Annotated in this window: 46 protein-coding genes, 1 other RNA gene and 1 pseudogene (1 of these 48 running past the window's edge); 22 read left to right on the forward strand and 26 right to left on the reverse strand. The window is 42.8% G+C overall.

Annotation, left to right across the window (positions count from 1 at the left end):
- Positions 1 to 321: 321 nt before the first annotated feature.
- Positions 322 to 1,182: a sigma-70 family RNA polymerase sigma factor gene (locus M1P97_RS24100; protein WP_005641668.1), complete on the reverse strand. Its 861-nt coding sequence runs from the start codon at positions 1,180 to 1,182 to the stop codon at positions 322 to 324.
- Between the two features lie 143 nt (positions 1,183 to 1,325).
- Positions 1,326 to 2,903 (reverse strand): Do family serine endopeptidase, encoded by a 1,578-nt coding sequence (locus M1P97_RS24105; RefSeq protein WP_195372123.1) that lies wholly within the window; start codon positions 2,901 to 2,903, stop codon positions 1,326 to 1,328.
- Between the two features lie 495 nt (positions 2,904 to 3,398).
- Between M1P97_RS24105 and rnpB the strand changes: the two genes are divergently transcribed.
- The 3 genes from rnpB to M1P97_RS24120 all read left to right on the forward strand — a co-directional run bounded on the left by rnpB (position 3,399) and on the right by M1P97_RS24120 (position 6,507).
- An RNA gene (gene rnpB / locus M1P97_RS24110) (RNase P RNA component class A) lies at positions 3,399 to 3,755 on the forward strand.
- 44 nt (positions 3,756 to 3,799) lie between these two features.
- Complete coding sequence (locus M1P97_RS24115) at positions 3,800 to 5,176, forward strand: YihY/virulence factor BrkB family protein (protein ID WP_195372122.1); 1,377 nt, start codon at positions 3,800 to 3,802, stop codon at positions 5,174 to 5,176.
- Positions 5,173 to 6,507: an MATE family efflux transporter gene (locus M1P97_RS24120; protein WP_195372121.1), complete on the forward strand. Its 1,335-nt coding sequence runs from the start codon at positions 5,173 to 5,175 to the stop codon at positions 6,505 to 6,507. The genes M1P97_RS24115 and M1P97_RS24120 overlap by 4 nt, the downstream gene beginning before the upstream one ends.
- A 61-nt stretch (positions 6,508 to 6,568) precedes the next feature.
- On the opposite strand, the gene M1P97_RS24125 is transcribed toward M1P97_RS24120, so the two are convergent.
- Positions 6,569 to 7,171, reverse strand: coding sequence for a riboflavin synthase (locus tag M1P97_RS24125; RefSeq protein WP_195372120.1), 603 nt, complete (start codon positions 7,169 to 7,171; stop codon positions 6,569 to 6,571).
- A gap of 86 nt (positions 7,172 to 7,257) precedes the next feature.
- Here M1P97_RS24125 and M1P97_RS24130 point away from each other — a divergent pair, with 86 nt between their 5' ends.
- From M1P97_RS24130 to M1P97_RS24145, 4 genes are read left to right on the forward strand one after another with little or no spacing between them, the layout of a single operon-like run.
- Complete coding sequence (locus tag M1P97_RS24130) at positions 7,258 to 7,599, forward strand: TM2 domain-containing protein (protein ID WP_195372119.1); 342 nt, start codon at positions 7,258 to 7,260, stop codon at positions 7,597 to 7,599.
- Positions 7,600 to 7,613: 14 nt separating this feature from the next.
- Positions 7,614 to 7,985, forward strand: coding sequence for a DUF2752 domain-containing protein (locus M1P97_RS24135; protein ID WP_249390423.1), 372 nt, complete (start codon positions 7,614 to 7,616; stop codon positions 7,983 to 7,985).
- 55 nt (positions 7,986 to 8,040) lie between these two features.
- On the forward strand, positions 8,041 to 8,373 hold the full coding sequence (locus M1P97_RS24140; protein ID WP_195372117.1) for an NINE protein: 333 nt from the start codon (positions 8,041 to 8,043) through the stop codon (positions 8,371 to 8,373).
- Positions 8,374 to 8,428: 55 nt separating this feature from the next.
- On the forward strand, positions 8,429 to 9,067 hold the full coding sequence (locus M1P97_RS24145) for a hypothetical protein (RefSeq protein WP_195372116.1): 639 nt from the start codon (positions 8,429 to 8,431) through the stop codon (positions 9,065 to 9,067).
- Between the two features lie 70 nt (positions 9,068 to 9,137).
- Here the strand turns inward: M1P97_RS24145 and M1P97_RS24150 are convergent, their stop codons facing one another.
- Both M1P97_RS24150 and M1P97_RS24155 read right to left on the reverse strand, forming a co-directional pair.
- Entirely contained in the window at positions 9,138 to 10,784 is a 1,647-nt protein-coding gene (locus tag M1P97_RS24150; RefSeq protein ID WP_195372115.1) for a diphosphate--fructose-6-phosphate 1-phosphotransferase, read from the reverse strand.
- 97 nt (positions 10,785 to 10,881) lie between these two features.
- Positions 10,882 to 11,532 (reverse strand): DUF1349 domain-containing protein, encoded by a 651-nt coding sequence (locus M1P97_RS24155; RefSeq protein ID WP_075556902.1) that lies wholly within the window; start codon positions 11,530 to 11,532, stop codon positions 10,882 to 10,884.
- A gap of 90 nt (positions 11,533 to 11,622) precedes the next feature.
- Here M1P97_RS24155 and M1P97_RS24160 point away from each other — a divergent pair, with 90 nt between their 5' ends.
- The 7 genes and pseudogenes from M1P97_RS24160 (at position 11,623) to M1P97_RS24190 (ending at position 15,583) form a co-directional block, all read left to right on the forward strand.
- Positions 11,623 to 12,375: a helix-turn-helix transcriptional regulator gene (locus M1P97_RS24160; RefSeq protein WP_249390424.1), complete on the forward strand. Its 753-nt coding sequence runs from the start codon at positions 11,623 to 11,625 to the stop codon at positions 12,373 to 12,375.
- 273 nt (positions 12,376 to 12,648) lie between these two features.
- The gene (locus M1P97_RS24165; protein WP_249390425.1) at positions 12,649 to 13,254 is read left to right on the forward strand and encodes an HU family DNA-binding protein; all 606 of its coding nucleotides are present in this window, start codon (positions 12,649 to 12,651) and stop codon (positions 13,252 to 13,254) included.
- 84 nt (positions 13,255 to 13,338) lie between these two features.
- Positions 13,339 to 13,572 (forward strand): DUF3791 domain-containing protein, encoded by a 234-nt coding sequence (locus M1P97_RS24170; RefSeq protein ID WP_195372110.1) that lies wholly within the window; start codon positions 13,339 to 13,341, stop codon positions 13,570 to 13,572.
- Positions 13,569 to 13,919, forward strand: coding sequence for a DUF3990 domain-containing protein (locus M1P97_RS24175; RefSeq protein ID WP_249390426.1), 351 nt, complete (start codon positions 13,569 to 13,571; stop codon positions 13,917 to 13,919). The genes M1P97_RS24170 and M1P97_RS24175 overlap by 4 nt, the downstream gene beginning before the upstream one ends.
- A complete protein-coding gene (locus M1P97_RS24180) occupies positions 13,916 to 14,134 on the forward strand; it encodes a hypothetical protein (protein ID WP_249390427.1) in 219 nt (72 codons plus the stop codon). The genes M1P97_RS24175 and M1P97_RS24180 overlap by 4 nt, the downstream gene beginning before the upstream one ends.
- Before the next feature lie 96 nt (positions 14,135 to 14,230).
- Positions 14,231 to 15,126 (forward strand): annotated as a pseudogene (locus M1P97_RS24185) (HEPN domain-containing protein).
- Positions 15,127 to 15,202: 76 nt separating this feature from the next.
- Positions 15,203 to 15,583, forward strand: coding sequence for an MmcQ/YjbR family DNA-binding protein (locus M1P97_RS24190; protein ID WP_249390428.1), 381 nt, complete (start codon positions 15,203 to 15,205; stop codon positions 15,581 to 15,583).
- Positions 15,584 to 15,668: 85 nt separating this feature from the next.
- On the opposite strand, the gene M1P97_RS24195 is transcribed toward M1P97_RS24190, so the two are convergent.
- From M1P97_RS24195 to M1P97_RS24215, 5 genes are all read right to left on the reverse strand, one after another.
- Positions 15,669 to 17,993, reverse strand: a complete 2,325-nt coding sequence (locus M1P97_RS24195; RefSeq protein WP_249390429.1) for a GH92 family glycosyl hydrolase — start codon at positions 17,991 to 17,993, stop codon at positions 15,669 to 15,671.
- Positions 17,994 to 18,302: 309 nt separating this feature from the next.
- Complete coding sequence (locus M1P97_RS24200) at positions 18,303 to 20,588, reverse strand: GH92 family glycosyl hydrolase (protein WP_249390430.1); 2,286 nt, start codon at positions 20,586 to 20,588, stop codon at positions 18,303 to 18,305.
- A gap of 18 nt (positions 20,589 to 20,606) precedes the next feature.
- On the reverse strand, positions 20,607 to 22,946 hold the full coding sequence (locus M1P97_RS24205) for a GH92 family glycosyl hydrolase (protein WP_195372105.1): 2,340 nt from the start codon (positions 22,944 to 22,946) through the stop codon (positions 20,607 to 20,609).
- Between the two features lie 17 nt (positions 22,947 to 22,963).
- Complete coding sequence (locus M1P97_RS24210; protein ID WP_249390431.1) at positions 22,964 to 24,073, reverse strand: basic secretory family protein; 1,110 nt, start codon at positions 24,071 to 24,073, stop codon at positions 22,964 to 22,966.
- Positions 24,074 to 24,314: 241 nt separating this feature from the next.
- Complete coding sequence (locus M1P97_RS24215) at positions 24,315 to 28,346, reverse strand: hybrid sensor histidine kinase/response regulator transcription factor (RefSeq protein ID WP_249390432.1); 4,032 nt, start codon at positions 28,344 to 28,346, stop codon at positions 24,315 to 24,317.
- Between the two features lie 149 nt (positions 28,347 to 28,495).
- Here M1P97_RS24215 and M1P97_RS24220 point away from each other — a divergent pair, with 149 nt between their 5' ends.
- The 5 genes from M1P97_RS24220 to M1P97_RS24240 all read left to right on the forward strand — a co-directional run bounded on the left by M1P97_RS24220 (position 28,496) and on the right by M1P97_RS24240 (position 32,072).
- On the forward strand, positions 28,496 to 29,605 hold the full coding sequence (locus M1P97_RS24220) for a TlpA disulfide reductase family protein (RefSeq protein ID WP_249390433.1): 1,110 nt from the start codon (positions 28,496 to 28,498) through the stop codon (positions 29,603 to 29,605).
- A gap of 11 nt (positions 29,606 to 29,616) precedes the next feature.
- On the forward strand, positions 29,617 to 30,063 hold the full coding sequence (locus M1P97_RS24225) for an OsmC family protein (protein WP_249390434.1): 447 nt from the start codon (positions 29,617 to 29,619) through the stop codon (positions 30,061 to 30,063).
- Between the two features lie 123 nt (positions 30,064 to 30,186).
- A complete protein-coding gene (locus tag M1P97_RS24230; RefSeq protein WP_122360554.1) occupies positions 30,187 to 30,879 on the forward strand; it encodes an iron-sulfur cluster assembly scaffold protein in 693 nt (230 codons plus the stop codon).
- A complete protein-coding gene (locus M1P97_RS24235; protein WP_129734696.1) occupies positions 30,872 to 31,063 on the forward strand; it encodes a hypothetical protein in 192 nt (63 codons plus the stop codon). The genes M1P97_RS24230 and M1P97_RS24235 overlap by 8 nt, the downstream gene beginning before the upstream one ends.
- Positions 31,064 to 31,070: 7 nt before the next feature.
- Complete coding sequence (locus tag M1P97_RS24240) at positions 31,071 to 32,072, forward strand: GGGtGRT protein (protein ID WP_195372100.1); 1,002 nt, start codon at positions 31,071 to 31,073, stop codon at positions 32,070 to 32,072.
- Positions 32,073 to 32,154: 82 nt separating this feature from the next.
- Here the strand turns inward: M1P97_RS24240 and M1P97_RS24245 are convergent, their stop codons facing one another.
- On the reverse strand, positions 32,155 to 32,754 hold the full coding sequence (locus M1P97_RS24245) for a hypothetical protein (protein WP_195372099.1): 600 nt from the start codon (positions 32,752 to 32,754) through the stop codon (positions 32,155 to 32,157).
- 5 nt (positions 32,755 to 32,759) lie between these two features.
- Positions 32,760 to 33,275 (reverse strand): DsbA family protein, encoded by a 516-nt coding sequence (locus tag M1P97_RS24250; protein ID WP_229058427.1) that lies wholly within the window; start codon positions 33,273 to 33,275, stop codon positions 32,760 to 32,762.
- A gap of 109 nt (positions 33,276 to 33,384) precedes the next feature.
- Here M1P97_RS24250 and M1P97_RS24255 point away from each other — a divergent pair, with 109 nt between their 5' ends.
- Positions 33,385 to 34,608 carry a DUF763 domain-containing protein gene (locus M1P97_RS24255; RefSeq protein ID WP_249390435.1) on the forward strand — a complete coding sequence of 408 codons (1,224 nt, stop codon included), beginning with the start codon at positions 33,385 to 33,387 and terminating at the stop codon, positions 34,606 to 34,608.
- A gap of 63 nt (positions 34,609 to 34,671) precedes the next feature.
- Here the strand turns inward: M1P97_RS24255 and M1P97_RS24260 are convergent, their stop codons facing one another.
- The 8 genes from M1P97_RS24260 to M1P97_RS24295 all read right to left on the reverse strand — a co-directional run bounded on the left by M1P97_RS24260 (position 34,672) and on the right by M1P97_RS24295 (position 44,443).
- Positions 34,672 to 35,139, reverse strand: a complete 468-nt coding sequence (locus M1P97_RS24260) for a hypothetical protein (RefSeq protein ID WP_249390436.1) — start codon at positions 35,137 to 35,139, stop codon at positions 34,672 to 34,674.
- Positions 35,140 to 35,149: 10 nt separating this feature from the next.
- Entirely contained in the window at positions 35,150 to 36,880 is a 1,731-nt protein-coding gene (locus M1P97_RS24265; RefSeq protein ID WP_249390437.1) for a serine protease, read from the reverse strand.
- Between the two features lie 435 nt (positions 36,881 to 37,315).
- The gene (locus M1P97_RS24270) at positions 37,316 to 38,500 is read right to left on the reverse strand and encodes an ABC transporter permease (protein ID WP_249390438.1); all 1,185 of its coding nucleotides are present in this window, start codon (positions 38,498 to 38,500) and stop codon (positions 37,316 to 37,318) included.
- On the reverse strand, positions 38,484 to 39,668 hold the full coding sequence (locus M1P97_RS24275) for an ABC transporter permease (RefSeq protein ID WP_195372095.1): 1,185 nt from the start codon (positions 39,666 to 39,668) through the stop codon (positions 38,484 to 38,486). The genes M1P97_RS24270 and M1P97_RS24275 overlap by 17 nt, the downstream gene beginning before the upstream one ends.
- Before the next feature lie 12 nt (positions 39,669 to 39,680).
- Positions 39,681 to 40,673 carry an HlyD family secretion protein gene (locus M1P97_RS24280; RefSeq protein ID WP_195372094.1) on the reverse strand — a complete coding sequence of 331 codons (993 nt, stop codon included), beginning with the start codon at positions 40,671 to 40,673 and terminating at the stop codon, positions 39,681 to 39,683.
- Between the two features lie 33 nt (positions 40,674 to 40,706).
- Positions 40,707 to 42,140: a TolC family protein gene (locus tag M1P97_RS24285; protein ID WP_249390439.1), complete on the reverse strand. Its 1,434-nt coding sequence runs from the start codon at positions 42,138 to 42,140 to the stop codon at positions 40,707 to 40,709.
- 71 nt (positions 42,141 to 42,211) lie between these two features.
- A complete protein-coding gene (locus tag M1P97_RS24290) occupies positions 42,212 to 43,429 on the reverse strand; it encodes an MFS transporter (protein ID WP_249390440.1) in 1,218 nt (405 codons plus the stop codon).
- A 471-nt stretch (positions 43,430 to 43,900) separates the two neighbouring features.
- The gene (locus M1P97_RS24295; protein WP_195372091.1) at positions 43,901 to 44,443 is read right to left on the reverse strand and encodes an FHA domain-containing protein; all 543 of its coding nucleotides are present in this window, start codon (positions 44,441 to 44,443) and stop codon (positions 43,901 to 43,903) included.
- Between the two features lie 343 nt (positions 44,444 to 44,786).
- Between M1P97_RS24295 and M1P97_RS24300 the strand changes: the two genes are divergently transcribed.
- Positions 44,787 to 45,143 carry a hypothetical protein gene (locus M1P97_RS24300; protein WP_249390447.1) on the forward strand — a complete coding sequence of 119 codons (357 nt, stop codon included), beginning with the start codon at positions 44,787 to 44,789 and terminating at the stop codon, positions 45,141 to 45,143.
- Positions 45,144 to 45,381: 238 nt separating this feature from the next.
- A complete protein-coding gene (locus M1P97_RS24305) occupies positions 45,382 to 48,513 on the forward strand; it encodes an ATP-binding protein (protein WP_249390441.1) in 3,132 nt (1,043 codons plus the stop codon).
- Positions 48,514 to 49,085: 572 nt separating this feature from the next.
- Here M1P97_RS24305 and M1P97_RS24310 read toward each other — a convergent pair.
- The 6 genes from M1P97_RS24310 to M1P97_RS24335 all read right to left on the reverse strand — a co-directional run.
- On the reverse strand, positions 49,086 to 49,451 hold the full coding sequence (locus M1P97_RS24310) for a helix-turn-helix domain-containing protein (RefSeq protein ID WP_249390442.1): 366 nt from the start codon (positions 49,449 to 49,451) through the stop codon (positions 49,086 to 49,088).
- Between the two features lie 5 nt (positions 49,452 to 49,456).
- Positions 49,457 to 49,750 (reverse strand): type II toxin-antitoxin system HigB family toxin, encoded by a 294-nt coding sequence (locus tag M1P97_RS24315; protein ID WP_195372089.1) that lies wholly within the window; start codon positions 49,748 to 49,750, stop codon positions 49,457 to 49,459.
- 238 nt (positions 49,751 to 49,988) lie between these two features.
- Positions 49,989 to 51,668 (reverse strand): hypothetical protein, encoded by a 1,680-nt coding sequence (locus tag M1P97_RS24320; RefSeq protein WP_195372088.1) that lies wholly within the window; start codon positions 51,666 to 51,668, stop codon positions 49,989 to 49,991.
- A 16-nt stretch (positions 51,669 to 51,684) separates the two neighbouring features.
- Positions 51,685 to 53,373 (reverse strand): RagB/SusD family nutrient uptake outer membrane protein, encoded by a 1,689-nt coding sequence (locus M1P97_RS24325; protein WP_195372087.1) that lies wholly within the window; start codon positions 53,371 to 53,373, stop codon positions 51,685 to 51,687.
- 13 nt (positions 53,374 to 53,386) lie between these two features.
- Positions 53,387 to 56,731, reverse strand: a complete 3,345-nt coding sequence (locus M1P97_RS24330) for a SusC/RagA family TonB-linked outer membrane protein (protein ID WP_394803947.1) — start codon at positions 56,729 to 56,731, stop codon at positions 53,387 to 53,389.
- A 150-nt stretch (positions 56,732 to 56,881) separates the two neighbouring features.
- Positions 56,882 to 57,671, reverse strand: partial view of a FecR family protein gene (locus tag M1P97_RS24335; protein ID WP_195372085.1) — the 3' portion only. The gene runs 203 nt beyond the window's last position; only the last 790 of its 993 coding nucleotides appear in the window; its start codon lies off the right edge, out of view; the stop codon is at positions 56,882 to 56,884.

The following is a 57,671-nucleotide window of genomic DNA, read 5'->3' on the forward strand; positions in this document are numbered from 1 at the left end:
GTGCCGTTCTCTCTCGAATGCGGATGCAAAAGTAGTGTTATAAAACATACGCTCCAAACTTTTCTCACTTTATTTTTTACTTAATATCGCAGCAAAATCACTACACTTCTGTATCACTGAACGTTACGGGGAAAAAAAATTAATCAACAACAAAAGAACTCTAAACCTGAGAAAACGAATACACATATATTATATAGAAAACACGATAATCATAATTGCTTATTCATTTCAGAAATAGACAAACCATACCCAGTAAAAAAACAAAAGCTCCTTATCCTTCCGGATATGGAGCTTTGTTTACCTCTTTGGTTTTACCCGAGGTTAACCTAAATACGATTTGAGGAGCTTGCTACGTGTTCCTTGTCTTAATCTTCTAATTGCTTTTTCCTTGATCTGGCGGACGCGCTCTCTAGTGAGGCCAAATTTGTCGCCAATCTCTTCCAATGTCATTTCCTGACAGCCTATACCGAAAAACATTTTGATTATTTCACATTCTCTTTCGGTCAGTGTAGCAAGTGCTCGATCAATTTCTTTAGCCAGTGACTCGTTCATCAACGATCGGTCAGCGATAGGAGCGTCGTCGTTCACAAGCACATCCAAAAGACTATTGTCTTCGCCCTCTACGAACGGGGCATCTACTGAGATATGTCTTCCGGACACCTTTAGAGTATCTGAAATCTTATCTACAGGAATATCCAGCTCGTCTGCAAGTTCTTCGGGAGATGGTCGACGTTCGTTTTCCTGTTCGAATTTAGAGAAAGCTTTACTGATCTTATTCAGCGAGCCAACCTGATTCAACGGAAGACGAACAATTCTTGACTGTTCTGCCAAAGCCTGCAGGATAGACTGACGAATCCACCATACGGCATAAGAAATAAACTTAAACCCTCTCGTTTCATCAAACTTCTCGGCGGCTTTTATCAATCCCAGGTTACCTTCATTAATAAGGTCAGGCAAACTAAGCCCCTGATTTTGATATTGCTTTGCCACAGAAACGACGAAACGCAGATTTGCTCTGGTTAATTTCTCCAATGCTCTACGGTCTCCTCTTTTGATTGCCTGTGCCAATTCTACTTCTTCTTCAACTGTAATAAGATCTTCGCGGCCTATTTCCTGAAGATACTTATCAAGCGAAGCACTTTCGCGATTGGTAATGGACTTTGTAATCTTTAACTGTCTCATCCAATGTTTTTAATTGAGAAATATCAGGGTGCAAAGATAATATTATTTTTATTGAGAAAATTGGTCGTGTGCACCCTACACCCGACCAATTATAAACCTTTAACAATCTTCCCGCCAAATAAGACGAATATAACTTTATTTTATTATTCGGCTAGATCAATAGCATAAACTTTTGTACGTCCATTCGGATAAAAACCTTTCACAACGATGTAACGATCATCAGAATTTCCTTTCAATACTTTATCTACCAACTTTTCGAGTTGTTCAGGTGTAGATATCTTCTGGTCGTTAACAATCATGATAATGAAGCCTTTCTGGATTCCGGCATCTTTCATTTTACCTTTTAATAATCCGGTTACTTCAACACCATAACTTACACCAAGTTCACGTTTTTGTTTATCCGTCAACGCTTTAAAAGCGGCTCCAAGAACATCTGCACTATTATCACCTGCATTTTTTACAACAGATGTACTACCTTGTGCATTACGAAGTTCTACAGTAAATGTCTTATTACTTCCATTACGATCAACAGTGACTTCTACCTTATCTCCAGGACGGTATTTACTGATCTGTTCCTGCAATGCATTTGCATTTTTCACTTTTGCTCCATTTACAGCAATGATCACATCACCCTTTTCGATACCGGCTTCTTTTGCAGAACTTCTATCAGCAAAATCAGATACACAAGCACCTTCAGACACTTTGATCTTCGATTTCAACTCAGTCAGTTCCTCTTTCAGTTTACTATCCAGATTAGGATAACTCAACTGCTCGGCAATATCACCCACGCCCATCATCAAAACACCCAGAACAGCACGCTGTACAGTTCCATATTGTTTCAAATCGCTTGCCACTTTACCTGCAATACTAATAGGTACAGCAAATGAATATCCGGCAAAGTTTCCTGTTTCCGAATAAATAGCCGTGTTGATACCAATCAGTTCACCTTTCGTGTTTACCAAAGCACCACCACTATTACCAGGATTTACAGCAGCATCAGTCTGGATAAATGATTCAATTTTACTTCTGTCACCTCCCATAGAAATACCGCGGCCTTTTGCACTAACGATACCGGCAGTAACAGTAGAGGTTAAATTGAATGGATTACCTACAGCCAACACCCACTCTCCTACTTTCAGTTTTTCAGAATCACCAAACGGTATAGTAGGAAGATCCTTTGCATCTACTTTTATTAAAGCAATATCCGTGGTAGGATCGGTTCCAATCAATTTTGCCGGAAATTTACGGTTGTCATTCAATGTGACTTCCAATTCATCAGCACCATCGATCACATGGTTATTTGTAATAATGTATCCATCTGTGGAAATAATGACACCCGAACCAGAACCTACGCGGGGTTGTGGTTGCGGACGCTGGAAACCTCCACCTCCTCGTCCTCCAAATCCGAAGAAGTATTCGAAAGGATCAACATACTGCTGCTGGCCTCTACCGTCATCAGCATATTGCTTAGCATTCGTCGTAGCTTTAATATGCACTACCCCATGTACCGTACTTTCTGCCGCTTTGGTAAAATCCGTATTTTCAGCAGCCACTGCATTCAATCCGGCATACCGGACAGGTTGATTAAATGTATTTGTTGAATCAGTGACATAAACCGGTTGTTTTTTATTCATCAGATAAGCACTTGTCCCAACCGCAGCACCGGTACTGATGGCAGCAACAAGAACGACTCCTAGCACATTTTTCCACATTGTTTTCATACTCTTTCTATTTTATCAAACATTTAAATTTAACACTTTTCTTTCGACAAAGAAAGTTCAAAAAACGTGCGATTATTCCATTTGGCTTTGATTTTTTATCACTTTTAACGGCGATTTATCCGGGGTTAACTGCGCTTAACAGTACTGTGTATTGCAAAGTACCTTTTTAACAATCACTCCCCTGCCAAATGGTCATGCTTTCAGTAATATAACAGTAAGAACGGCAGAAAGTTCATTCCAGTTGACAGCTGACAAGTGACAGTTGACAGGTTATGGAAAGTGCTCCTTTCTTTATAAAAGAAGCCATTCGTCTACTTATTAAGAAGCCATTCATCTACTCGATAAGTAGTCAGTAGTATTAGTTATTAAGTAGTCCGGCGTTTACTTAATAAGTAAGCCAAAAGCAACTCGATAAGTACTCTGTCCTTGTCTTTACCTAAAAATGTCAACCGCCAACCGTCAACTGTCAACTAAAATACCTATCTTTGTCGCATTGCAGCCTGCCGGTCTGTCGCTCACCTTCGGGTGAGAGGAACGTCCGGGCAACACAGAGCACCATACTTCTTAACGGGAAGCTGTCCGTGAGGGTAGAGTAACGTAACAGAGAATAACCGCCGGATATGTCCGGTAAGGGTGAAAAGGTGAGGTAAGAGCTCACCGGATGCCGTAGTAATACGGGATGCCGTACGTCTTATGGGTTGTAAGGTCATGTATACCGGCGCATGTAGGATTGCTCGTCCGATGCCGGGGGGTAGACCGCTAAAGCTTGCTGGTGACAGCAAGACAAGATAAATGGCAGACGCTTCCGTGCAAACGGGAGTACAGAACCCGGCTTACAGGCAGGCTGCATTTTTTTATTCATCCGGCAAACACTCTTTGCCCCTACATTTCACAGCATGAAAAAGAAGACGGATAAAAAGACTGCTGAAAAAAAGCCTCTGGGAGAACGGATCAACGCCTTGCTGACACGAACCATTCATTTTGTTACTTACGACATCTGGCGAATTACAGAAAATGAAGTAAGCGGCCTGAAAGAAATATATATAAATACGATCAAGACAGTCATACTGGCCATACGCGGATTCAATAACGAGAACCTTCAAACGAAAGCTTCCGCTCTTACCTACAGTACATTGTTGGCTATTGTTCCCCTACTGGCAGTATTATTAGGTATTGCCAAAGGCTTCGGATTTCAGGAAGCAGTACAACAGGAACTATTCGATTATTTTCCCCGACAAGAACAAGAATTAAGCGAAGCCTTTAAGTTCGTAGAAAGATATCTGGCGCAAGCACAAGGCGGAGTCATTATCGGAGTCGGTCTTATCCTTTTATTCTACACAGTCATTAACCTGATTTCGTCCATAGAAGATACATTCAACGATATCTGGCAAATCCAAAAGTCGCGTCCATGGCACCGGAAAGTCTCCGATTACCTGGCTTTATTCCTGATATTACCGGTATTAATGACAGCTTCAAGCGGTCTGTCCATATTTATGTCTACGCTTCAAAACTCATTCTTAAGCAGCTATGTGTTCTTCACTCCTTTGGTAGAGTTCTTCCTGAATATCGCTCCGTTCATAATCACAATAATGGTATTCACAGCCTTGTATGTTTCACTCCCCAATACGAAGGTGAAATTTGTAAACGGACTTGTTGCCGGCATACTGGCAGGTTCCGCTTTCCAATTTTTCCAGTTCATTTATATCAGTGGGCAGATATGGGTTAACAAATACAATGCTATCTATGGTAGCTTCGCTGCCTTACCATTATTATTATTATGGTTACAGTTATCCTGGTTAATCTGCCTCTTTGGAGCAGAACTATCTTATGCTTCTCAGAATGTAAAGAAATTCAGTTTTGAACGAGATAGTAAAAACATCAGCCGACGATATAAAGACTTCCTAACCTTATTGATCGCCTCTCTGATCGTAAAACGCTTTGTGAAGGGAGAAAGGCCATATACTGCCGATGAACTGTCTGACGATTATCGCATCCCCATCCGGATAACAACGGAAATACTTTATCTGCTTACCGAACTTCATATTATCATAGAAGTCAATTATGAAAATGACGAACGGGTAGTCTACTATCAACCAGCCATTGATGTAAATAAGATCAGTGTAAGTTACCTGTTGACAAAGATGGATGAATACGGTTCCGAGAACTTTAAGATCGACACATCCTGCCTGTTCACAAAAGAATGGCATACCTTGCTCAAAACAAGAGAAGATATGATTAAAGCGAACAATAATATCCTGCTTAAAGACTTATGAACCACGACCTGACACATGGTCCGGTATGGAAAGTGATCGTACGCTTCGCACTCCCACTACTCATCGGTAACCTGCTGCAACAGTTATATAATGTAACCGACAGTATTATCGTCGGACAATTTCTGGGAAAAGAAGCGCTTGCAGCCGTTTCCGCCTCCTTCTTTATTTATTACTTCATCATTTCATTGGTGATCGGAGTCGGAAGCGGAACATCCGTTGTCGTTTCACAGTTTTTCGGAGCAAAACAATACGATAAAGTTCAACGCGCCTTCTCCTCTTTCTTTATTTTCATGCTTGTAGCCGGAATCGCTCTTTCAATAGCCGGGATCATCTTTGCCGAGCCTATTTTCCGCCTGACCAATACACCGGAGGAAGTCATACCAGACGCTGTTGCTTATTTCAGAATATATATCGGAGGAACTTTTCTCTTCGTCACATTCAACAGTATAATCTCCATATTGAGAGGGGTAGGCGAATCCGTCCGGCCGATGATCTTCATATTTATTACCACCGTACTGAATATCGTTTTGGATTTATTATTCATCGTCGGTTTTAAGTGGGGAATTGAAGGAGCGGCACGCGCAACCGTCATTGCACAAGGAATCGGAATGTGTATCGCTTTAGGATATGTAAATAATACGCATCCCCTACTCTCGATCAAAAAACAAGACTTGCTATTTGATATGAAACTCTTTAAGGAAGGATTGAAAATAGGACTTCCCACTAGTGTTCAACAATGTGCAATTGCCCTGGGCTTGATTGCCTTGCTTGGAATTGTCAATAGTTTTGGAACCGACACGCTGACAGCCTATGGAGCTGCAGGTAAAATCGATACAATCATAACACAGGCCGTTCTCACCTTATCGGGTGCACTGGCTGCTTTCTGCGGACAAAATATCGGAGCCGGCCATTTCGACCGTGTCCGCAAAGGGTTACGATTTACCATGCTGGTCAATCTCATATTCAGCCTGATTACATTTACAGCCATTTACTTTTTCGGAGAAGAAATGATGCGGGCTTTTACCAGCGACCAGGCTGTAATCGCTATCGGAAAAGAATATTTACTGATTATAGGAGGATTCTTTATCGTGCACGGTGCACTGAATATATATAACGGTGCACTCCGGGGAGCAGGAGATACAATCTTCACAATGGTAACCAGTTTACTATGCCTGTGGCTGATCCGTATCCCACTCGCCTACCAGCTAAGCGCATGGTACGGACGACAAGGGATCTGGTGGGCTATCGGAATCAGTATCGCCATTGGATTTGTCATCACTTATATCTATTATAAGATGGATCTATGGAAGAAAAGATGTGTCGTAAAATAACAAAGCGACCGGATCGAATGCCCGGTCGCTCTGCGTTATCTGGCAAATGAGAGGAAACCTTTCATTTGAACTGCATCATTTTGCTGATGTATTTACCTACAATATCAAATTCCAGATTGACTACCGTGCCTTTTTCGATCCGGCAGAAGTTCGTATTATCATGTGTATAAGGAATAATAGCCACTTCAAAGCTATTTTGCTGCGAGTTACAAACGGTCAGGCTGACGCCGTTCACACAAACGGAACCTTTTTCCACTGTCATATACCCTTGCTGCGCCATTGCCTTGTCGAACGTATATTCAAATGTATAATACCAGCTACCGTCCGCCTCGCGTACATCTTTACATACAGCAGTCTGATCCACATGTCCCTGCACGATATGACCGTCCAAACGACCGTTCATCATCATGCTTCGTTCAAGATTTACCAGATCACCTACTTTCAGTAAACCAAGATTCGAACGATCCAGCGTTTCCTGAATAGCAGTCACCGTATATGTATCGTCGGTCAGACTTACAACCGTAAGGCATACGCCGTTATGTGCCACACTCTGATCAATTTTCAGTTCATTTACAAACGAACATTTCATTGTGATATGCAGATTTCCCTGCTCTACCTTCAACGCAACTACCTGGGCAGCTTCTTCTACAATTCCTGAGAACATAGTAATGTGTTGTTTAAATTAATATTATCAGGTTCAAAGATACGGAATTTTACTATATTTGTCGTTAGTAATTCAATCTATAAAAAATGGACGCACAGAAAGTGGACTTGTTCCTCCTGACAAACAGTAGCAAACTACCTAGCAGTCATATATCTATTATAAGAGACCGCCTACTCGCTATGGATGAATCCAAACTGATTTATCTGCAAACTTGTGATTTTAAAGACCCGACAGTAATACTTATTATTTCCGTATTCCTGGGTTCTCTCGGCATAGACCGTTTCCTTATCGGTGACGTCGGCCTGGGTGTCGGTAAGTTAGTCACTTTAGGTGGTTGCGGTATCTGGTGTATTATCGACTGGTTCCTTATCATGGATGCAACAAAAAGGAAGAATCTGGAACAGTTGCAAAACATATTAATGTTTTAACTTCTGCCCTCATTGTGGGAACAAGAAATAAATATGCATATCTTGCCATAATCATAATGGCCGGATATACATTATCTGTATTTCCCTGCATATTCCACACAACCACCGGATATCCCTGTCCTGCCTGCGGAACACGCCGCGCACTTCTCGGCTTATTAAATGGAAACATCTACGACTCCATTCTGATCAATCCGTATGGCTTATTACTCGTTCTACTGACAGCCATCTATCTTACCGGCATGACGATAGACTTTATCCGAAAAAAAAATCAATTCCAGAGTTGGCTGAAAAGAGCGGAGCGACATCTCATGAACAAATACATCCTCGCTTCCATTATTCTCCTGACTATTCTCAACTGGATATGGAATATCAATAAAGAACTGTAAATAACACAGGAAATAACTATATTTGCATCATATTCATAAACCGACTGAAAATAATATGGAAGCAAACAAAGTCGATAAATTTCTTCTGGCGAATGAAAGTAAATTTCCTGAATATGAAATTCCTATCCATCGGCTACTTAACCTCACGCCTGAAAAAGAGATTATTCTGGAAACAACTCATTTCAAAAAGCCAGGAAAAATGTTACTTATCTCTATTTTCCTCGGAATGCTTGGAGTAGACCGTTTTCTGATCGGGAACATCGGCAAAGGGATCGGTAAACTTCTCACAGGAGGCGGATTAGGAATTTGGTGGCTCGTCGACTGGTTTCTGATTACCGGAACTACCAAACGATATAATATGAATATATTGATGAAAATTCTATCGTAAGTCAACTATATTTTGTACATTGTCTTCATATTAATATTAATAAAACAACTATTATATGAAAACAACACAAAATCAGATTGATCAACTTTCTCAATCAATGATGGCTCACCCGATATGTGGCAGAGCGATGCTAATGTATACTTTATTGACCGGATATTCACTTTTCGACTCCATCCAAGTAAAAAAGAATTGTACAAATACTAATATAACATATAAAGATGCAGAATTCATTGCCGACAAATTCGAACAGGTAACCGGGATAAATGTTGCTCCCGCAAAACTTTTGTACGATAAAAACCAGTTAGTCGATGATTTGCTTGACGATTATCAGGAATATCAGTCTTTGCTAGAAAGCTACGATGAAAATACGCGCTCCATGGTAATTTCATTTTATCGCCATTTATATCATTATCGCAAAGTGCCTCTTCCAATAATTCAGACTTTACTAATTGCTTTGTCTGCATTTCTGCAGTATGTATCCGGAAGTATCAACAAAAAGGATTTAAAAGAACAGATTATTGACATTGACCTTCTAAATATGAAGATTATCCCAGTAGACTCCAAGTATGTGCGCCATAATTTCATCTGCATGGAAAAAGACTTTAATGATATTTGTCTCAAGAAGGCTAACAGAGTACTGAAACAAGCAGGCGAAGAACCACTGAGCGATTACTCGATCAATGTCAGCATATAATGCGCAACTAAAAAAACAGAGGTAAAACTTACGCCTTACCTCTATTATATATACTATATTTCCTGACTAATTATTTAGCCTGTTCCAACTGCAACGTCTTAGTCGGTTCGTCGCAAACTTCTGTCGGACCGAAGTACTGGATCGGACCCGGATAAACGTAGCTGGTAGTCAATGCCCATTCGTCGCGGTTAGCAGCGAACTTCTTGAAAGGAGCACCGTCCAGTTTCACCAAAGCTTTCTGGATAACCGGTTTCATTTCGCCATGACGTTTTTCCATGTTCATCATCATTGTTACAGGAATACCACCGGCAATCCACTTGTCAGCAGGAGCAGTCGTATTACGAACAGATGACATATAACCAGTCTTACCGGCAGCGATTAGGCAAGAAGCAGTGTAACCTAAAGAATAGCAGTAGTCAGCATCGTAGTTAGACGGAGCAGCGCAACGGCCTTCGTAACCGAAGAAGTGGTGCAAAGCAGAGAACTTACCGTTATATTTACCGGCTTTCTTCCATTCGTCCAATTTCTTGCCTACCATTTCAGACAACAACTTTTCTGTTTCGATCAGAGAAACCTGAACGTTTCCGTGCGGGTCGCGATCCAAAGACAGCTGACGTGCAACGCCTTCCGGCAGAGAAGCATACAGGTCTGAGTTTTCTTTTGTCAGTTTGCTGATGATATAAGCACGCTGTTCGCTCTTCTTGATCATCTTGAATTCTGCATCGTGTTTAGCCAGGAAGTCGTTCAATTCAGCGATCAAACGTTTCATAGCCGGAACGAATTCGATCAGACCTTCAGGGATCAATACCGTACCGAAGTTGTTACCAGCTTCTGCACGTTTTGCTACGATTTCAGCAACATAAGTTACGATATCGTCCAAAGACATATTCTTAGCTTCTACTTCTTCTGAAACGATAGCCACATTCGGCTGAGTCTGCAAAGCACATTCCAGTGCGATGTGAGAAGCTGAACGGCCCATCAATTTGATGAAGTGCCAGTATTTCTGAGCTGAGTTACAGTCGCGTTGGATGTTACCGATCACTTCAGAATATACCTTACAAGCAGTATCGAAACCGAAAGAAGTTTCAATCTGTTCGTTCTTCAAGTCACCGTCGATCGTCTTCGGGCAACCGATAACCTGTACACCAGCGTTGATAGCTTTGTAATATTCAGCCAATACGCAAGCATTTGTATTTGAGTCGTCACCACCGATAATAACCAGAGCAGAGATACCCAGTTCTTTCAGGATTTCAAGACCTTTGTCGAACTGTTCTTTTGTTTCCAGTTTAGTACGACCTGAACCGATCATATCGAAACCGCCTGTATTACGATATTCATCGATAATATCAGCCGTCAGTTCCATATATTTGTGATCGATCAGACCACCAGGACCCAGGATAAAGCCATACAGACGAGAGTCTTTGTTTGTAGCTTTTACACCGTCGAAGATACCGGCAATCACGTTATGACCACCAGGAGCCTGACCACCTGACAGGATCACACCTACATTGATAGCAGGCATATTTTTCTTTTCGCTGCTCTTTTCGAAAGTAACGATCGGCATCCCGTACGTGTTAGGGAATAGTTTTTTGATATCATCCTGATCGGCTACTGATTCTGTATACTCGCCGTCAACGGCTTTTACAGCACCTTTCAATGCAGCGGGAACCTTAGGCTGGTAAGCTGCTCTTGCAATTTGTAATGCGCTCTTTGTCATTTCTTAATCTGATTTATATAGAAATTATCTGATTTACTCCTAAAAGCGGTGCAAATATAGAATTTTTTCTTTAATCGTGAAAGAAGTACACAGAGGTTTATTCCGCATTTTTCTTCAGCCACTCCAATCTGCGCAGATCAGGCAAATGCTTTACCTGGAAATGTTCGAACTTTACATTAAAACCGTTCCCGTCGGGACAAGCACCCATAAAGCCGACCTTTACCGGCGTATTATCCTGCAACCAGGCATTTCGCATCATGGTGTAGGTCTTATCGTCGAAGGAGTAGAATATTTCGACGGCATCCAACCGTCTGACCGCCTTGATCCAGATATAAGGGACAGGTTTATCCAATGTTATCACACTCCAGTCGCTGGTCTTATGGGTAACGACCGTGCTCAGATTGAATTTACCGTCTACAAATTCGATACCGGCCTTGATATAATTCTCATGGTCTATACGCAGCATCAGCCCCGCCTGATCGAAACGCTCCTTATAATCGCCCGTGATCTTCACTTTGGCTTCAAACTCGCCGCCATAAGTCGCATAATAGAAAGGCGCATCGTCGACGGTAAATCCATAATGGGAGATACGCCAGTAATCGCTTTGCGGGGTGACAAACATGGACAAAGTCTTGTCCTTGATCTCCCATTGTGCAGGTTCGTTGAACCACTGCATCTTTTCCAGTGTCTGTGCCGATGTTGTTTCCATTGCCAGTAAGGCGAATACGCCTAAGATTATTTTCTTCATTGTTCTCATACATTTTATTTACCTTTGCAAAGGTAAACGCTCGCCAATTAACGTGCAATACTGATTTATAATTATTCTCACCCGTCAGATATGGATATTGTAAACAAACTGAACGACGAATTACTGAAACAGACATTCACTGAAGAGCAACAGTTCTCAGACAAACTCAATGAATGCAAACTGATTGCGTCCACGTATGCATTGATTGAAAATTCGATCGCCGTACTAAGTGACATGAAGACTAATACAAGCTATATCTATTATGGCGGGATGGCAGAGAAATTAGGAGTGGGCATACGAGGTGGCAATAAAGTGCTCTATTCGATCTGGGAAGAAGAAATTTTCAATCGCATCCATCCCGACGATCTGTTGGAGAAACACCTGCAGGAACTTCGGTTCCTGGACTTCCTGAGAAACATCCCAGAGAAAGAGCGTGCCGACTATCATATCGCAAGTCATATCCGGATGCGTGATACCGACGATCAATATGTACGGGCCCTGCACAGAATGTTTTATATCGCCAGTCACTCCAACGGCAGTATCCGGTTATCTCTTTGTCTTTACAACTTATCAGCCGATCCCTCTTTAAATAGTGTCATCATCAACTCCGCTGATGGGCAAACCCTTGAACTACAAAACCAGACCTGTAACGAGATATTATCTGCCAGAGAAATAGAAATCCTACGGCTTATAGATCAGGGAATGATGAGCAAAGAAATAGCATCAACCCTGTCGAGAAGTATAAATACGATAAACAAACACCGGCAAAATATTCTGGAAAAACTGCATGTGAGCAACTCCATCGAGGCATGCCGGATAGCCAAAGGACTGAAGCTTATCTAAACCTTCAGGAAAAACAACTGTATCCTGATACAAATAACCCTTGAGTTACTTGCTTTCTGACCCAATGTTTAGTATCTTTGGAAGGCGGGGTAGTTGTTGCCGACGCCCTCGGCAAAATAAACGACGCCCTCGACAGCTTTGCCGACGTCCTCAACAATATTGCCGAGGGCGTCGGCAACAACTTACATCGGCAGAAAAACACGATAAGATCGGACATAATCAAAGATAAGTCCGAGTAATTATAGAAATAGATAACGATTAATTGACACTAGTATGGGGAGAATAAAATTCGGGGTATATAAGACTCCTAAAGGGAATGGGACAGAGCAACAGTCTTGCGCCCGGCTTATATCTAAAGGGACCATGAGAATGGAAGAGATTTGTGAATATCTTTCGGATTCATGTTCACTTACTTCGGCGGATGTGAAAGGTGCGATCGAAGCACTGACCACTTATATAGGTCGGAATTTATCTCATGGATATTGTGTGGAGCTGGAAGGATTGGGCCACTTTTCTCCTGCCCTCAAAACGTTACAGAAAACGGATGAGAAAGGCCGGACAGTCTTCTTTGCGAGGGCCGACGGGGTAAACTTCCGTTGTTCCAAACGATTAAAAGCATTGGTCAATAAGGAGCGGCCGATAAAAATCAAAAGGGAAAATGTGACTTCTAACGAACAGGAAGACCGGAAAAAGAAAATGCTCAGATACCTGCAAAACAATCCGTATATCAATCTGACGGATTATGCCTCGCTGAACGGTTGCAGCCGCTACCGGGCTACGGAGGATATGAAACAGTTTACGAAGGATGGAATAGTGATCCAGATGGGATACCGGACACACAGGGTGTATTCATTGCCGCAGGAAGAGGGAGAGAAATAAGCTTTCAGACTATGTGTAAGCATTGCGAAACTTCCAAAAAAGATATATCTTTGTACTTGATGTAACTTAAAAACAGCACGAAAGATGAATAATACAGATTCGGAGCTTAAAAACAAGATAGAATACATTATCGCCGTAATAAGCGAGTTTGCCGCAGCTCATTCGCTCAATACATCACAGGCCTATCGCTATCTGGAAAGGTTCAAAGGCATTGACTTTGTAAACCGTTTCTACAATGTGGAACATACACTTCCGTTTGAAGACGTAGTAGAGGACCTTACAGCCTATTGCCACAGGAAAGGAGGAGCGTTGATATGATACTATACCACGGTTCTAATATTGATATTGCGGAAATAGACCTTGCGATATCTAAAGTAGGAAAAGACTTCGGCTGCGGTTTTTATCTTTCAGCAGACAAAGCGCAAGCTATGGAATTGGCCGAAAGAAAGACCGAGCAGTTAGGAATAGGTATTCCCACACTGAATACATATAGATTTGATGACAGTTGTCTTCATAACTCCAATTTATCAGTACTGGAGTTTCAAGAATATAGCAGGGAATGGGCAGAGTTTGTATTGATGAACCGCCGTAACCGTACACGTGTGTCGTCACACTGTTTTGATATTGTAATCGGTCCCATAGTGACAAAAACGAATACATTATGACCAAAGAGACATTTATGATAGAAGAGATTTCCAAGGAAATCGTATGGCTGCTGATACAAGAACATCAGATGGATATAGATGAGGCACTCCGCACACTCTACACATCAGATACATACGCACGACTAATCAACATTAACACAGGACTCTACAGTCAAAGCACAGCTTATGTATATGAGTATCTCGAAAGAGAATTGGCTACAGGAAAAGTTGCCTGATTATTATCCGTCACTATAAATCCAAAGGCAACCGTTAAACTCTATTTCATTTTTTGTACTTTTGTTACTTTAACATTGTACATAATATAAAGCATAATGAAAGACTCAATAGCTTATCTACCAAAAGACAAACAGGCAGAATTGAATTTTCTGGTTAAAGAGATATTAAAAAGATTACCTCAAACTGAGTTTATTATTCTTTTTGGTAGCTATGCAAGAGGGAACTATGTGCGTCGTAGCGTAAGAATAGAAGACGGCGGCATCCCTACCGTCAAAATATCCGATTATGATATTTATGTAATAACAAGCGGCATCAACAGCAAAAAGGCGGAGACCGTTCTGGATAATGTAGAAGATATATTCTTTGCCGGAAAAGACTTTGATCGGGATACACCTGTTCAGTTTATCAACGATGATATCAAACTATTAAATAAGTACCTTGAAGAGGGACGATACTTCTATACACAAATCAAGCAAGAAGGAATAGTTCTGTATAATAGTGGGAAAACAAATTAGCCCGTAGAAGAAAACTTAATTATGCAGAGATAAAAGAACAGGCACAAGAATATTTTGATGAAAAGTTTCAATCTGCAAATGAGTTTTTACATACAGCAAAGCTCATTTATAAAGAAGAATATTATAAAATGGAATCTTTCTTGTTACATCAAGCCTGTGAGAATTACTATTATGCTATCCGTTTAACGTTTACTTTGCGAAATAATAAGCAACACAACCTCTCTAAACTCTCATCCGCAACGAAAAGGTATTCAGAGGACTTAGCAACAGTTTTTCCACAAGATACTCTTGAAGAGAAACGTCTTTTTACTTTACTCAAGTCTGCTTATGTGGAAGCACGATATAATCCGTACTTTGTTGTCACTAAAGAGGACATTGATGCGCTTGTTCCTAAAGTCGAATCACTTAGAGATATTACGAAGCTAATTTGTACTGCAAAAATTAAGGAGTACGAAGAGCAGAGTAATACACAATAACACTGTCTAACAGACTTGTAACTTTCAGACTTGAATATATTTTGCAAACTTTGTGTAGTTCTAATTAATCAGGATTATGAATATCGAAGAGTTCAGAGAATACTGCCTTTCATTGAAAGGAGTGCATGAGAAGATGCCGTTTACGAATGTGGCGGATAAATACAGTCGGGACGTCTTGTGTTTCTATATTGCGGACAAATGGTTTTGCTTTGTAAATATCGAAATCTTTGATTTCTGTTGTATCAAATGCAACCCGGATGAATCGGGAGAACTGCAAGGAAAGTATGCTGGCATTACGCCCGGATGGCACATGAACAAGAAGTATTGGATCAGTGTCCATTTCAATCAGGATGTACCGGATCAGAAGATTAAAGAGCTGGTGAAGAAATCGTATGAGATCGTGGTCGGAAGCCTGACGAAAAAAGAACGGGAGAAGCTGGAAAAAAGGGGTGCATGAAAGAAAGATCACACACCCCCTGCCCCCTCTCAGAGAGGGGAAAAATTACTCTCGTCGTTACTCAATTATCCTAATGATTAGAAAGTTATTTGCCGACAGGTTTCTGATAGAGCATCGTTTTGCCGGGTAAGGACAAAGAAGCCGGATAGGCATCGGATGAAACGGCACGTTTATAATTCGGCTTGTCGCTCATGACGAAATGCAGGGTTATACCGGATTGCACATCGTCGTATGTCAGATACGATTTGTTGTATTTCTTTCCGTTCACATACAATTCCTTGACGTACACGTTGTCTTTCGACCAGTTTTCGGTTGTCATGCGGATCTCTTTACCGTTGCTCATGGCAATGGTCAGTGCCTCGACACAAGGTGAACCTACATTATATATATTACTGGACGGGGCAACCGGGTAAAAGCCTGCACAGTTAAACATATACCAGGCCGACATCTGGCCGCAATCATCATTACCGCTTAGAGAACCGGGGTCGTTGCCATAGAAACGGTCGACTATTTCACGTACCCATTTCTGGCATTTCCACGGCTTACCCAGGTAATTATACAGATAAGCGACATGATGGCAAGGCTCGTTGCCGTGCCAGTAACCGCCGATGCGTCCCTGAATGTCGTGGGCTCCCGGTATATCGTCCGGCAACTCGACAGTAAAGAGTTCATCCAGCCGTTTCTCGAACAGCTTCTTTCCCGCCAGGTTGATATAGCCCTGTACGTCATGCGGAACGGTCCAGGTGTACTGCATTGTAAAGCCTTCGGTGATATCGCCCCAGCCATTCACCGATCCCGGCCCCTGATAAGCGATCGGGGCAAACGGGGTACGCCAGTTACCCTGACTGTCACGGCCACGCATGTATTTGGTTTCCGGATCTATCAAAGTCTGATAAGAGAGGGAACGGTTCAGGAAATAGGTATAATCGTCCGTCTTTCCCAAAACTTGAGCAGCACGGGCAATACAATAATCGTCGTAGGCATACTCCAATGTTTTGGAAACCGACTCGGCTTCTTTATCGAAAGGGACATAACCGTTACGGTCGTAATCGGGCAGGCAATCGTAATGCTTATTCATTGCGGTTGTCTTCATGGCTTCGTACGCCCGTTCGTAATCAAATCCTTTGACACCCTTCACGATCATATCGGCCAGGACGGAAACAGCATGGTAACCGATCATACACCAGGTTTCGTTGCCGTAGAAAGACCAGATCGGAAGCATGCGCTCCGTACTTTTATCGTAATGGGCGAGCATGGAATTGGCTATATCGGCGTTCACATCCTGATGAACCAGGTTGAACCAAGGATGCAAGGCGCGATAGGTGTCCCACAAAGAGAAAGTCGTATAATTCGTAAAGCCTTCGGCTTGTTCGATATTCTTATCCAGACCTCTGAAACTACCGTCGGCATCCTGGAAGATAAAAGGATGCAAAGCGGCATGATAAGCAGAAGTATAGAATGTCTCTTTTGTCTTCCGGTCGGCTGTCACGCGATACTTTTCCAGTTCCTGTTCCCATAAGCCGATACCTTTTTCTTTCAGGCCGTCGAAGGTAATGCCGTTCAGTTCCTGCATATTCAATTTGGCACCGTCGGTGCTGACTGCAGAGACAGAAGTTTTTACAATGACTTCTTCACCGGCTTCCGTTTCAAAGGAAAGACAAGCCATCAGGTTCTTTCCCCAGGCTTCGTTTGTGCTTCTGAAACGGGAAGTATTGTAAATAACCGGCTTCTTGTCCTGCATGATGCGGAAGTCTTTCAGCTTTTTGGAGAAGACGGCGGTGAAATAGACATGGCGCTCCGGTCCCCAGCCTTTGACCAGTTTGTAGCCGGTCAGGGTCGAATCGTTCTCAACACGGAGGTTAGACCATTCGCAGGATTGCCACAACGTATGATTCAGGTCGATCATGATGAAAGACTTGTCTGATTTGGGATAGGTGAAACGGAACATTCCGCTACGCAGCCCGGCTGTCATTTCGGCTTTCACACCGTAATCCTGTAACAGGACGGCATAGTAATTGGGAGAAGTCCATTCCTGGTCATGGGTATAACGCGAGCGATAACCTTCATCAGGGTTTTCGCGGGTTCCCGGGTCGAGTTTCATTTCGCCGGTACCGGGTATAAACAGAAAGTCGCCCAGATCAGGGATACCCGTTCCGCTCAGGTGCGTCAGACTGAAACCGAGGATGGAAGTATGGTTGTATTTATAACCGGCTGCCGCATCGTAATATTTAGAGTCTGTATCCGGACTGATCTGGATACCGCCGAACGGAATCTGTGCACCGGGGTAGACATTCCCGTAACCATCTGTTCCAACCAGAGGTCTGACGTAATCTGTCAGTTTCTCATTCTGGGCTGTAGTGGTCAGAACAAAACAGGAAATAGCGAGTAAGGTGTATATTCGTTGTTTCATATCTTTAATCATTACTTTTCTCTTGAAAGAAAAGTAATCAAAAGTTCAAGGCTGCACCGGCTTCGCTGCTACGGTGAAAGACTACGCTTGAAAAATCCGAAACTCGCTTCGCTCAAACAACGGATTTTTCCGAGCCGCTTCGTCTTTCCCCTTCGCGGACGCTCACCCGCTGAGGCCTTTCCAAGGAAGCTTTGCTTCCTCTTAGGATGGCCGATACTACCTGTTAAAACCAAAAGCGTTTGTTATATAGGTGTCGGTATCGGCAATCACAAGAGTTTTGACTACTTTTGGATCAAGCCAAAAGTAGGTTTAATTTATTTCTTTTGAGAATGAATAAGGTGCATCCTTTTCCTCCGTGCCACGGTTTTTGTTCGGAGTAGCGGACATGGTGCAATTGATCGTCATACCACGCAACAGGTCTTCATGGGTCAGGTAATTACGGGTGTAATTCTTGCCGTTTACCTTCATGGAAGAGATGTAGCGGTTGGCTTCATTGTTGTTGGCAGCGTTGATTACGACCTTCTTGCCGTTTTCCAGATTCAACGTTACGCTCTTGAACAACGGGGAACCAAGGATATACTGGTCAGTTCCCGGACAAACCGGATAGAAGCCGAGGGCAGAGAACACATACCAGGCAGAAGTCTGGCCGTTATCTTCGTCACCGCAATAGCCGTCGGGAGTTGCGAAATAAAGTTTGTCCATCACCTCACGTACCCAATACTGTGCTTTCCAGGGTTCGCCGGAGTAGTTATACAGATAGATCATATGCTGTATCGGCTGGTTACCATGTGCGTAGTTACCCATATTCATGATCTGCATCTCACGGATCTCGTGGATAACACCACCATAATAACTGTCATCGAACAAAGGCGGCACATTGAATACAGAATCCATCATTGCATTAAAGCCGGACTTTCCTCCCATCAGGTCGATCAATCCCTGCGGATCGTGGAAAACAGACCAGGTATAATGCCAGCTGTTTCCTTCGGTGAAAGCATCACCCCACTTCAACGGATTGAACGGAGACTGGAATGTACCATCCTCGTTACGTCCACGCATCAATTTGGTTTCGGGGTCAAACAGGTTCTTATAGTTCATCGCATGTTTGGCAAAGATCGCTATTTCAGACTCCGGTTTACCGAGTGCTTTTCCTAATTTATAGATCGTCCAATCGTCGTATGCATATTCTAATGTACGGGCGGCACTTTCGTTGATCTTCACATTGTAAGGCACATAACCCAGTTTGTTATAATAGTCGTAACCCAGACGGCCGGTAGATGATACTTTCGGATGTACATTGTTCGCACCATGTACAACAGCTTCCCAAAGCGTTTCGATATCGTAACCACGTAAGCCTTTCAGATAAGCATCTGCAACAACAGAAGCAGAGTTGTTACCCACCATACAGCCACGATGACCGGGGCTCGCCCACTCCGGAAGGAAACCACTTTCCTTATAAGTATTCGCCAGCCCTTCCTGCATCTTCACATTCATCGACGGATAGACCAGGTTAAGGAACGGGAACAGACAACGGAAGGTATCCCAGAAACCGGTATCAGTAAACATATAGCCAGACAACACTTCACCGTTATACGGACTATAATGCATTACGTTTCCATTGGCATCCACTTCATAGAAGCTACGGGGGAAAAGAACCGAGCGGTACAGGCAAGAGTAGAATGTACGCAACTTGTCGATATTATCGTCATTCACCTGTATACGTCCCAATACTTCGTTCCATGTCTTGCGACCGGCATCTGCAATCTGATCGAAAGAACGGTCGCCCAACTCTTTCAGGTTCTGTTCAGCTTGTTCAGGACTGATGAAAGAAGAAGCGACACGGGCATGAACAAGTTCGCCGCGACGGGTAGAGAAACCGATAATCGCTCCGGTATGATCTTCCTGAGCTTCGGTTTCACCTTTACGGATTTCGTTGTCGCCAACCGTTACCTTATAGGTAAAAGGTTTATCGAAAACAACCACAAAGTAATTCTTGAAATTCTCCGGTACACCACCACTGTTACGGGTCGTATAGCCGATGATCTTGTTCTCTTCCGGGATGATCCTGATGTAAGAGCCGCGGTCGAATGCATCGACGATCACATACGATTTATCAGTTTCAGGGAAAGTGAAACGGAACATGGCGGCACGTTCTGTCGGCGCAATCTCCGTCACCACATCATGATCGGCCAGATACACACGGTAATAGTTCGGTTTGGCAACTTCTGCCTTGTGGGAAAACCAGCTGGCACGCTTATCCTGGTCGAACACCACTTTACCGGTTATCGGCATAATGGAGAACTGGCCGTAATCGTTGATCCACGGGCTGGGTTGGTGGGTTTGTTTAAAACCGCGTATCTTATCGGCATCATAGGTATATGCCCAGCCGTCGCCCATCTTTCCGGTTTGCGGCATCCAGAAATTCATACCCCACGGCATAGCGATAGCCGGATAGGTATTTCCTGTCGACAGGGAGTGTTTGGATTGAGAACCAACCAACGGATTTACGTAATCCACGAGGTCTGCCTTTGCAGCAACTTTCATCGAAAACAAGCTGCCGCAAAGAGCAATAGCTAAAACAAATAGTCTCTTCATGGTCTAATATATGTTATTTTAATTTGATGATAAAGAATAAGGTTTGTCAGCTTCGGCAAAGACACGCTTCTTGTTTGGAGCAGATGTCATTTCGAAGGTCAGCTCTCCCCCGTTCATTATATCTTGTTGAGTAATATACGCTTTGGTATATGGTTTCCCGTTCAGTTTTACAGATTTGACGTAACGGTTCTTGTCGCTTACCTTGTCGGCTCTGACTTCGAATGTCTTTCCGTTTTCAAGAGATACTTTCATGTAAGGCAGATAAGGGGCACCCAATACATATTGATCGGTTCCCGGACAAACAGGATAGAAGCCCATCGCCGACAGGATATACCAGGCAGACATCTGGCCGCAATCGTCGTTACCGCACAGGCCGTCGATATTGTTACGGTACATCTTGTTCATGATCTCACGTTGCCAGTACTGGGTTTTCCAGGGTTGTGTAGTCCACATATACAGGAATGGGATATGATGACTCGGTTCGTTGCCATGCACATAACCACCCAGAAGACCTTCTTTGGTAACATCTTCCGTTTCAGCGAAGAATTCGTCGGGCAGGTGCATGGTAAAGAGAGAGTCCAGTTTAGTGATGAATGACTTGTCGCCACCCATCAATCGGATCATATTGTTTACATCCTGAGGAACATAGAACGAATAGTTCAGGCCATTACCTTCGATAAAACCTTCACCGTGTGTGCTCAGCAGGTTGAAGTTCTCTTTCCAGCGTCCGTCGGAATAACGGGGACGAGCATAACCGATACTGGTGTCGAATACATTAGTATAGTTCATGGCCCGCTTTTTATAACGGTCGGCAACTTCACGATTACCTGCCAAAAGGGCTGTATTGTAAATCGTCCAGTCGTCGTAAGAATACTCCAGTGTCAACGAAGCGGCACTGCCACTACGGTCGAGGGATACATATCCTTTTTCCATTAATTCTTTCGTTCCGTCATAATAAGGAATGGTAGAGCTGCTGACCATTGCTTTCAACACTTCCTCCTTATCCAGCGGCAAGCCTTTTGCCACGGCATCAGCCAATACGGATACAGAGTGATAACCGATCATACACCAGTTCTCGTTTGCCATATGGCTCCATACAGGCAACGCCTTATGTACGCTTTGTTCGCAATGTTTCAGCATGGAACGGGCAATATCGGTATTCACCTGACGGTTGATGATATTGAACAGCGGATGCAAAGCCCGGTACGTATCCCAAACAGAGAAGACCGTGTAATTAGTGAAATCGTCTGCTTTATGAATATTACCATCCAGACCACGATACTGACCATCTACATCGGTGTAGACACAAGGATTGATCATCGTATGGTATAGAGAGGTATAAAGCATCGCCATCTGATCGTCAGAACCTTTCGCATCGATAATAGAAAGCTCCTTATTCCAGGTATCCGCAGCACGTGAAGCCAGTTGGTCAAAACTATATCCGGTAGCCTCGGCATGCAGGTTTTTCAAAGCGCCATCGGTACTTACACCGGAAAGGGCTACTTTTACTTCCAGTTCATCCGAAGAAGCAGGATCGAAATCGAAATAAGCAACGATCTTCCGACCGCCTATATCCGGAAAGTTCTCTTTCATATTAAACTTGCCGTAACCGCCGCGGTAATCTACTTTTGCTTTTTCATCGCATCCGTAATGGATAACCGGTTTGGAGAAAGACATGGCGAAATAGGTATAATTGGTCCGTGCCCAGCCGTTGGTTATACGATATCCTGTCACTAACGTATCATTTTCCACACGGATACTTGTCCATAAAACCTTTCCGTCGTAGTTATAAATACCATGTATCATATCCAGGATAATACGCTGATTCTTCGATTCTTTCGGGAAAGTATATTTATGTATTCCTGCCCGTTTGGTTGTAGTCAGTTGTGCTTTTACACCGTAATCGGCCAACATCACTTCATAATAACCGGGACGGGAGATCTCTGTGTCGTGTGAGAATCGAGAACGATAGCCGCCGTCGGGATTGGTTGCTGTTCCGGGATTCAGTTTCAGGCAGCCGGTAGTCGGCATAATCAGGATATCACCCAGGTCGGAATGTCCGGTTCCGCTGAAATGGGTATGGCTGAAACCGACGATGCTGCTGTCCTTATGCTGGTAACCGGCACAATATTCGTAAGCGCGAGGTTGATATTTGCCGTCCACATTATGCGGGATCGTATCTGTATCCGGACTCAACTGTACCAATCCGAACGGTACGCATGCTCCCGGAAAAGTATGTCCCATCCCGTTTGTCCCGATGATCGGGTTCACTAATGAGACTTTATCCTGCTGAGCAAATAAATTTCCTCCTGCCAATAAAGCAGACAGAATTAAGGCTAAACATGTTGAAGACTTCATAATATATAATGTATTTGTTATTTCGTCAGGAACGCCTGGTACTCATTCCACATACCTTCGATGCTGCTATCTTCACCAAAGACACTTTTTATCGCTTTATCGAAACTCCAGACTTCCAAGTCACGGACAGTCAGATGGAATTTACGTATAGCATCCGGATCTTTGGTTTTCAACCATTGGATAAAGAAACCCGTTGTGCGGTAACCATCCATCCAGTTACCTCCGGGCTTACGTGTATTCATATCAAAAAAGCCGGCTTCTGCCCGTACAGCATCAGCCATTCCTTCAATACAAGCCCAGAATTCCTTATTGGTAGAATAACTCCCGATACCTCTCGGTTCGAACTGATAGGCATGGACCAACTCATGGTATAAGACGCCACGTGTCTCGAAGTCGAGTCTATACAACGACTCGCCTGCCGACTTCTCTATGTGTTGTGTACTGTATTCGATGGAAATAACAGGTGGATTGCCGGATTTGGCAGATACACCGTCGTAATCTTTCAGTGTATATTGAATGGTCTGCACGTCATTCATCGTATCCTGAGCGGTATAGAAAAGGATTTCCGCCACTTTTTCGGCATGATATTTTATGTAAGCATCCGGATCCTGCACCAGGTCGGCATAGATAGACGCCCCCTTTGTCTGAGGATCGAGCACCTCGAAGTCTACTTCGGGATATCTGAAATCTTTCCAGTCCGTCAGGAGATTCTTTTCAGAGAAAGAGACATCGCCTATTATCAATATATCATTTCCCTCAGTGGCTGCTTCCAGCATATACTGTTTATAATTTGAAGGATTAGCTATCGTGCAAAGTATCTCCTGATAGCGGGAGCAGAAACGCTGGTCTTTGCGTTCGTCAATCACCACCCATTTCGTTCCGTCGTACGAACCTTTTAATGTCCAGGTTGCCGGATCGTGTTCCGGCGTTTCTCCTGATGAGTAGAGTTTGTAACTTTGGATAGGAATGCAGCATTGAGTATCAAAAACGATTTTATTTAAGCCCTGCGCTCCCGTATAACAAGTGGTAGGATCTCCGTCCGATAATTCCGGGACATTTACAGAGATATTTTCCCTACATGCAGAGAATAAGAGTAAGCTAACTACTACAATTACATATTTATTCATAACAACACAACTTTACTGTTAACTCAATAATGCATTCACTATCCAAAGAAAACAACTCCCCAAAAACGCCTTTGTCAGAAAATGCCTATCAAACAAGGGCGGTGATAATTCTCGAATGCAATATTAGTCAGTTTCCATTTCCCAGGGTTATTCCTCAAATACCAAAAGAGTGTCATAATATACCTGATGTAGATTATGACACTCTTTTGGTAATTTATGACACCAACAGAAAATCAGGCATTTACCGGGTATTCCGGTATTCTTTGGGTGTCTGATTGTACTTGGAAGCGAACTCACGGTAGAAATAGGATTTGTTTGAAATACCTACTTTATAGATGATCTCCTGTACATTCAGATTGGTCGTTACCAATAATTGGGCGGCATACGTCAGCCGGTAATCCTTTATAAAGTCGGTCGGAGTAAGCGGAGATATTTTCTTGAACCGACGGTAGAGCGAACGGGTATTCATACCCATTTTCTCTGCAATCAGTTCAGGACGCAAAGTTTCCTTATCCAGATTCTCTGTAATGATAGCAATAACCTCATCCATAAATTCCTTGTCTTCCTGATGGATCAACTGTCCCCCGGATTGTTCGTAAGCACTTTCCGGTGAATAGTAGTAATCTTTCAACTCCTTCTTACTTGTCATCAGACGATTCACCACCGAACGGAGGACAACCGACGAGAACGGTTTAGTCAGGTAAGCATCAGCCCCCAAGTCCAATCCTTCAGCCTGATCGTTTTCGGAGATACGGGCGGAAACGATGATCAACGGAATATGCCGGGTAAACTTATCCGACTTCACGCGACTGATCAGCTCCAGGCCGTCTATATCCGGCATCATTATATCTGTAATAATAAGAGCCGGTGTTTGTTTCTCCATCAAAGCAAGTGCATCTTCCACACTGAACGCTTCTTCTATCGTATAAGCCGGGGATAAGGATTCTTTGATAAGCCAGACAATATCTTTATTGTCATCTACCACAAGGATGCAAGGTTTGTCATCCGCAGAAACCGGTATCCCCATCTCCCCCTGATCCGGAGAAGTCGGCAAAATACAGGCATCAGGTTCTTCGTTATCTTCCACCATATCGTCTTCATCCACTTCCAGATATGGTAACCGGACGATAAATTCAGCAAATTTACCTTCTTCACTTTTCACTTCTATCGTACCACGCAAAGACTGCACCATGCTATGACAGATAAACAATCCCAAACCGTTTCTGGAAGTCATTTGGGTGTAATTGTTTCCATCCAGATCACCCAGTATACGATATCGGTCAAAGATTGTATTCAGGTCTGCTTCCGATATTCCTTTACCAGTATTATATACACTGATAACTAACGAATCATCCTCTATCATTGCCGAGATACGGATGCTGCCGGCCTCGTCCGTATATTTAAAAGCGTTGGATATCAGATTAACCAAAATCTTCTTCAGACCGGTAGGATCGGTATTCCAATTAAGAGAGTCCGGCAGAGACATCGTAAAGTTTATTCCGTTCTGCTCAGCAATAGGGGTAAAAGAGTCGTATTGCCTGCGGATAATACCGGAAACGGAAGTCTTTTTAATACTGAAATAATTCATTCCCGCTTCCTCTATCTTGCGGAAGTCGAGGATTTCCTGGATCAGTTCGTTGAGACTTATTACGTTATCCCGCAATATACGGATATATCTTATCAGTTTATTATCCGAAGTATTCTCTGCATAAGTATGGATATAATCCCCCACCCCGTTTATCAAAGTAAGCGGAGTACAAAGTTCATGTGTGATATTGGCGAAGAAATTCAGCTTTGCCTCATATAGTTTTTCTTTTTGTTCTTCCCTGATCTTCCGTGCAACGAGTTGTTGCTTTTCTGCCATCCTCCGGTTGAAACGGTAGAGTAATCCCGTTAATAAAAGAAGAAAAGCAAACACATATAATACGATTGCCCAGGTTGAACGATACCAGGGAGGAAGTACCTTCAACGGTAAAAGGTATTCGCGGGCATTCGAGTCGTACACATCGTTTTTATAGCGGACTTTCAGTACATAGTTACCGTAAGGAAGTTTGGTGAACGATATTTCGTTATTCTTCTGTAATTCCGTCCAGTTGGTATTATAATTCTGCAACAGGTAAGAGTATTCATAGTTTTCTCCATGAATATAATCTGTTGCAACAAACGAGATATTAAACGTCGAGATATCCGGAGGAATCACGAGCTGGGCAGACTCTGCATCCGTATGGTCGTAAAGACTTACCGTCTCCCCTCCCATCTTCAGTTCAAAGAAATGAAGGTCCGGCCGAAAGTTTTCCAACTGGTCATTTTGGGGTTCGATCCAGACGAGACCGTCGATACCTCCGAAAAACAACCGTCCGGTATATTCGCATATCCAATAGGCGTCATCCGAAAATTCTGTGACTTTCAATTCCTGATGCCCGTAGTTGTGGAAGAAACTGTTACGGGGATTATATTTCGTCAATCCTTTATTGGTACTTAACCAGATACATTCGTCCCGGTCTTCCAGTATACCGTGGATCATATCGTTGCTGATACCGTCACTCCTGTCGAACTGTCTGACATCACAGGTGCCTGATGAATTACATTTCATACGGGTCATTCCGGAACTGGCACCCAGATAAAAGGTCGAGTCACTACTATAATACAGGCTTAACACGTCACCAATTGCCTGGTTGGATGAATTATTCATCGACATAAAGTCATATTCCCTGGTTAACAGGTCAAAACGTGCCATCCCGTATCCGCCGCGGCTACCCAGATATATAGTCGATTTTCCGTCATAATACATCGAATAGAATTCGTTACAGACTTTCCCATCTTTCTCCAGCTGATAGGAATCAATGTATTTAACGCCCAGCCCCGATTTACTTTTCTCCAGAATAACCTCGATCAATCCATCCCCTGTCGTGGCTACCCATAAAGTAGAATCGTTCACCTCACAGATGGAATGCACAAATCTTAATTTTGTATCGATCTTACTGGGAAGTGTATACACCTTCCCATCTTCATACGAATAATAGGAAAGCCCCGGACCATCCGTTCCGATCCATACCAAAGAATGATACCGGCTCTTATAAAAACAATATACACGGTTATTAGAAAGTCCGTTGGCTGTGGTATAACGGGTTATCTTATCGGAAGGTATCTGTTTTCCTTTATAAGAATCATACTCCTTTATACGGACAAATCCATCTCCTTTTGTTCCGAACCATAACGTTTTATCTTCGTCGGTATAAACCGAACGTACAGGATTACGCATCACAAAAGGCAAATCTTCCAGCAACAACCCGTCAAAACGCTCAGACTTATCGTAAAACATTCTGACACCCTGTCCGTCCGTTCCGATCCAAAGAATATTCTGCTTATTGTCTTTAATCATACTAAAAATACCGATATTCAGATCGAAAGCTCCTTCCGGATCATTCAGATCCATCAATAAACCATCCCTGAACGCCAGATATTGTTTCGACTGAAAAGAGACAATACGGGATATATCCCCATATTTCTTCATCCATACGGAAAGATCAGACAAATATTTTTCCTTTTTATCCTTCATTCCATATTGATACAATTTGTTCTCTGTATCCACATAATAGAGAATACCTTCTTCATAAAAAGCCTGCCTTATCTCTTTATCATGTATTTTACTTTCCTTTATCTGTAATTTAAGAGGTAAAGTAGAATAATCCGGAACGATCTTCTTCAGAAAGCCGTCAGACGAAAGGATATAAAAATCCCCTTGCTCATCGGTAAACAAGGCTTTTACTGCATCCGGAGTTATCCCTTCCGTATAAATATCCTGAAAAGAACCAGCCCGGACGGTATAACAGGAAATAAAATTATTCCGGCTTACCAATAGCGTATTTTCCAGAGAGTCTGCAACAATCAGGCGGCATTCGGGATATTCCATATACGACTCCGTCACTTTGCGATCCCTTAACGAAAACCGGTTCAGTCCCATCGAGGTCGAAATCCACAAATATTCTCCTCCACCTCCCGAAATCTTATGAATAATATTGCTGCAAAGTGTATTTTTATTATCAGGTTCGAAACGGTAAACATAGGTATTCTTCCCATTATACAAGTTCAACCCGTCATACGTTCCAAGCCATATATAACCATGGGCATCCTGGTAAATATCTATTATCGCATTATTCGACAAATCAATATTATTCGCTTTATGGAAAGCTATCGATGCCGCTCCTTTAAAAAAGGGGCACAGCAGGAATAAGCCCAATAATAGAAATCGTATTGATAGGAATCGAGTCATTATTATGTTTATTATTGATCAGACGACAAATATAATCCATCTTTTCCGTAATATTAAAACTTTTTAAGCTTAAAGGGATAAAGGATTATTAATAAAGCGATAACTTCGCATATTCGAAGGTGATAATATCGTTTTAACACATATAATATATGAAAAAGTATCTACCTCTTGTTGCTTCCGCACTGCTTCTTGCAGCCTGCAGCGAAAAACCGGGTTACGAAATAACCGGTACAGTATCAAACGCCGATCTAAATGGAAAGTATGTATACCTCTATGAATACGGAAATCCGGATGTCTTACCTCTGGACAGTGCATTAGTGGAAAACAACACTTTCAGATTCAAAGGGACACAAGAGGGTTCGCTGCTTGCTACTCTTCAGTTCTCGACGAATGTTGTTCCCGAAGAACGTGGCAAACCCAATTTGTTTAAAACAACATTCACTCTTGAAAACGGAAAAATCATCGCCAACCTCGACACATTCTCTGTTGTGACCGGAACACCGGCCAATGATGCAGAAAAGGCTTTGAAAGATGAGATCGCTCCAATTTATGATGAAATGGGAAAACTGGGGGATGCCATCCGTTCTGAAGATAAAGATATTGCCAATGCCGCTGAAAAGAAGTATGACGAATTCAGCGAAAAAATCACACGGGCAATCTGTAATTATATCCTGGCCCATATGGATCAAAAAATGTCTGCCAAATATACGTTTGACAACCGTTACAGTCTGAGTGAGGAACAACAGAGTGAAATCATCGCACAGGCTGACTCAACTTTCAAGGCATTCCCGGGTATCGACAAAATGATGAGCCGCCTCGAAATACTGAAAAATGTCGCTGTCGGCAAACAGTTCGTAGATTTCGAAATGGCTGATCCTAAAGGAGAAGTTCACAAACTGTCTGAATTTGTAGGTAATGGCAAAGTTGTCCTGATCGACTTCTGGGCATCCTGGTGTCCTCCTTGTCGTAAAGAAACACCGCATTTAGTCGAACTATACAAACAATACAAGAATAAAGGTTTTGAAATCGTTGGTATTTCATTGGATAGCAAAGCTGATGCATGGGCAAAAGGTGTAAAAGACCTGAACATTACCTGGATACAACTATCTGACCTGAAAGGCTGGCAGAATGCAGGTGCCGCTCTATACGGAGTAAACAGCATTCCTCATACGGTTCTGGTCGACAAAGACGGTACAATCATCGCCAAGAACATCCACGGAGAGGAAATAGATATTAAACTGCAGGAAGTTATTAAATAAAAAGTTACGACATGTCTGCCCAGATAACCCTCGACTGGAAAAAAGATTCAGTCTTTGAGACACAGATGGATGGCCATACGGTAACAATCGATACCAGCAAAGAAGACGGCGGCACCGGTTCAGGTGTCCGCCCAAAAGCTTTGATGCTGGTTGCTATGGCTGGTTGCAGCGGATTAGATGTGGTCTCTCTTTTCAAAAAAATGAGAGTCCGCTTCGAAAAGTTGTCGATCGACGTCAAAGCAGAGACATCCGATACCATCCCAATGCTATATATAGCATTCGACGTAACATACCATGTTACAGGAAACGCCGACGACAGCGCCCGAATAGAAAAAGCGATCCGCCTCTCACAGGAAAAATACTGCGGTGTAGCGCTTATGATGAAAAAGATAGGCCCCATCACTTACCGAATACTGTTTAACGGTACCGAACTTAATATTCAGCCAACCGAGAAATAACGAACTTTCCGTCTTGCATGGCTGGATTAAAAATTTTATCTTTGTGCGGTCTTTTAGAAAGCGATATTACATAGAAATTAGCAAAAAGTTTTATTATCACTTTAATATAATAAATTAGCGATTATGATTTATTCACATGAAGTTCAACACATGTGTGTTGTAAAGAAGGGAGCCAACCATCCTTGTGCTCCGATTCCTGAAGAAGGAAAATGGGTTAGATCTACTCAGATCACTGACATCTCAGGTTTGACTCATGGTGTGGGTTGGTGTGCTCCTCAGCAAGGTGCATGTAAACTGACACTGAACGTAAAGGAAGGAATCATTCAGGAAGCTCTGGTTGAAACAATCGGTTGCTCTGGTATGACTCACTCTGCTGCGATGGCATCAGAAATCCTTCCGGGCAAAACGCTTCTGGAAGCATTGAACACTGACCTTGTTTGCGACGCTATCAACACAGCTATGCGCGAATTATTCCTGCAGATCGTTTACGGACGTACACAGTCAGCTTTCTCTGAAGGTGGTCTGCCTATCGGAGCGGGTCTGGAAGACTTAGGTAAAGGTCTGCGTAGCCAGGTTGGTACTATGTTCGGTACTTTGGCAAAAGGTACTCGTTACCTGGAAATGGCAGAAGGTTACTGTACCCGTATGGCATTAGATGCTGACGATCAGGTAATCGGATATGAATTCATCCACCTGGGTAAATTCATGGAAATGGTAAAGAAAGGTATCGATGCTAACGAAGCATTAGAAAAAGCTAAGGGTTCTTACGGTCGTTTCAAAGAAGCTGTAAAATATATCGATCCTCGTAATGAATAAGAAAACACTGACACGCGTCCTAATCGGGTTAATTATCATAACTGTTATCGCGACGGTAATCACCTACTTCGTCATGAAGCCGGACCGTCCCTGGATGGCTTTTTATATGGCCTGTTGCGGCGGTGTACTTGTTTTCAACTTTCTAATATCTTTATTCCTGGTAAATAAGAATTTAAAAAAGTAAAAATAATATGGCTTTATTTGAAAGTTACGACCGTCGTATCGATCATATCAACGCGGTTTTAAAAGAATATGGTATCAACGGTATCGAAGATGCAAAAGCTATCTGCGACGCTAAAGGTATCGATCCTTATACAATGTGTAAGGAAACTCAACCTATCTGTTTCGAAAATGCATGCTGGGCTTACGTTGTAGGTGCTGCTATCGCTATCAAGAAAGGTTGCACAAACGCTGCTGACGCTGCCGAAGCTATCGGTATCGGTCTGCAGGCATTCTGTATCGCTGGTTCTGTTGCTGACGACCGTAAGGTTGGTATCGGCCACGGTAACCTGGGCGCACGTCTGCTTCGCGAAGAAACAAAATGTTTCGCATTCCTGGCTGGTCACGAATCTTTCGCTGCTGCTGAAGGTGCTATCAAGATCGCTGAAATGGCAAACAAAGTTCGTAAAGAACCTCTGCGCGTTATCCTGAACGGTCTGGGTAAAGATGCTGCTATGATCATTTCCCGTATCAACGGCTTTACTTATGTTCAGACTCAGTTCGACTATGCAACAGGCGCTTTGAACGTGATCAAAGAATATCCGTATTCAACAGGTCTTCGTGCAAAAGTAAAATGCTACGGTTGCGACGACGTTCGCGAAGGTGTTGCTGTAATGCGTGCTGAAGGTGTTGACGTATCTATCACAGGTAACTCAACTAACCCGACTCGTTTCCAGCATCCGGTAGCCGGTACATACAAGAAAGAATGTATGGAAAATGGTCATAACTACTTCTCTGTTGCTTCAGGTGGTGGTACAGGCCGTACTCTGCACCCGGATAATATGGCTGCAGGTCCTGCTTCTTATGGCATGACAGATACAATGGGCCGTATGCACGGTGACGCTCAGTTCGCCGGTTCTTCATCCGTTCCTGCTCACGTAGAAATGATGGGATTCCTGGGTATGGGTAACAATCCGATGGTAGGTGCTACTGTTGCTGTAGCTGTTGCTATCGAGGAAGCTATGAAGAAGTAATTAAAAACTTCATATATAGGTAAGCTCCTGCATTCATCGACTGCAGGAGCTTTTTATTTTGTATAAAGAATGTTTATTTCGACTATCTTCGTCCACCGTTTCTACCGGATGAATTAGAACGGTCATTCTTATTTGTCTGACTGTTTGTCGAATTATTGTAATGTTCCGTACGATTACTTGCTCCCGAATTTGGACGAATTACCTCAGGTTTCGTTTCGGGACGGGTAGGACGATTTGTCTCAGGACGGCTCGATTCGGGGCGACTGGTTTCAGGACGGCTGGGACGGTTCGATTCAGGACGGCTAGGCCTGTTCGGACGATTCGGGTGGTTCGGACGATGGTCCGGGTGGATATAAATCGGACGGCCATAAGGGGGAAACACCATCGGAGGGGCTATCGGTGGCAAATAATTTACATCATCATATAAAAACTCATAGCCTGTCAGGTAATTATCCCAGAATTCCAGGGCATACACTTCATTCTTGCCCGTCCGGTATTCCAACACTTCCTGTACATAGCCATCTTTCTTATTGACAGCCAATACCCGTTCGGGAGGCCCCATAAGGTTCTCCACTTCGGCAATGGTCATCCCGGTCGTCAACATCCCCAAGTCGAGATATTTATAGGCACCACAGGCAACCAACAAGAAAGAGGTCAATATTACCAAACTTAATTTCTTCATGACTATTAAGATATTAAAGACTCCAGATACTCCGCAAATTCGGAAGTCATCCAGTTGCCGTCATAGAGCTCTCCATTAACGAAAAATGTCGGTGTACCCTGAACATTGTTCTCTATACCGGAGTCGTAATCGTCTTTCACCTTTTGATAGAAACGATCTTTACTGAAATCCGTCTCAAACTCGGCAGCTTTTATTCCCAACTTTTTGGCATATTCCAATAAATAATAATCATCCAAAGCATTCTGATTCTCAAAAAGAAGATCATGCATCTCCCAGAACTTCCCGTAAGAACCGGCTATTTCCGTTGCAATAGCAGCATGCAAAGCATGCGGATGCAACTCTGTCAGTGGAAAATTCCGGAAAACAAACTTAATCTTGTTTCCGAGTTTTTTCTGTATCTCTTTTACTATATGGTAAGCCCTCCCGCAGTAGGGACATTGAAAATCTGCATACTCAATTAATTCTATCGGTGCATTGACCGGACCTTGAACATGATCGTTCTTATTTACTTCCAAATACATATCTGTTACTATTTGATTTCTAAATAATAACACTGCTTCCATTTCATTTGTTGCTTTATTAGCACTTCATTAACTGAATTCATTTTGTTTTTTATCTATCTTCGCATATATGAAACGAGGTACAGCTGATTTACCATTACATTACGGAACAGTCCCGCCCTGGCTGGCTCAACGTATGAGTTTGCTTGGAGGAGCCATTGCCGAAGCTATTATTATCGAATATGGTCGTCCGGCGTTATTACGACGGCTTAGTGATCCTTTCTGGTTTCAGTCGTTAGGATGTGTGTTGGGAATGGACTGGCATTCGTCAGGTATCACGACATCTGTTATGAATGCCCTGAGAAAAGCTATCAATTACCGGTCGGAAGAACTGGGTGTTTATATTTGCGGAGGAAGGGGTAAGTTTTCAAGAGAAACACCTAATCAACTCCTGGAAGTAGCCGATAAAACCGGATTGAATGGAAATGAACTGGTAAGATGCAGCAAACTGGCGGCCAAAGTCGATAATACAGCCGTTCAGGATGGTTTTCAACTTTATCTACATACGTTTGTCGTCACCAAAGAGGGCGACTGGTCTGTCATACAACAAGGAATGAACCCGAATGAGCGTATGGCCCGGCGTTATCACTGGCTGTCGTCTTCGCTCCGTTCGTTTATGGAAGAACCTCATACTTCCGTTTGCGGCAGAAACCAAGGATTGATACTTAACCTGACAGATAAACTGGCTGCCCCTACCAAAGAGGGAATCGTCGAACTGACAAAAGAGACACCGGAAAAGTTGATGCATGAAGTTTCTATCATTCTTCCCAATCACCATGAAGTAAGAGAGGAAGATGTTAACCTGAAACGTCTGGGGGCTGCACTATTGTTAGCCCATGAGACAAATGTGTCCGATATGGAATCATTGCTTTTATTGGAAGGTGTCGGGCCGCGTACGCTGCAATCGCTGACATTGGTCAGCGAAGTGATACACGGCACTCCATCGCGCTTCTCCGATCCAGCCCGTTTTTCGTTCGCACACGGGGGGAAAGACGGACATCCGTTTCCTGTCCCGACAAGTGTTTATGATGAGACGGTTGAAGTATTCGACAAAGCCATACGGCAGGCTCGTCTCGGGGATAAAGATAAATCGGATGCTTTGAAGAACCTGTCCAAGATATCACAGGAAATAGAAAAAGGATATACGCCAAGCAAATATTTTGATGATTGGGTACAGCATGAACGGGATACGTCTTATAAATATGGTGGAAAGACAGTTTTTGGTGATGCTAAAAAGCCTGTAAAGAAAGAGGATAAGGGAAAGGGAGGAATACAACTCAGTTTATGGGATTAAAGTTACTTTTCTCTTGCAAGAAAAGTAACCAAAAGTTCAAGGCTGCACCAGCTTCGCTGAGACCTATCGTCGTATCAACATATATTTATACGCCGTCTCCGTACAATCCTGAATAAACAAGGTATCACCGCTTATCGCCAACGGGTAGGAAGGATTGGTGGCATAGAAGGCATCCATCAGATAGGCTTCGTAGCCGGCACCGGTATCGGCTTTGCGCCAGTTCAGGTCGCCGGGCTCGTCTTTGCCATCTTCCGACCAGATGTATTTATCGCCGTTGAATGTGATGAAAGTATTTTCAAACTCGCAAAGCTGCCCGGCATTCTGGCCACTGACTAATTCCCATTTTCCATCGACCAGTTCTTTGATCTCGGGAAGCGATTTATCAAAAAGGGTAGCCTCTACTTTGGCACGGGTTTCCGTCTTCTCTGCCGCCGGCTCTCCACTTTGCTCCGACTTGCCTTTACAGCTGTTTGTTCCGATCAGGCATACCCCCATCGCTGCCAGTATGAAAATACTTTTCACGTTATTCATATCCGATATTTTATTTACAATGTTCTTTAATCAGTCTTTCAGCCAACGGATCACCCAACTCTTTTGCTTTGTTCAGGGCTTCGCAAGCCTCTGCTTTCTTCTCCATACGGACATAGCAGATACCTTTCAGACGATAGCAAGCAGCAAAGTCGGGAGCCACTTTCAAGGCATTGTCGATACTCGTCAATGCATCGTTATAGTTTTTCATGCGGACATAAACGGAAGCTTCTTCTGCACGGTAGTCGGGAATATCCGGACTCAGCCGGATCGCTTCTTTGATATCGGCTAAAGCACCTTCCAGATCATCGGAACGGAATTTAGCCTGTTCGCGATAATAATAGAAATTGCTGGTTACATCACCGTTCATGGCCTTGTAATACAGGTCGTAGTCGGCAATAGCTTCTGCATATTGGGACAGGCGTAGCTTCCAGTCGATACGTTCAAGGATATATTGCCCGGCTTCCGGAGTCAACGGCAAGCCGCTCTTCTCGATCGCACCATCCAACAGCGCAATGATATCACCGATATTGAAACCCGTTACATTCTCTTTTGCCTTTGCAGCCCAGTAGAAAGAAGTTGGCGATGCCAGGTCGCTGTTATTCACAACCATATACTCATTATAAGCCTGTTCGTATTCTTTCAGGAAGAAATGGATATCTCCCGCCAGTTGGTGATAAACAGGAAGATCTTCCTCCTGGATTGCCTTCTGAATGGTTTCCAGGGCGGCTTGTACAGACCATGCCGGATCGGTCAGGGTCGTATCGCCGGCGGCTACATTATAGATCAGTTTGGCCTGATTATAATAAACGTCCCCTTTCTTATCGCTAAACTTTGAAGCAGTCTTAATATCATCCAACGCCTTATTCAGATAGTTAGCCTGTTCAGCCGGGGTAGAAGCCAGCTCGGCACGACGACCGGCATAGTGAGAGGCACGGTTCAGATAACCGTCTGCCGAGTTCGGGAAAGTAGCGATAAAATCGTTCAATGTTTCCAGATAACTTTTCGCATCTTGTGTGCTACCTTTCAGGAATAAAGCGACCTGCGCCTGTTCTTCATCCGCCGGCCATGCCTTCTTTATACCTATATTATTATAGACTGTATTCAGGAAATCGGTTGCAGCCACAGACAGGCTATTGGTATAAGCAGCCGATACAGCATACGAAACATCTTTCTTACCGGAAGCATCCGCCTGTGCCAATCCGAATACCTGACCTTCGGCATTCAGGATCGGAGCATTTACCTGTCCGTCTTCCAGGGGTATCGATAATTTATAATAGCTGTAAGGATCTTTCAGCTTGCTGACTTCCGTGATCGTTCCCTGTCCGAAGTTGAGCGTTTTTGCCGTAGTATACGGTAACAGATAAGCTGCTGTTCCTACGACCAACGGATCGGAAGCGATGGGAAGGAACTGCACTTTCTTCGGTGCTTCGCTCTTCACTTTTATGACATCATACAATTCGTCGGCTCCGACAATAGCCGTCACGGGGTAGGTTTTTCCATCCACATCGGTGATCGTTGCCTTCTCAGCTCCTTTAAATAGATCGTAAGCAGCAAGGACATCGCCCGTTTCGGAAACATAGAAACCAGTTCCCGAGGTCAGTTTAGCTCCGTCTTTCCCGTATGTAGTGATTAAAACAACGGCCTTTTTACTTTTATCCATCCATTTAGGGGCGTTCTTCTGCGCAGTTGCCGGTAATAAATGGCAACAAATTAAAATAAGTAGTAATAGTGTTTGTTTCATTTCTTTTCTCATGTTATCAGATATGCCGACAAATGTAATACTTTATTATCTTTGTACATATTGTCTGAGTATAAATTTATCCGCTAACGTACGTAGCAGGCAGATGCAGCTGGTTAGGCTTCACCTGTCACAACCGCCCCAACTCATTAGTAAATAACGACATATAGTGAAAGGTAACCCTTCACCATCCTTTCACAAATAGGACGGCACCAAACAATAAATGGGTAACTACCCATTCCCAAATAGATAGTTACCCATTTATAAATATCTTGCCTGGAAAAAAACAAGGGTGTTTTGAAATGTAAAGACAGGACTTTTAAAGATAAAAGAGAGGACTTTCGTTTTCAAAAGTCCTGACTTTTTTAGGAGGTTTCAGGCCCTTCACTGTATTTCACTCAATACCAAAACATTACCAGCAATGTGAAAGGTGAAACGTCACCGATGCGACTTACTGATATTATACCTGTATACCCAACATGCCAGTATAAAATATACCGCACACTGAACCCACAGCGTCACATACTCCGTATGTATCTCTGCCATCGTGGCTCCCATCGAGTTTAATTTGACATAAGCCAAAGTGGCCGGTGCTGCCGGTATAAGGAAATGCGATAACTTCCAATACCAGGGCATCAATTCCAATGGATAAGATACGCCAGAAAGGAAAATCAGACCGACAGAGAAAAAGGCGATCATCAACAAAGGGGCATCGGAGTCGGTAAAGAACAAAGATGCCGTCAAGCCGAAGAAACTGGTCGCCATCAGAAACGGGATCAATAACATAATGATATTCCACACATTCCCGATATCCGGCAGGTCAAAGATAAAAGGGATCAAACCCAACAGGAAGAGGGAGAAGATGGCATACAATATCATATAGACAAATGTTTTCCCGGTGACCAACCGCATGGCCTGTGCAAGCGAAGAAGGATAGGACTGTAATAAATGAAACTGCCGTTCCTCCCCGCTGACCATACCGATCACCATCAACAACGTCTGGAACATAATGACGATCAATACAGCCGGTATCAGGTAAGTACCGTACCCTTCCGTGTAGTTATATAAAGCCGTACCCGCCACATTGATCGGCTGTACGGAAGCCAGTTGCGCCGCATCCCCGGCAGGAAGGAAGACCAGCATCTCCGGGCGGTAACGGTCGTTGAGTGCCAGCATAGAGCCGGCCGATGCTTCCTGTATCGACATATAATAAAGGAAAGCATTGGTCGTTTCATACATGATAAAGATAGACTCGTCACCACGCGAAACCCGGTCGGTAAAATCGTACGGCAGGTATAAGATACCGGCAGCCTCGTCACGTTTCATCAACTCTTTTGCCTGCGGAAAATCTTCGCCGGTAGCTATCACATCGACTTGTGGCGTTGCATTCAACAGGCGGATATATTCGCGGCTCAACTCTGTCTTCGAATTATCCACCACAACGACCGGCACATTTCGTACCACGTCGGGAGCATACATATAATTATATAACAGACCGTACATGAAAATACCTCCCATCAATACCAGAACGATGGCGAAGCTGCCCGAAATGGTCTTGAACTCATTCAGGATGATAGAGGATATATTAGTCAGACCTGCCTTTATATTATTTGATGTTTTCATACTTATGACTTAAAATTGCTCTTTTTAAATGCGGCACCATCAGAAAAGCCACCCCGATGAAACAGAACAGCGCACTGAAATTCCACCAGGTATAGGCAAACCCATAGTCGCCGTACAAAAGATTTTGATTGATCTCGACAAAATGACGTACCGGAAACAGGAACGAAGTGTAATAGACCGGAGCATACATGGATGGAGCCGGAAAAGTTACACCCGACAAGGTCGCTCCCAACGATCCGACCATCGACACGATACTGATAATGATACTGATCGCCGGAAAAAGGGAGAACAGAAAGACGGCCAGCGCCTGCGTTGCGATCACAAACAGGATCGAAGTCAGGTTCAATGGCCAGAACCCACAGGAGAATGGGATATTCATAGGACCGAACATCACATAATTTCCGAAGATACTCATCAGGGAAAAGATAATCGTGTAAGGCAACAGTTTCCCGAAAAGGGCGGTAACCATATTCATATCAGCCGTTGCCAGCCACTCGTCGCCGGTACGGAACTTCAGTTCGCTACCGACGGCATACACCGTAGTCAACAGGATGATCACCTGGAAGAAGATAAAGAAAAACGGATTGCTCAGGTAAACGGAGTAATCGAGATCGGGATTGTACAGCGGATGGTTCTGTGCCTCAACCGGAAGTAGAAAAGTCGTTACCTGCTTCTGGTTGATGCCCATAGCAACAGCCTCGGAAACGATCGGCGACATGGATAGTGTGCGTAGCACATTCTCGAAAGCACCTCTGACCTCACCACCGACACTCAATAAGGCGTAATGATAATAGTAGGATAAGGTAGCCTGTCTCCCACCCGTCACGTCTGCTTCAAATTGATTCGGGATCACCAGGTAACCATATATCTCTTTTGCCTGTGTCGCCTTACGGGCCGTCTCGGCATCGACGTAATGCCGTGTCACCCGGAAAGTGGGAACGGCTTCGACCTGACGGATTACTTCGCGCGACAAAGCGGTCTGATCCTGATCTACAATGCCCACCGGAATATTTTCCATCTGTCCGTTACCGAAGATCGTAGACATGAAGAAGATACAGAACAGGGGCAACACGATGCAGACCCCGAAATAGAGCCTGCGTGAAACCATCCGATGTAGTTCCCGATGAAATACATTGTAAAAAGGACTATGTTGTTTATTACTACTCATAAATGATACCGGTTATTGTTCTCCCAAATTAAGCAGGACAGACATGCCCGGGCGTAATCCGTCGACCGGTTTTACAGGCAGGGCATGGATCTCGAAAGTTCTCAGATCGTAACTTCCGGTCTGTTTCGTCGATTTCCAAGTGGCGAAGCTACCCAGCGGACTGACGTAGTTAATCTTGAATTCAATATCTTTCGTTGCGATTGCGGGAACGTCCGCTTTAAATGTACCTCCCATTTTAAATAACGGCAGACGGTCTTCACGCACATTCAGGACTACATGCACATCGTCAAGTACCACCAGGTTCATGATCGGCATGCCGGCCCCTACCAATTCACCCCGTTTCGGGAAAATGGTCGAAATCTGACCGGATTCGGGAGCGACCAGGCGGGCATCCTGCAGGAGAGCTTCGACTTCGTTGACTGTTCCCTGTGCTGCCGTCACCAGTGAACGGGCACTTTCTTTATCTTGTATCCGGGCACCGTCGAGGGCCATCTGATATTCATTATAGCAGGCACGTTCGTTAGCAACGGCGGCGTTATAGAGTGCTTCCACTTCGTCTTTTCGTTGGGAAGTGACTACGCTGTCTTTATAAAGGGCCGTGATACGGTCGTAAGTTGTTTTAGCCAGTTGGAGGTCGGACTTCGATTTGTTCCATAACTGTTCTACGGATGCTATGATCTGTTTCCGGGTTCCCTCATCAACCTTTTGATTCTGGAATTTGGCAATACTCTCCAAAGCATTTACTTGCTGGTACTTCGCCATTGCTTCGGGACTGTTGATCACCACCAGCGTATCACCGGCCTTTACATTTTGTCCTTCTTTGACAAGGAAAGTATCTATTCTACCGGGTAACTTACCGGATATGCGTATTTCGGTTGCTTCAATCTGCCCTTGCAGGATAACCGGCTTTTTCTTCAGTAGCAGTATGCCGACAGCAGATATAATTATTACGGCGATCAGTACCACTATAAAGGAGATCGTCAGGTATTTCTTAGTCTTGTCCATAATTTTTTTTGTTTATTGTTGATTCAATATTTCCTACATTATCTCCGTCGTTCCCTCTAACCGGTATTGATGGAATGATTCCGGAATACCGCAAATAGACAGGAGATTGATTAATGCTACATCATATTGGTAATAGGCCAGCAGAAAGGCAGTCTTCACTTTTGAAAGCATTACTTCCGCATCTACCACCTCGGTGGATGTTGCCATTCCTTCCTGGAAGGATTTCTGCCGGATACGCACCAGCTCGTTACTCATTTCGAGCGTAGTATTCAGGGCTTTTACATTATCGAGTGCGTTTTGTAATTGGGTGTAATACTTATCGACTCCTACCTTCAGGTCCGTCACCGCTTTATCTTTTCCGATAGCCAGCGTCTGACTGGTGAGGCGAGCCTGCCGTATCTTCTTTTCCCGGTTCAATCCGTCGAAGATATTCCAGGTAAAGCCGATCCCCACCATCGTACGGGGCATCAGGTATTTATCCACTCCATGCGAATAAAGAGTCTGTTTACCGAACAAAGCGATTGTTGGAACATAACCGGAGCGGCCGATCTTCAATTCACTCCCGGCAATATTCTCTTGTAGTTTTAATTGGTTGACCAGATAGTTATTGGCAGGAACCAATTCTTTAAAATAATCGGCGGAAGGAATATTCGTATTGATAAAGAGGGAAGTCGTTGTACTGATATCTTTCTCTTCTTCCATATTCAGAAGACTTTTCAATGCCTGCCGGGCTACTTCCAAATCTTTGCGGGACGATTCCAATTCCCGTTTTGCCTCATCCATGCTAACTTGGGCGAAAAGGCGTTCGGCCCGGTTTATCATGCCGTTCTGTTCCAGTTTAAGAGCCTGGTCATAATGCGTTTTCAGTGAGTTGTAAGTTTCTTCCTTTACGGCGACCACCCGCTGCCCGAGACGTAATCCGAAATAGCTTTCAATCAATAACGATTGTTGGTTGGCATTAACCTGTTCCCGGTTGACTTCGGCGATATTGACCATCGTCTTCCCGATCTTACTGGCGAAAATACGTTTCCCACCTGTAAAAAGAGGCCAGGTGACATTTGCATCGATGGAAGTGATATTCTGTGAAATAAGTGGAAGAGTCAATGTGTTCTGTCCGATCTTATCCAGAATAGAAGAGATAAACTGGTCGTCGGGGATGATGGAATGAACAAAATCTTTTGCCGGATCAGTGAACTGGTCTAATGGTTGCTTTACTTCGACCGGATTCGACATATGTACAAAGGCACCGGCTGCACTGACCGAAGGATACCAAAAAGAGTTCAATTTCTGATGTTCGTTTTTTGCCAGCTCCACCTCTTTTCCCGCAATCCGGATACTCCGGTTCTCCTTCTGAAGCAGCTCCATCGACTGTTCCAAGGTCAGATCGACCGTCTCCGTCTGGGCAGAAGTCAGGACAGGAAAAAGAAACAGCAAGCCAATACTGAAATGCGTTAAGTTATTAATCATAAATGCGTTTAAATTTAGTTTGAGCGAATTTTTGATTAATAACAAAGCCCTCTCCGGGATTGTTCAGCGAGCTAACTTCCTTTTTTAGAGGCTTTCTTCAAGTCCGGTAAAAACCAAGTGACCAGCCCGATCAGCGGCATATAAGCACAAACATTGTAAACGGTCTCGATGCCATAGTGGTCAGCCAGATTACCTAACACTGCCGATGCAATCCCTGCTACACCAAAAGCAAAACCAAAGAATAAACCGGAAATAAGTCCTAACTTATAAGGTAACAATTCTTGGGCATATACCAGAATAGCCGGAAATGCAGAAGATAACGTCAAGCCGACACAAAAACTCAGGACGGCCGTCAGATATAAACTATGCACATGCGGCATTACCAACGAAAAAGGAGCCGCACCGAGAATGGATGCCCAAATAACATATTTGCGTCCCACCTTATCCCCTATCGGACCTCCCAACAGTGTACCCAGGGCAGTAGCTATCAGAAAGACAAACAGGAACAACTGCGAAGATTGCACACTCACACCGAACTTCTCGATCAGATAGAAGGTATAATAACTGTTCAGGCTCGCCATATAAATGTATTTGGAAAAGATAAGAACCAGGAGGATAGAGATAGAAAATATCGTTTTACCCAGCGGCAAAGGCATTTCGATATGGTGTTTCGAAGAGCCTGTGTCTTCACGCTTAAACCGCTGAAGCAGTCCTTTATACCAGCGTCCCACATAAGTCATGATCAGGATAGCGATAAAGGCCAGAATAGAAAATAAGGCAATATGGCTGCGCCCGTAAGGAGCTACCAGGATAGCAACCAATAACGGCCCCAACGAGCCTCCCAGGTTTCCGCCCACCTGGAATAACGATTGTGCCAGTCCCCTCTTCCCCCCTGAGGCCAATGAAGTCAACCGCGAAGCTTCCGGATGGAATATCGACGAACCGACGCCTATCAAAGCGACGGAACATAATACCCAGGGCAAAGAATTTGCAAAAGCAAGGCTGAGCAAACCGATCAATGTAAAACTCATACCGATAGGCAAAGACCACGGAGAAGGATTTTTATCGAAGTATAATCCGGTAAGCGGCTGAAATACGGATGCTGCAGATTGATAAACCAGCGTAATCAAACCGATCTGAGCAAAATTCAGTACCAGATCATCTTTAAATAACGGATAAACAGCTGTAATGACAGATTGTAACGAATCATTTATACAATGCGATATACTTAACGCCACTAAAATCCGGAAGGTAATCCCACTTGCCGACTCTACCCTATTTTGTCCCATTTGTAACCTATTTGCCTATTGAGCCGCAAAAATACATAATAAAAACGAAGGCTCACTAACAACCGGATATTTATTTACTGAACGGATTTATTGGGAAAATTGAAAAGACAGTGTTTTTTCAAGATGTAAAATTCTATCAATTAACATTCAGATTTGTTTCCACAAACACCTCTCCAGCCCTTATTCTTTAATGTCAGTACCGCAACAACGCACCATTTTAACAAAACTTTTCTTTCAGATCTTTTTGATTCTTTACGTAAACTGTCGTTAGCCAAACGGCCTTACAGTTGTTTTATCGTTGAACAACTAAACAAAGAGCATAAATAATGAGAATTAAACTTTAGAACTGTGCCGGAGATGAAAGGAAATCTTGTATCCATCTCTCCCGAAACCTACGCCAATTCCCCCTATCTCCCTTATCGCCCTGATGTAAGAGACTATTTTCACTTCGGTACAGCGTCTAAAGTTTACTTAAAACTCTTCTTCTTCCTCCCCGTTAGCCGTATGAAGTATAAATGTAGTGGCACCCATGGTTACAATCGCACCTTCACCAATCCGTACCTGTTCCTTTTTTCCTAAAATAACACTGCGGAGGAACGTGCCAGTCATACTCTGGTTATCACGGAGGGTATAGATAAACTTACCTTCCTTGTCCTGTTTTACATTAATAATACAATGCTTGCGTCCCACACTCGGATCGCTGGTAATAATAGGGACATCCACACCTTCCGTGTCTTTATTTCTACGTCCAATCATATTATCTCCCAAAACCAACGGCAGATCTTGCTTAAAACCAAACGTATTTTCAATTACAGTGATATAGCCGCAAGAGAAATCCGGTTCTTTCACCTCTTTCTCCTGGCCGGATTCGGTACGGATTGTCTTTCTTCCCAGCTTTATCTTAAATTGCGATCCGCATTGAGGACACACAAAAGCCAGTACTTGTCCATCGGGATACTTGGTTTCATCGAACGATAGCTGATTATCACATTTGGGACAGAATATTCTTTTCATATTATTTATCGGAGCATTTACATTTATGAAGTACAAAGATAAGCCTTTTTCCACGGATACAAAGATTGAAACCTTTATAAAACAAAAAAGGCCATCCGTCACGGACAGCCAATCTTCATTGTTAACCTTAAATCTAATACCATGAAAAAACACAGTGCAAACATAGTGCATTTATGTTATATAACACAACTTATTAATTGTGTTTCTTATTCATTTAATAACGTTTAACAAAAAACTGTTCTAAAACATAATTTAGTTCTGCGGCATTGCACCCACAAACATTCAGTCTGGGTTTGGCCTATTGTTTCCGGAAATAAAACCCTAACGTCCAAACATACAAAAGATGAAACTTAAGTTTTTATTTCTTTTTATTTTCTCCGTTCCTATTGCCACGAATCTTTATTCACAACAAGATAGCATTCGTATAGAGAAAAAAGACGGCGCCCTGAAAAAATACTGGAACAGCTTTATATATGGTAATGTAAACCGTACCTTTGAAAGAAAAACAGGAAACAAACCAGATTATGTTTATAAAATAAGCAAGCATTTCCATATCGGGGGCGCCTTTAATCTAAACTATGCGAGTTTATCCGACATAAAATTACGAATAGAGTTTAAGCATAACGTAAACGCGCGTGTTGACTATGGTTTTGGGAAAGATACAGGTGGATTTGTGTTCAACTTCGCCGAAGCCTTTTAAAGATTTTACAATGTGCCAAAAGTAGGTACCGCGATCCTTAATGCCTACTTTTAACAGTATGTTTGAACGACTATACGCCACAACAACGATTAACAAAAAATTATATCAACAAATTTTAACAGCACACAGACACATATATGTTTTTTCATTAAAAGAAGCAATAAAAATCAGCGGATATCATAGAGATCAGAAAAAACACTATATTTGCTCAATTTTTAAAATTTCATATTGTATTATTATGAAATATAATATACGCCTCAACATTATTTTAACAATTCTTACAGGCCTGCAACTTGCCTGTGTCATGAATTCAGTAGCTAACAATTCGGCTGTTTCCAATAAAGATTATTTATTGGTTCTAAACAGTTATACCTCCGATGCAACCTGGAGTAATGCTCTCATTAGCCCTATACAGCAGGAAATAGCGGCAAATTCGCATCTTGATTTCTACGTTGAGAACATGAATATGTTAATGATCGATGATTCCGCCAAACTGAACAAGTTTAAAGAGTCTTTTTTTCCCAGATACACACATGCACCTAAAGCCATCCTGTTATTAGGAAACAGTTCCTTCATGATGTGTGACGATTTCAAAAAGCATTGGGGTGATGACATACCTTTGATCTTATGTGCCGAGTTACCCTACTTAAGTCCTACTACAAACTATATAAAAAAATATCCGGCAGAAATTACCGAGCAAGTTCCATTGGAGCAATTGACGGAAAGCTATAATCTCACCTTGTTGCAAACTAAAAATTACCTGCCTGAAAACATCGAACTGATGCAAAATATAATCCCCGGCATGGAAACATTAACATTTATCGGAGACGGCCGTTACATCAATCAGCAATTAGACCACGATTTACGCATTTTACTAAAAAAGTCATATCCGGATTTAAAATACGATTTTCTCTCTGCGGCGGAAATGACAACAGACTCTTTATTATTTAAATTAAATACAACAGACAGAAACACAACCGGGGTACTTTTTTCATCCTGGTTCACTCGCCAAACCTTTGCCGGAGGAGATCTGTTAATGGCTAATACATTCCAGGTTATTTCCAATGCAACCATTCCGATCTTCGCCTTAGGGGATGCAGTCATGCTAAACAGCAGGATGCTCGGCGGTTATTTCTATCAACAGCAAACATTCGATAAACAGTTAAAAACGACATTGGACGCCGTTCTCGCAGGCAAAGCCCCCAGGGATATTCCTTTTTACATTCCAGAAGGACAACCTGTATTTGATTATCCGACACTTCTGCAAAAAGGAATCAGTACGAATTTATGCCCCGCAGGTGCTGTTTTTCTAAACCTTCCTAAAACGGCTTTGGAAAAGTACAAATACCACCTGATAGCACTCGGTGTCTTATTCATCGTATTAATATTTTTTACATTGTATCAATTCAATCGCATAAAATCACTTAAAGCGTTGCGGATAGCACAGCAAAAAGAGATTGAAGCGAATGCGGAATTAAGCAATCTTTTCGAGAATATGCCGGTACTATATTGCAAGGTTCAACTGATACGTAATCAGGCTGGCGAAGTGATCGATGCAATCATTCATAAGGTAAACAACCGGTATTTGAATGCGATGCACCTGGACAGAGATATTGTCGGTAAAAAAATGAGTGATCTCCCGGATGATGCATTGACGATGTTCATCCGTTATTTCCAGTTCATGGAAATGGAGAAAAAAACAATCAGTTTCACTTATTACCTGAAACAGTCTTCTGCCTATTTCAACATCATGCTGACTTTCTCACTCCAGTCTGACTTCGTGGATATCTTTGGTGTCGATTGTACAGATCTTCATCACACCCAAGTGAAACTGGATTCGATTAACCATAAACTTGCGATGGCACTCGACATCGCCAATATCGTTCCCTGGAAGTGGGATCTGCGTGAACACACCATTTTGTGTGACGTAAACCGCCAGGTCGAACTCGACGTTACGGATGATAGCCTGAGTGAAAAGCTATTGTCTGTCCCCGAATCGCAATATTTCGGAAAGATATATAAGGAAGATCGCCAGCGAGTACAACAAGCTTATACCGAACTGATAGAAGGCAAATGCTTGAAAGTAAAAGAGGAATACCGCGTAGTCAGCCATACCGACCAGGGCATTCAAGTAGATTGGATCGAGGCCCAGGCTGCAGTAGATACCCGTGATGAAAATGGAGTCCCTATTACATTAGTCGGATCATCTCTGGTAATCACCCAACGTAAAAAAATGGAAAACAGCCTGCTCGATGCTAAAAATAAGGCCGAAGAATCCAACAGGTTGAAATCTGCTTTCTTAGCTAATATGAGCCATGAAATCCGTACTCCATTAAATGCAATCGTAGGTTTCTCCACATTACTACCTTCGATACAAGAGCCTTCCGAGCAGGAAGAATACATAAGTATTATCGAGAATAATAATACACTATTGCTGCAACTCATCGGAGATATACTTGATTTATCGAAGATAGAAGCAGGTACCATGGAATTCAATTACAGCGATTTCGAACTAAACCAGTTGATGCAGGAATTAGAGAACAGCTTAAGACTGAAACTACAAAGCGAAAAAGTGCAGTTGATATTCAAAGCAGGAAGCCCTCAATGCCATATCCACGCAGAAAAAAACAGAATATCCCAGTTAGTCATTAATATGGTAAACAATGCAATCAAGTTTACCACCGAAGGTTCTATCCGTTTCGGTTATGAAATCAGAGGTAAAAGGTTGTATTTCTTTATCAAAGACACAGGAATAGGTATTCCGGCAGAAAAAAAGAATGACATCTTCGAACGATTTGTCAAGTTGAACCATTTCGCCCAGGGAACAGGATTGGGACTTTCCATTTGCCGCATGCTCGTTGAGAATATGAACGGGCAAATAGGTGTTGAAAGCGAGGAAGGCAGAGGCTCGATCTTCTGGTTTGAGCTGCCTTACGTACCGGCTCAAGAAATGATAAAAATAGAAGAAAAGCAAAAACAGATCAAATCTAAAACAAAACATCTTACAATCCTTATAGCAGAGGATAACGACAGTAACTATAAATTGTTCCAGACTATACTTAAGGATGATTACTACCTTTTACATGCATGGAACGGAAAAGAGGCGGTGGATATGTTTAAAAACGAATCTCCTGACATCGTACTTATGGATTTAAACATGCCTGTCATGAATGGATATGATGCGACTTTAGAAATACGGAAGACTGATCCTCTAGCTCCGATAATAGCCATTACAGCCTTTGCCTATGCATCAGATGAGCAGCGAGTTATGGAAAATGGATTTGACGGCTATATGGCTAAACCCGTACAAGCGAACAAATTGAAGGAGCAATTATCAGATATTATAAATTCAAGAATAATTCTGTTATAGGAAATATAAAGAGTTCATATACGGACAAAAAAAAGGCTATCCATCCCGGACAGCCAATCTTCATTGTTAACCTTAAATCTAATACCATGAAAAACACAGTGCAAATATAGAGGCTTTATGTTATACAGCATAACATTTAGCTTGTTTTTCTCATTCACTTAATATAGTTTAACAAAAACATGCTGCAAAACATTGTTTTTGCAGCATGTTTGGAATGATTAGACCATACGTCTTTACTGTTTGACGACTTTTACCACTTCATTATCCATACGGATAAAATAAATGCCTGCAGGATATACCTGCATCGAGATAGTATTCTGTCCAACCTGACATGGAATTTTCGCGCAGATTTGTCCACCCACATTTATGATATAACAAAATATTTTTGAAGATATTTCAATAAAAAAAAGTCGTTCTATCTAAACGCAGATCCGCTACCAAACAAGGGCTAAGTCTACTTACTAAGTAAGGCAAAATCTACTTAATAAGTAGACTGCAACTTACTTAGTAAGTAACCATACTACCTACTCGATAAGTAGCTGTCGGTCTACTTATCGAGTAGGGTGTATAGATTATACTCCGAGTATTATATTAGCATCAATATTCAGTTTCCGATTAATTTCCCTGGCAACTTTCAAAGTCGGTTCACATTTACCAGAGATATAATCACTGAGCCGGGAAGGACTTACTCCTATCAGTTTGGATAATGATTTTTGATTAAGTCCCATTTCATACATGCGAAGTTTTAGTACATCCACCAAAGTTGGTTCTCCTAAAGCATAATGCTCTTCTGAGTAATCAGCCACAAGATTAGACAAAAACTCTAATTCTATGCTATTAGGATCATTCAGTGGAGTATTGTCATCCACTAGTGGAAGAAGTTCCTCTACCCTTTTAACTGCCCATTCATATTGAGCCTGATTTTCTATCTTTGTCATACACCTTAAATTTTAGAACAATCAATTTGATCATATTCTTTATGAGTACCGATGAAACGAATATAAACGAACTGGATCGTAAACTTAATAACAACTACCAATCGATAATTATAACCTTTGATATTTAAAACATAATGCTGATTGCCAACATTGTCTACACTATTGAATGTTTTCTTCACATCAGCATAGTTAGTCCACTTACTCTGTTTTACTATCGTTGTCCATTCTTGAAGAGCGACTCTTGAGTCGGGATACTTTTCTGCATATTCTTTTAATGCCTGTTCCGTAAATATCCTCATTGCTATTTATTTTTATACAAAGGTAGGAATACAATTCTATATTTCAAAATTAAATTTCATATTTCAGAACCATAATGAACAATAGTTATTATGGTAGAACGCAAAAAAGGCCATCCATCACGGACAGCCTATCTTTACACAAAAGCGTCATGGTATGCAGCATATTTACCGTACCTTTAATATGATTAACGAAATATACTACATACCATATTTTACTATATAGAAATCATCCTTCCCATCATAATGGCTTATCAATTCCGGCCGGATTCAAGCCGGGGCCACCACCTCCTGTATACCCTCGGCTTTCACCTGTTTTCCAGGGAGAAATCCAAAAAGCATACAGATCACCATCAGTTACATAGAATTTTATTTTCACGACTTTATCAGTAAGAGAGGACAGGTCTTTTCCCGATTTCCACGTAACCATTTGTTTGGTCGAATTTAAATCCTTCAATGCATCACAGTCATCCTTGGAAAATCCGGGGATTACTTTTCCCTTTTCATCCAATATCTCTACCTGCAAGTTTTTAACCTGTGCATTGACAAAAAAGTACTTACCGTCAAATTTAATATTTCCGGTAGTGAGGAAACCCTGCCCCGGAGTTTGCATGGAAACAAACCCGTCACGACGTAAAGTTGCCATACCCGTGGAAGTAAAACCATCCCACATGACATCGTTTTTCATTCTTCCGCTGGAATACAGATACAGGGAATCACCTACAACCAGCGGTACGCCGATAATCGATTGCATATTTCCCCAGTTCCATGCCCCGTCCGTTTCATTAACACCCATAATAGGTTCATAAGTAGGACGATAAAAATGGAAACCATCGCGGCTGTATCCCATTCCAATCTCATTCCTCTTCTGAATACCTAATTTATCGCAAACATCATTCTCCGGCCCTTTCCACATAGCATAAAATCCCAACATAACACTCTCATAAGGCATAGCATCAAAGTTATAGATGGCAGGACGTACATCCGGAAATTCCGGATGTACCAATTCCTTATCCGACGGAGTAAACCATAAGACTATATTTTTATCTTTGATACCCGCCGCCAACGAATGCGCCACACTGACAGCCATTTCCGGATCTTCATTTTCCAAATATCCCCTGGAGCGTCCGTCCGCTTTAGCCCCTTGCCGGAGACTCAGTGCCCATTTCCCAGTGAAAGGGTTATAGAAAGCCGTGGTACGGTCGCCTACCGGCCCGGATTGTGCTACCCCTTCCGACCAGTGGATACCATCTGTAGAGTATTTCAGGATCACTTTCCAGCCACCCCGGTGCTTCTCCACATTGAAAAGTTTAAAACGCTTTTCCGGATCCGGACACGTTTTATCCAGCCATACCGTAGCAGCATCCCTATCGCAAGTATCGACTATATTAGTCCCCGGTTTCACATCCATATTAACCTTCTGCCACTGTTTACCGTCAAGCGACTCGGCATAACAGGTGTAAAAACTCTGGCGGTGTTTATGCATAGATCCCGCACCGGCCAGATACCACATTTTGAATTTCCGGTCAGTCTCATCATACCAGATACCATCGCTGAAAGGAGCTGCATAAGGGGCACGTTCAAATGTATATTCCCATTCCTTATCCGGTGCAAGTACCGGATTTCCTTCGTAAAACGTTGCTTTGTGAGAGACACGCTGCATATCTGTTTCTGCAATGAGAAAATCATCGACAAACAACTGGCGTCCGAGATTAATCGGGATAACAGCCGGTTTGTTTTCAATATACGGCAAAGGCATTTCACGGCAAACGCCATCATCTACCATACCCGGAGGCCAAAGCTCCGGAAGAACTATTCCATTATGCAAAGTTTTGCCATTGCCTTCTACCGGACAATTGTTTTGCGAAGAGACACAACCCGAAAGAAAAGCAGTGCATATCAAATAATAAGCTATTTTCATGTTATCTTTATTTTAATTACCAACCTGGATTATTCTTAATTATATACGGATTACCTTCTACTTCATCGATAGGCAGCGGAATCCACTCATTCTTGTTTTCCTGGAAACCCATATACTGAGCTCTGCTAAACTTCTTAAACAAAGGATCGGAAGCTTCCAACTCACGGAAACGTTCCACCACTTTTCCCCAACGAAGTAAATCAAAAAAGCGAAATCCTTCGTAAGTAAGCTCCAGAACACGTTCATTTTCGATCGTTTCCATATTTGCATCTGCAATATAAGGAACACCGGCTCTGTCACGTACACGATTGATCGCTTCCAACGGGGTTATATTAGCTGTAGCTTTACCTCCCATAACGACTGCTTCGGCATACATCAGCAAGACATCTGAATAACGAATCATTCTCCAGTTGACACCTTGTGCACGGCCATTGAAAAAATGGGCTCCGGCATCGTCCGTCGGAGGCAATGTCCAGTCCATCCACTTTCTGCTACACATCTTATATCCGGTAGCCAGTTCATATTGTTCGCCGAATGTACCGTCTTTGGATCCCATCTCTGCCTCCCAGTTTTTATTTTCCAGGAAAGTCACTTTCATTCCGTCCGGATTAATAATTTCCGGAGCATTATCATTAAAAACAAACGACCCGAACATCCGTGGATCAGTCTTTCCATCAACGGTCTTTGAGGCAACAAATTTGTCATATAACCAATTATGCATCACTTGTGCAGAACTATTCGAATTTCTGTTTTTATTCATGATACACATTTTACAACGGATATCATTAAACAGGCCGCTATCCACAAAACCAGGATTAAATCCGGTATTCAACACACCGACAAATTGTATTTCAAAAATAGACTCATCGTTATTTTCATGAGTTACGTCGAAATTCCACGAGTAGTCGTCTACCAGTCGGTAATTGCCGCAATTTCCATTGATGATCTCAGCAAATGCTGCTGCCGCCTCATCATAATAAGTCGTTTGTGAAGTACCGTATTTAGGCTCTATCCCCGAACGATACAGATAAGCTTTACCCAAAAGGGCACAAGCTGAAGCCCTGGTAACACGGCCTTTGTTTTTTAAATCCCAATAATCCTTACCCGGAAGCAGGTCTTTCGCTTTAATCAGATCACCTATGATAAAATCCCAGGCCTCTTCCGGTGTTGCCTGCGGTTTATATTCATTAGGGGCTTTTGGTAATTCTTTGATTAAAGGTATGTTCCTGTAATTAATGAATAAGAAAAAGTGCGTGAATGCACGAAGGAAATAAGCTTCACCCAGATAAGCATCATGCTGTTCTTTATTACTAAATTCAAGATCAGTTAGACTTTCTATCATCTGGTTCGCCTGCGATGCAGCCGTATACATCAACTGAAACGGCTGTACCAAAGAATAATACGAGGGAGTAAATTCCTCGTTATAAGCACCGGGTACGCCATAATCGGCTACTGAACATCCCTCATCACTACGGGTCAGCATCAACCCGAAGCCACAAGCACCCAAGTTACGCGGAGTAGATATGTAACCATAGATCCCCAAAACTCCCTTGTTACAATTTTCCGGTGTAGTATAGAATGAGTTTACATCCAACTGATTCGGATTGACAGACAATTCGTCAAAAATGTCTTCACAAGAAGTCATCATCCCGGTAATTACGAAACCGATGACCCATATTAATATTTTATGCAAACTGTTTTTCATATTCATACGAGTTTTAGAAAGTTAAATTGATACCGATATTATATACTCTGGAGTTCATTGTTGCTTCATGCGGACTCTCCTGCGCCTGCCAGAAGCCATCCACTCCTCTGTCGAACAGCGCGTTGGAACTAACTTCCGGATCATACAGCGGATACTTGGTGATAGTGAACAGATTTTGCACACCTGCATAAATCCGCACCAGATCGACATGGAGTTTCTGCAACAACTTCCTGTCAAAAGAATAACCGATCTGTAAATTCTTGCATCTGAAATAGGAACCGTCTTCTACATAAAATGTACTTGGTAGCGAGTTGATACCCGAACTATTCTTGCTATTCAGCTTAGGAGCCTCTGCATTCGTATTCTGCGGAGTCCACGAGTTGTAAAAAGCATCTTTCAGAATGGCACTATTGGCACCGCCAAAATACCAGTCGTACTTCATCAAAGCAAAGACGTCATTGCCTTGCGTACCCTGGAAGAAAGCGGTCAGATCCCAGTTCTTATAGCCGACATTGATGTTCAACCCATAAGTAAAATCCGGATGAGGATTGCCGATAGCTGTTTTATCGTTTTCATCGATCTTCCCATCCGGTTTTCCGGTCAATACACCATCTACGCTACCATTATTATCCTGGAAAATAAAGTTTCCGTCAGCATCAAAACCATCGACCACATATCCCCAGAATGTACCGATAGGAAGCCCCGGCTTCGTAATGGTAGGACGGTCGTTGAATGAACCGCTCATCATCACTTCCGCCTTGATAGGTTGTACCCCTTCGCCCAGACTCTTTACATTATTTTTCAAAGCAGAAATATTGGCAGTTACCCCCAGGCTCCAGTCTTTCCAGTCTTTGCGATAACCTACCGTAAATTCAAAGCCTTTGTTCTCTACCGACGCAGAGTTGAAAACTGGTAAATCACCGCCATTGGTCATAATGGTCTGCCCGGATGAAGCCAAAGGCAGCAACGGAGCAAGCAGGTCATTGTTATCTTTCCAGAAATATTCAGCCGTGAATGATAATTGATTATTCAGAAATGCCATTTCTAATGCGATGTTTTTAGAGATGGATTTCTCCCACGTCAGGTTCTCCTGAGCAAATTTAGTAACGTAACCGTTCATCACACTTTCCTGCCCGGTTTGATTTTCACCGAACACTGATGGAATAGGGCCGTATGCCGTGGAAAGGAATGAATAAGGATCAATAAAGTTTGCCCCTAATTCTCCATAGCTGGCTCTAATTTTCATTCTGCTGATCCAATCGATATTAAAGAATTCTTCTTCATGTATATTCCATCCGATAGAGACAGAAGGGAAATACCCTACCCGGTTTCCTTTGGCAAATTTTGAAGACTTATCACTACGGATACTTGCAGAAACAAGATAGCGGTCTTTGTAGTCATAGTTTAACCGGGCGAAAAATGAAAGTAAAGCCGAATTATATTCCTCGCTGGTTATATCTCCTTTTCCATTATAGATAGTAATACTGGGGCCTCCCAGATCCGTAGAACCCGAACCAATTCCCATTGTTCTGTAATATTCACGCATCCAGCTGGTACCTATCATTGCGTCGAAAGTATGGCCTTCAAAAGTATTCTTATAAGTCAATATATTATCGATCGTATAGTTGAATCGCTGCCCCCGGCTTTCTGACAGGGAGTTGAGCGTTCGGCTGTAATCCGGATCTGGGTCACCATTGGCATCCCAGTTGGAATCGAATGCAATGGAGCGGGAATAATTATTTGTGGAAATATAATCACCACCCAGTACAAGCTTATAGTCCAGCCCCTTAAACAAGTTCAATCCTATGTTTAAGCTACCTGTTACATTGACTGTCTTATTTCTTCTGACGGTATTGGAATAAGAAGCGAAAGGATTCGTCACCTTACTTTCGTTCACGTAAAACTCCCTGCCTGCCGAAACATATCGTCCTTCGGCATCTGTCATCGGCACGGTCGGAATTCCCATGACCATTCTTACTTGTGGTTCTTTATTCGTGAATGCGGCAGAAAGTGTTTCACTGACAGTCAGACGGCCTTTCTTGAAAGTTCCGTTCACACGTGCATTGTACTTCTTGAAACCGGAGAACTCCATAATACCTTGCTGATCGAAATAACCGATACTGGTATTGAAAGTCGAATATTCACCGCCACCGGAAATAGCCGCATTCAGATTATACATAGGTGAGTTTCTTAAATAAGCATCCTGCCAGTCCGTATTGATACCCGGATTAGTCGGATTTACATTTTCCGGTGCCTGGGTCTGATTACTGGAATTAGCGACAAGCTGCTTTGTATATTCACGATGTTCGTTTGCACCCAGGAAATCCAGGTATTTGGAAGGTGTTTGCATAGAGTAGTTTGCGGATATCTCCACTTTCGCCTTCCCCTTCTGACCATGTTTCGTTGTGATCAGAACTACACCGTTCGCAGCCCGTGAACCATAAATGGCAGCAGCAGAACCATCCTTCAATATTTCCATCGACTCGATATCCGACGGATTCAGCGAGTTAAGGCCATTGTTTGAGAATGCACCGTCAATGACATACAGAGGCTCCGTAGCACCGAATGTACCAGCTCCGCGCACAAGTATCTTTATATCAGCACCTGCTTCTCCTCCTTTTTGCAAGACTTCCACACCAGGAGTACGTCCTTGCAAGGCGGATGCTACCGAGTGTCCCACTTGTTTGTTCAACTCCTGGGCAGGAACAGTAGCAACAGAGGCTGTTAAACTGGATTTCTTCTGTGTACCATAACCGACAACGACCACTTCTTCCAGCTGTTCCATATCTTCTTTCAGAGTGATATTGACATTTCTTCTCCCCTCAACATTAACGGAAAGAGTCTGGTAGCCAACAAAACTGACTGACAAGACTGCACCGGAAGATACTTCCAATGCAAATTTACCATCCAGATCTGTTATAGTTCCATTGGTTGTTCCTTTTTCCAATACGGATGCTCCGATTACAGGTTCTCCCCTTTCATCGGTTATCGATCCGGTTACCTTATTTTTGCTTTCAGCAACCAGCTGTCTCGAAATAAGGATATGTGATCCCTGTATTGTGAAAGTACAACCGGAGTTTTGCAACAACACTTTCATCAGATCGCCGACAGTTGTTTCCCCCGAAGTTGCAGGAGCCGGACGCGAAGTATCAAGTATTTTCGCATCATAATCTACTGACATCTTTGTTTGTTTCTCTATCTGCTCAAAAGCAGTACGGAGGGAATTATCCGTTCCGGTCAGATGAACCTTTTGATTCTGTGCTTCTACCAATGGCACAAAAGCCAACAATAGGAATGTTATTAATATACATGAAAAGATTTTAGTCTTTTCTGATTGTATTAGAAAGGTAATTCGCATATCTTTGTGTGTTATTATTAATATGAATACTATTTTAATATTTCTTGAAATGTTTTTGATGGTATTCTATGATTTCAAAATACGGGGAGGAGATTTTGCCGGTCGTTCTCCCCGTCTTTCTTTTATATATGCTGTGGTTCCTCCTTCCTTTTAGTTTATACTGATTGTTTGCCCTGTTATCCGGTATCTGAAGTCTTCTATCAAATGTTTTAAAATCAGAAGAGCATCTTCTATACTTTCATCCGGATTGAATTTCACATAATAGGTACGCCCCTTATATTTTTCCGCATTATAATTAATTGTCACATTATATTTGCGTTCCAAAGCGGCAGTCACTTCTTCAAAGCTGGCATTTTTGAATATCAGGTAACCATCTTTCCAGGCCGAGACTTGTTCAGCATCCACCACATTGATTGTCGCCTGGTGTGTCAAATGGGAGTAGACAAATTGTTCATTGGGCTTTAAAATGGAAGCCAGAGTCATCGAAGATTTCGTATCCACCTGTATACTTCCTTCCTCCAACGTTGCAATAGTTTCTGTTGAACCGGGATAAGCATTTACACTAAAAACAGTACCCAAAGCTTGAACATCCAGATGTTTCGTACTTACAATGAACGGCTGTTCTGGATTTTTCGCCACCTTGAAACAAGCTTCCCCACTAAGAAAAACGGTACGTGTGGCAGCAGTAAACTCCGAAGGATAAATAAGGACTGACCCGGCATTTACCCACACAACAGAGCCATCGGATAACGTTATCTCCTGCTTATCACCATAAGGGACATAAAATTCAGTTAGTTTCGGAGATACTATTTTAACATCCTGTTCAGAGAAATAACGGGTTGTGAACACTGTCAGTATCCAAACAGCGGCTACTGCTACATATTTCAACCAGCGCCTGTTGCGTCTCTCCGGTAATGTCACATTCCCTGACTTTGAAATC

This window comes from Parabacteroides leei (assembly GCF_023369805.1).
In the GTDB taxonomy this organism is placed as follows: domain Bacteria; phylum Bacteroidota; class Bacteroidia; order Bacteroidales; family Tannerellaceae; genus Parabacteroides; species Parabacteroides leei.

Bases quoted from the DNA above. Each gene is read 5' to 3' on its own strand.
- M1P97_RS24100 (WP_005641668.1), bottom strand. From the start codon at position 1,182: ATGAGACAGTTAAAGATTACAAAGTCCATTACCAATCGCGAAAGTGCT.
- M1P97_RS24105 (WP_195372123.1), bottom strand. From the start codon at position 2,903: ATGAAAACAATGTGGAAAAATGTGCTAGGAGTCGTTCTTGTTGCTGCC.
- M1P97_RS24115 (WP_195372122.1), top strand. From the start codon at position 3,800: ATGAAAAAGAAGACGGATAAAAAGACTGCTGAAAAAAAGCCTCTGGGA.
- M1P97_RS24120 (WP_195372121.1), top strand. From the start codon at position 5,173: ATGAACCACGACCTGACACATGGTCCGGTATGGAAAGTGATCGTACGC.
- M1P97_RS24125 (WP_195372120.1), bottom strand. From the start codon at position 7,171: ATGTTCTCAGGAATTGTAGAAGAAGCTGCCCAGGTAGTTGCGTTGAAG.
- M1P97_RS24130 (WP_195372119.1), top strand. From the start codon at position 7,258: ATGGACGCACAGAAAGTGGACTTGTTCCTCCTGACAAACAGTAGCAAA.
- M1P97_RS24140 (WP_195372117.1), top strand. From the start codon at position 8,041: ATGGAAGCAAACAAAGTCGATAAATTTCTTCTGGCGAATGAAAGTAAA.
- M1P97_RS24145 (WP_195372116.1), top strand. From the start codon at position 8,429: ATGAAAACAACACAAAATCAGATTGATCAACTTTCTCAATCAATGATG.
- M1P97_RS24150 (WP_195372115.1), bottom strand. From the start codon at position 10,784: ATGACAAAGAGCGCATTACAAATTGCAAGAGCAGCTTACCAGCCTAAG.
- M1P97_RS24155 (WP_075556902.1), bottom strand. From the start codon at position 11,532: ATGAAGAAAATAATCTTAGGCGTATTCGCCTTACTGGCAATGGAAACA.
- M1P97_RS24160 (WP_249390424.1), top strand. From the start codon at position 11,623: ATGGATATTGTAAACAAACTGAACGACGAATTACTGAAACAGACATTC.
- M1P97_RS24165 (WP_249390425.1), top strand. From the start codon at position 12,649: ATGGGGAGAATAAAATTCGGGGTATATAAGACTCCTAAAGGGAATGGG.
- M1P97_RS24170 (WP_195372110.1), top strand. From the start codon at position 13,339: ATGAATAATACAGATTCGGAGCTTAAAAACAAGATAGAATACATTATC.
- M1P97_RS24175 (WP_249390426.1), top strand. From the start codon at position 13,569: ATGATACTATACCACGGTTCTAATATTGATATTGCGGAAATAGACCTT.
- M1P97_RS24180 (WP_249390427.1), top strand. From the start codon at position 13,916: ATGACCAAAGAGACATTTATGATAGAAGAGATTTCCAAGGAAATCGTA.
- M1P97_RS24190 (WP_249390428.1), top strand. From the start codon at position 15,203: ATGAATATCGAAGAGTTCAGAGAATACTGCCTTTCATTGAAAGGAGTG.
- M1P97_RS24195 (WP_249390429.1), bottom strand. From the start codon at position 17,993: ATGAAACAACGAATATACACCTTACTCGCTATTTCCTGTTTTGTTCTG.
- M1P97_RS24200 (WP_249390430.1), bottom strand. From the start codon at position 20,588: ATGAAGAGACTATTTGTTTTAGCTATTGCTCTTTGCGGCAGCTTGTTT.
- M1P97_RS24205 (WP_195372105.1), bottom strand. From the start codon at position 22,946: ATGAAGTCTTCAACATGTTTAGCCTTAATTCTGTCTGCTTTATTGGCA.
- M1P97_RS24210 (WP_249390431.1), bottom strand. From the start codon at position 24,073: ATGAATAAATATGTAATTGTAGTAGTTAGCTTACTCTTATTCTCTGCA.
- M1P97_RS24215 (WP_249390432.1), bottom strand. From the start codon at position 28,346: ATGACTCGATTCCTATCAATACGATTTCTATTATTGGGCTTATTCCTG.
- M1P97_RS24220 (WP_249390433.1), top strand. From the start codon at position 28,496: ATGAAAAAGTATCTACCTCTTGTTGCTTCCGCACTGCTTCTTGCAGCC.
- M1P97_RS24225 (WP_249390434.1), top strand. From the start codon at position 29,617: ATGTCTGCCCAGATAACCCTCGACTGGAAAAAAGATTCAGTCTTTGAG.
- M1P97_RS24230 (WP_122360554.1), top strand. From the start codon at position 30,187: ATGATTTATTCACATGAAGTTCAACACATGTGTGTTGTAAAGAAGGGA.
- M1P97_RS24235 (WP_129734696.1), top strand. From the start codon at position 30,872: ATGAATAAGAAAACACTGACACGCGTCCTAATCGGGTTAATTATCATA.
- M1P97_RS24240 (WP_195372100.1), top strand. From the start codon at position 31,071: ATGGCTTTATTTGAAAGTTACGACCGTCGTATCGATCATATCAACGCG.
- M1P97_RS24245 (WP_195372099.1), bottom strand. From the start codon at position 32,754: ATGAAGAAATTAAGTTTGGTAATATTGACCTCTTTCTTGTTGGTTGCC.
- M1P97_RS24250 (WP_229058427.1), bottom strand. From the start codon at position 33,275: ATGTATTTGGAAGTAAATAAGAACGATCATGTTCAAGGTCCGGTCAAT.
- M1P97_RS24255 (WP_249390435.1), top strand. From the start codon at position 33,385: ATGAAACGAGGTACAGCTGATTTACCATTACATTACGGAACAGTCCCG.
- M1P97_RS24260 (WP_249390436.1), bottom strand. From the start codon at position 35,139: ATGAATAACGTGAAAAGTATTTTCATACTGGCAGCGATGGGGGTATGC.
- M1P97_RS24265 (WP_249390437.1), bottom strand. From the start codon at position 36,880: ATGAAACAAACACTATTACTACTTATTTTAATTTGTTGCCATTTATTA.
- M1P97_RS24270 (WP_249390438.1), bottom strand. From the start codon at position 38,500: ATGAAAACATCAAATAATATAAAGGCAGGTCTGACTAATATATCCTCT.
- M1P97_RS24275 (WP_195372095.1), bottom strand. From the start codon at position 39,668: ATGAGTAGTAATAAACAACATAGTCCTTTTTACAATGTATTTCATCGG.
- M1P97_RS24280 (WP_195372094.1), bottom strand. From the start codon at position 40,673: ATGGACAAGACTAAGAAATACCTGACGATCTCCTTTATAGTGGTACTG.
- M1P97_RS24285 (WP_249390439.1), bottom strand. From the start codon at position 42,140: ATGATTAATAACTTAACGCATTTCAGTATTGGCTTGCTGTTTCTTTTT.
- M1P97_RS24290 (WP_249390440.1), bottom strand. From the start codon at position 43,429: ATGGGACAAAATAGGGTAGAGTCGGCAAGTGGGATTACCTTCCGGATT.
- M1P97_RS24295 (WP_195372091.1), bottom strand. From the start codon at position 44,443: ATGAAAAGAATATTCTGTCCCAAATGTGATAATCAGCTATCGTTCGAT.
- M1P97_RS24300 (WP_249390447.1), top strand. From the start codon at position 44,787: ATGAAACTTAAGTTTTTATTTCTTTTTATTTTCTCCGTTCCTATTGCC.
- M1P97_RS24305 (WP_249390441.1), top strand. From the start codon at position 45,382: ATGAAATATAATATACGCCTCAACATTATTTTAACAATTCTTACAGGC.
- M1P97_RS24310 (WP_249390442.1), bottom strand. From the start codon at position 49,451: ATGACAAAGATAGAAAATCAGGCTCAATATGAATGGGCAGTTAAAAGG.
- M1P97_RS24315 (WP_195372089.1), bottom strand. From the start codon at position 49,750: ATGAGGATATTTACGGAACAGGCATTAAAAGAATATGCAGAAAAGTAT.
- M1P97_RS24320 (WP_195372088.1), bottom strand. From the start codon at position 51,668: ATGAAAATAGCTTATTATTTGATATGCACTGCTTTTCTTTCGGGTTGT.
- M1P97_RS24325 (WP_195372087.1), bottom strand. From the start codon at position 53,373: ATGAAAAACAGTTTGCATAAAATATTAATATGGGTCATCGGTTTCGTA.
- M1P97_RS24330 (WP_394803947.1), bottom strand. From the start codon at position 56,731: ATGCGAATTACCTTTCTAATACAATCAGAAAAGACTAAAATCTTTTCA.